Annotated in this window: 49 protein-coding genes and 3 tRNA genes (2 of these 52 cut by a window edge); 38 read left to right on the top strand and 14 right to left on the bottom strand. The window is 68.5% G+C overall.

Annotated features, from left to right (window positions below; translation table 11 throughout):
- A protein-coding gene (locus A5730_RS10200; protein ID WP_067899625.1) for an MFS transporter crosses the window boundary here: on the top strand, window positions 1–1,101 show its 3' portion. 240 nt of this gene lie to the left of the window's left edge; only the last 1,101 of its 1,341 coding nucleotides appear in the window; its start codon lies off the left edge, out of view; its stop codon occupies window positions 1,099–1,101.
- 5 nt (window positions 1,102–1,106) lie between these two features.
- Here A5730_RS10200 and A5730_RS10195 read toward each other — a convergent pair whose 3' ends face one another.
- Both A5730_RS10195 and A5730_RS10190 read right to left on the bottom strand, forming a co-directional pair.
- Window positions 1,107–1,880 carry an MmpS family transport accessory protein gene (locus tag A5730_RS10195; RefSeq protein WP_231994659.1) on the bottom strand — a complete coding sequence of 258 codons (774 nt, stop codon included), beginning with the start codon at window positions 1,878–1,880 and terminating at the stop codon, window positions 1,107–1,109.
- 63 nt (window positions 1,881–1,943) lie between these two features.
- Entirely contained in the window at window positions 1,944–2,588 is a 645-nt protein-coding gene (locus A5730_RS10190; protein WP_067899623.1) for a TetR/AcrR family transcriptional regulator, read from the bottom strand.
- Window positions 2,589–2,768: 180 nt separating this feature from the next.
- On the opposite strand from A5730_RS10190, the gene A5730_RS10185 reads away from it, so the two are divergent.
- From A5730_RS10185 to A5730_RS10140, 10 genes are all read left to right on the top strand, one after another.
- Window positions 2,769–3,512 carry a CoA transferase subunit A gene (locus tag A5730_RS10185; protein ID WP_067899056.1) on the top strand — a complete coding sequence of 248 codons (744 nt, stop codon included), beginning with the start codon at window positions 2,769–2,771 and terminating at the stop codon, window positions 3,510–3,512.
- 49 nt (window positions 3,513–3,561) lie between these two features.
- Window positions 3,562–4,212, top strand: coding sequence for a 3-oxoacid CoA-transferase subunit B (locus tag A5730_RS10180; protein ID WP_067899054.1), 651 nt, complete (start codon window positions 3,562–3,564; stop codon window positions 4,210–4,212).
- 11 nt (window positions 4,213–4,223) lie between these two features.
- Window positions 4,224–5,795, top strand: coding sequence for a carboxyl transferase domain-containing protein (locus tag A5730_RS10175; protein WP_067899052.1), 1,572 nt, complete (start codon window positions 4,224–4,226; stop codon window positions 5,793–5,795).
- Window positions 5,796–5,800: 5 nt separating this feature from the next.
- Entirely contained in the window at window positions 5,801–7,807 is a 2,007-nt protein-coding gene (locus tag A5730_RS10170) for an acetyl/propionyl/methylcrotonyl-CoA carboxylase subunit alpha (RefSeq protein WP_067899621.1), read from the top strand.
- Entirely contained in the window at window positions 7,804–8,970 is a 1,167-nt protein-coding gene (locus tag A5730_RS10165) for an acyl-CoA dehydrogenase family protein (RefSeq protein WP_067899047.1), read from the top strand. Before A5730_RS10170 ends, A5730_RS10165 begins: the two co-directional genes overlap by 4 nt.
- Window positions 8,967–9,461, top strand: a complete 495-nt coding sequence (locus A5730_RS10160; RefSeq protein WP_067899045.1) for a MaoC family dehydratase — start codon at window positions 8,967–8,969, stop codon at window positions 9,459–9,461. Before A5730_RS10165 ends, A5730_RS10160 begins: the two co-directional genes overlap by 4 nt.
- Complete coding sequence (locus A5730_RS10155) at window positions 9,458–10,279, top strand: CoA ester lyase (protein ID WP_067899042.1); 822 nt, start codon at window positions 9,458–9,460, stop codon at window positions 10,277–10,279. The genes A5730_RS10160 and A5730_RS10155 overlap by 4 nt, the downstream gene beginning before the upstream one ends.
- 208 nt (window positions 10,280–10,487) lie before the next feature.
- Window positions 10,488–11,588 carry a pyruvate dehydrogenase (acetyl-transferring) E1 component subunit alpha gene (pdhA, locus tag A5730_RS10150; protein WP_067899039.1) on the top strand — a complete coding sequence of 367 codons (1,101 nt, stop codon included), beginning with the start codon at window positions 10,488–10,490 and terminating at the stop codon, window positions 11,586–11,588.
- Window positions 11,589–12,644, top strand: coding sequence for a 3-methyl-2-oxobutanoate dehydrogenase subunit beta (bkdB, locus tag A5730_RS10145; protein ID WP_067899036.1), 1,056 nt, complete (start codon window positions 11,589–11,591; stop codon window positions 12,642–12,644). It abuts the gene before it with no gap.
- Complete coding sequence (locus A5730_RS10140) at window positions 12,641–13,795, top strand: dihydrolipoamide acetyltransferase family protein (protein WP_067899033.1); 1,155 nt, start codon at window positions 12,641–12,643, stop codon at window positions 13,793–13,795. Before bkdB ends, A5730_RS10140 begins: the two co-directional genes overlap by 4 nt.
- Before the next feature lie 4 nt (window positions 13,796–13,799).
- On the opposite strand, the gene A5730_RS10135 is transcribed toward A5730_RS10140, so the two are convergent.
- From A5730_RS10135 to A5730_RS10125, 3 genes are all read right to left on the bottom strand, one after another.
- Window positions 13,800–14,090: a hypothetical protein gene (locus A5730_RS10135; protein ID WP_156745751.1), complete on the bottom strand. Its 291-nt coding sequence runs from the start codon at window positions 14,088–14,090 to the stop codon at window positions 13,800–13,802.
- Window positions 14,091–14,192: 102 nt separating this feature from the next.
- Window positions 14,193–14,963 carry an enoyl-CoA hydratase gene (locus A5730_RS10130; RefSeq protein ID WP_067899028.1) on the bottom strand — a complete coding sequence of 257 codons (771 nt, stop codon included), beginning with the start codon at window positions 14,961–14,963 and terminating at the stop codon, window positions 14,193–14,195.
- Between the two features lie 368 nt (window positions 14,964–15,331).
- Window positions 15,332–15,766 carry a hypothetical protein gene (locus A5730_RS10125; RefSeq protein WP_055404876.1) on the bottom strand — a complete coding sequence of 145 codons (435 nt, stop codon included), beginning with the start codon at window positions 15,764–15,766 and terminating at the stop codon, window positions 15,332–15,334.
- Between the two features lie 298 nt (window positions 15,767–16,064).
- Between A5730_RS10125 and A5730_RS10120 the strand changes: the two genes are divergently transcribed.
- The 4 genes from A5730_RS10120 to A5730_RS10105 all read left to right on the top strand — a co-directional run bounded on the left by A5730_RS10120 (window position 16,065) and on the right by A5730_RS10105 (window position 20,580).
- Window positions 16,065–16,757 carry a type 1 glutamine amidotransferase domain-containing protein gene (locus tag A5730_RS10120; RefSeq protein ID WP_067899024.1) on the top strand — a complete coding sequence of 231 codons (693 nt, stop codon included), beginning with the start codon at window positions 16,065–16,067 and terminating at the stop codon, window positions 16,755–16,757.
- Window positions 16,758–16,870: 113 nt separating this feature from the next.
- Entirely contained in the window at window positions 16,871–18,349 is a 1,479-nt protein-coding gene (locus tag A5730_RS10115) for a biotin carboxylase (RefSeq protein ID WP_156745750.1), read from the top strand.
- Window positions 18,346–19,524, top strand: coding sequence for a serine hydrolase domain-containing protein (locus tag A5730_RS10110; RefSeq protein WP_067899022.1), 1,179 nt, complete (start codon window positions 18,346–18,348; stop codon window positions 19,522–19,524). The genes A5730_RS10115 and A5730_RS10110 overlap by 4 nt, the downstream gene beginning before the upstream one ends.
- A 129-nt stretch (window positions 19,525–19,653) precedes the next feature.
- Entirely contained in the window at window positions 19,654–20,580 is a 927-nt protein-coding gene (locus A5730_RS10105) for a cyclopropane mycolic acid synthase family methyltransferase (RefSeq protein ID WP_067899020.1), read from the top strand.
- Window positions 20,581–20,625: 45 nt separating this feature from the next.
- Here the strand turns inward: A5730_RS10105 and A5730_RS10100 are convergent.
- Window positions 20,626–20,699: transfer RNA gene (locus A5730_RS10100), tRNA-Arg, on the bottom strand.
- 187 nt (window positions 20,700–20,886) lie between these two features.
- Between A5730_RS10100 and A5730_RS10095 the strand changes: the two genes are divergently transcribed.
- From A5730_RS10095 to A5730_RS10075, 5 genes are all read left to right on the top strand, one after another.
- Window positions 20,887–22,134, top strand: a complete 1,248-nt coding sequence (locus A5730_RS10095; protein ID WP_067899017.1) for an alpha/beta hydrolase — start codon at window positions 20,887–20,889, stop codon at window positions 22,132–22,134.
- 125 nt (window positions 22,135–22,259) lie between these two features.
- Window positions 22,260–23,729, top strand: coding sequence for a wax ester/triacylglycerol synthase family O-acyltransferase (locus A5730_RS10090; RefSeq protein WP_067899014.1), 1,470 nt, complete (start codon window positions 22,260–22,262; stop codon window positions 23,727–23,729).
- Window positions 23,726–25,459: an HAD-IB family hydrolase/lysophospholipid acyltransferase family protein gene (locus A5730_RS10085; protein WP_067899011.1), complete on the top strand. Its 1,734-nt coding sequence runs from the start codon at window positions 23,726–23,728 to the stop codon at window positions 25,457–25,459. The genes A5730_RS10090 and A5730_RS10085 overlap by 4 nt, the downstream gene beginning before the upstream one ends.
- Window positions 25,456–27,813, top strand: a complete 2,358-nt coding sequence (locus A5730_RS10080) for a glycerol-3-phosphate 1-O-acyltransferase (RefSeq protein ID WP_067899008.1) — start codon at window positions 25,456–25,458, stop codon at window positions 27,811–27,813. Before A5730_RS10085 ends, A5730_RS10080 begins: the two co-directional genes overlap by 4 nt.
- Before the next feature lie 29 nt (window positions 27,814–27,842).
- Window positions 27,843–29,867: a cytochrome c oxidase assembly protein gene (locus tag A5730_RS10075; protein ID WP_067899005.1), complete on the top strand. Its 2,025-nt coding sequence runs from the start codon at window positions 27,843–27,845 to the stop codon at window positions 29,865–29,867.
- Window positions 29,868–29,946: 79 nt separating this feature from the next.
- Here the strand turns inward: A5730_RS10075 and A5730_RS10070 are convergent, their stop codons facing one another.
- Window positions 29,947–31,194 (bottom strand): HNH endonuclease signature motif containing protein, encoded by a 1,248-nt coding sequence (locus tag A5730_RS10070; RefSeq protein ID WP_067899002.1) that lies wholly within the window; start codon window positions 31,192–31,194, stop codon window positions 29,947–29,949.
- Between the two features lie 208 nt (window positions 31,195–31,402).
- On the opposite strand from A5730_RS10070, the gene A5730_RS10065 reads away from it, so the two are divergent.
- The 5 genes from A5730_RS10065 (at window position 31,403) to A5730_RS10045 (ending at window position 39,661) form a co-directional block, all read left to right on the top strand.
- Window positions 31,403–31,885, top strand: a complete 483-nt coding sequence (locus A5730_RS10065; protein ID WP_067898999.1) for a single-stranded DNA-binding protein — start codon at window positions 31,403–31,405, stop codon at window positions 31,883–31,885.
- Between the two features lie 79 nt (window positions 31,886–31,964).
- Window positions 31,965–33,641: an energy-dependent translational throttle protein EttA gene (gene ettA, locus A5730_RS10060; protein WP_067898995.1), complete on the top strand. Its 1,677-nt coding sequence runs from the start codon at window positions 31,965–31,967 to the stop codon at window positions 33,639–33,641.
- Window positions 33,642–33,741: 100 nt separating this feature from the next.
- Window positions 33,742–38,595 carry an NAD-glutamate dehydrogenase gene (locus tag A5730_RS10055; protein ID WP_067898992.1) on the top strand — a complete coding sequence of 1,618 codons (4,854 nt, stop codon included), beginning with the start codon at window positions 33,742–33,744 and terminating at the stop codon, window positions 38,593–38,595.
- On the top strand, window positions 38,592–39,005 hold the full coding sequence (locus A5730_RS10050) for a thioesterase family protein (RefSeq protein ID WP_055400158.1): 414 nt from the start codon (window positions 38,592–38,594) through the stop codon (window positions 39,003–39,005). Before A5730_RS10055 ends, A5730_RS10050 begins: the two co-directional genes overlap by 4 nt.
- Window positions 38,993–39,661 carry a hypothetical protein gene (locus A5730_RS10045; protein WP_067898988.1) on the top strand — a complete coding sequence of 223 codons (669 nt, stop codon included), beginning with the start codon at window positions 38,993–38,995 and terminating at the stop codon, window positions 39,659–39,661. The genes A5730_RS10050 and A5730_RS10045 overlap by 13 nt, the downstream gene beginning before the upstream one ends.
- 51 nt (window positions 39,662–39,712) lie before the next feature.
- Here A5730_RS10045 and A5730_RS10040 read toward each other — a convergent pair whose 3' ends face one another.
- The 4 genes from A5730_RS10040 to A5730_RS10025 form a co-directional block, all read right to left on the bottom strand.
- The gene (locus A5730_RS10040; RefSeq protein WP_067898985.1) at window positions 39,713–40,747 is read right to left on the bottom strand and encodes an FAD/NAD(P)-binding protein; all 1,035 of its coding nucleotides are present in this window, start codon (window positions 40,745–40,747) and stop codon (window positions 39,713–39,715) included.
- 34 nt (window positions 40,748–40,781) lie between these two features.
- Window positions 40,782–41,393 carry a DUF5134 domain-containing protein gene (locus A5730_RS10035; protein ID WP_156745749.1) on the bottom strand — a complete coding sequence of 204 codons (612 nt, stop codon included), beginning with the start codon at window positions 41,391–41,393 and terminating at the stop codon, window positions 40,782–40,784.
- Window positions 41,394–41,522: 129 nt separating this feature from the next.
- Window positions 41,523–43,118 carry a glycoside hydrolase family 13 protein gene (locus tag A5730_RS10030; protein ID WP_156745748.1) on the bottom strand — a complete coding sequence of 532 codons (1,596 nt, stop codon included), beginning with the start codon at window positions 43,116–43,118 and terminating at the stop codon, window positions 41,523–41,525.
- Window positions 43,118–43,513, bottom strand: coding sequence for a globin (locus A5730_RS10025; protein ID WP_055400194.1), 396 nt, complete (start codon window positions 43,511–43,513; stop codon window positions 43,118–43,120). Before A5730_RS10025 ends, A5730_RS10030 begins: the two co-directional genes overlap by 1 nt.
- Before the next feature lie 142 nt (window positions 43,514–43,655).
- Here A5730_RS10025 and A5730_RS10020 point away from each other — a divergent pair, with 142 nt between their 5' ends.
- The 3 genes from A5730_RS10020 (at window position 43,656) to A5730_RS10010 (ending at window position 45,064) form a co-directional block, all read left to right on the top strand.
- Window positions 43,656–44,303, top strand: coding sequence for an HNH endonuclease (locus A5730_RS10020; RefSeq protein WP_067898975.1), 648 nt, complete (start codon window positions 43,656–43,658; stop codon window positions 44,301–44,303).
- Window positions 44,304–44,382: 79 nt separating this feature from the next.
- The gene (locus A5730_RS10015) at window positions 44,383–44,610 is read left to right on the top strand and encodes a hypothetical protein (RefSeq protein ID WP_067899617.1); all 228 of its coding nucleotides are present in this window, start codon (window positions 44,383–44,385) and stop codon (window positions 44,608–44,610) included.
- Window positions 44,597–45,064 carry a DUF5130 domain-containing protein gene (locus A5730_RS10010; RefSeq protein ID WP_067898972.1) on the top strand — a complete coding sequence of 156 codons (468 nt, stop codon included), beginning with the start codon at window positions 44,597–44,599 and terminating at the stop codon, window positions 45,062–45,064. Before A5730_RS10015 ends, A5730_RS10010 begins: the two co-directional genes overlap by 14 nt.
- A 65-nt stretch (window positions 45,065–45,129) precedes the next feature.
- Here A5730_RS10010 and pepN read toward each other — a convergent pair whose 3' ends face one another.
- Entirely contained in the window at window positions 45,130–47,715 is a 2,586-nt protein-coding gene (gene pepN / locus A5730_RS10005; protein ID WP_067898967.1) for an aminopeptidase N, read from the bottom strand.
- Between the two features lie 105 nt (window positions 47,716–47,820).
- Here pepN and A5730_RS10000 point away from each other — a divergent pair, with 105 nt between their 5' ends.
- The 3 genes from A5730_RS10000 to A5730_RS09990 are packed head-to-tail and all read left to right on the top strand — an operon-like array spanning window position 47,821 to window position 49,755.
- Window positions 47,821–48,444, top strand: a complete 624-nt coding sequence (locus A5730_RS10000) for a DsbA family protein (RefSeq protein WP_067898963.1) — start codon at window positions 47,821–47,823, stop codon at window positions 48,442–48,444.
- Window positions 48,445–48,471: 27 nt separating this feature from the next.
- The gene (locus A5730_RS09995) at window positions 48,472–48,951 is read left to right on the top strand and encodes a ribose-5-phosphate isomerase (protein ID WP_067898960.1); all 480 of its coding nucleotides are present in this window, start codon (window positions 48,472–48,474) and stop codon (window positions 48,949–48,951) included.
- Between the two features lie 3 nt (window positions 48,952–48,954).
- Entirely contained in the window at window positions 48,955–49,755 is an 801-nt protein-coding gene (locus A5730_RS09990; protein WP_067898956.1) for an Fpg/Nei family DNA glycosylase, read from the top strand.
- A gap of 18 nt (window positions 49,756–49,773) precedes the next feature.
- Here A5730_RS09990 and A5730_RS09985 read toward each other — a convergent pair whose 3' ends face one another.
- Together A5730_RS09985 and A5730_RS09980 are read right to left on the bottom strand one after the other, a co-directional pair.
- The gene (locus A5730_RS09985) at window positions 49,774–50,952 is read right to left on the bottom strand and encodes a serine hydrolase domain-containing protein (protein ID WP_067898952.1); all 1,179 of its coding nucleotides are present in this window, start codon (window positions 50,950–50,952) and stop codon (window positions 49,774–49,776) included.
- A gap of 33 nt (window positions 50,953–50,985) precedes the next feature.
- Window positions 50,986–51,056, bottom strand: a tRNA-Gly gene (locus A5730_RS09980).
- 148 nt (window positions 51,057–51,204) lie between these two features.
- Here A5730_RS09980 and A5730_RS09975 point away from each other — a divergent pair.
- The 7 genes from A5730_RS09975 to A5730_RS09945 form a co-directional block, all read left to right on the top strand.
- A tRNA-Pro gene (locus A5730_RS09975) sits at window positions 51,205–51,281 on the top strand.
- Window positions 51,282–51,347: 66 nt separating this feature from the next.
- Window positions 51,348–52,718 carry a trigger factor gene (tig, locus tag A5730_RS09970; protein WP_067898949.1) on the top strand — a complete coding sequence of 457 codons (1,371 nt, stop codon included), beginning with the start codon at window positions 51,348–51,350 and terminating at the stop codon, window positions 52,716–52,718.
- Between the two features lie 127 nt (window positions 52,719–52,845).
- The gene (gene clpP1, locus A5730_RS09965) at window positions 52,846–53,436 is read left to right on the top strand and encodes an ATP-dependent CLP protease proteolytic subunit ClpP1 (RefSeq protein WP_040622585.1); all 591 of its coding nucleotides are present in this window, start codon (window positions 52,846–52,848) and stop codon (window positions 53,434–53,436) included.
- Entirely contained in the window at window positions 53,433–54,068 is a 636-nt protein-coding gene (clpP2, locus tag A5730_RS09960; RefSeq protein WP_067898946.1) for an ATP-dependent CLP protease proteolytic subunit ClpP2, read from the top strand. Before clpP1 ends, clpP2 begins: the two co-directional genes overlap by 4 nt.
- 381 nt (window positions 54,069–54,449) lie before the next feature.
- A complete protein-coding gene (gene clpX / locus A5730_RS09955) occupies window positions 54,450–55,730 on the top strand; it encodes an ATP-dependent Clp protease ATP-binding subunit ClpX (protein WP_055400128.1) in 1,281 nt (426 codons plus the stop codon).
- A gap of 36 nt (window positions 55,731–55,766) precedes the next feature.
- Window positions 55,767–57,017, top strand: coding sequence for an MFS transporter (locus A5730_RS09950; protein WP_156745765.1), 1,251 nt, complete (start codon window positions 55,767–55,769; stop codon window positions 57,015–57,017).
- A 232-nt stretch (window positions 57,018–57,249) separates the two neighbouring features.
- Window positions 57,250–57,671, top strand: the beginning of a protein-coding gene (locus tag A5730_RS09945) for a 2-oxoacid:acceptor oxidoreductase subunit alpha (RefSeq protein WP_369829868.1). It continues 1,558 nt past the right edge of the window; the window shows 422 of its 1,980 coding nt (coding positions 1–422); it begins with the start codon at window positions 57,250–57,252; its stop codon lies off the right edge, out of view.

The following is a 57,671-nucleotide window of genomic DNA, read 5'->3' as shown; positions in this document are numbered from 1 at the left end:
TGGGTGGAGTCGCCACGCCGCAGGCGGGTGGCCCTTGGCGTGCTCACCGCGCTGGCCGTTGCGCTGACATGCGGGATGTTCTTCATCCATAACCGGCCCGGCTACCTGTGGGCGGGGCTGGTGTTGATGGGGGCGACGGCGGCCTGTAGCGACCTGGCCAGCGTCCCGTATAACGCTATGCTGCGCCAACTTTCGACGCCGCAGACTGCGGGCCGGATCTCCGGCCTGGGCTGGGCGGCCGGCTACGTCGGCAGCGTCCTGCTCCTGCTCGTGGTCTACACCGGGTTCATCTCCGGGAAGGGCTCCGGTCCGGATGCCACCCGCGGGCTATTGCACGTGTCCCTGCACGACGGCCTCTACGTCCGCGAGGCGATGCTGGTCGCGGCGGCATGGCTGGCCATCTTCGCGCTGCCCCTGCTGTTCGTCGCGCACCGGCTGCCCGATTCGACGGAGGTGCACGAGCCGACGAGCATGCTCGGCGGCTACCGCAAGCTGGTCACGGAGGTCGCCGCCGAGTGGCGGCGCGACCGCAACCTGGTGTACTTCCTGTTCGCCAGCGCGCTGTTCCGCGACGGGCTGGCTGCGATCTTCGCCTTCGGCGCTGTCCTGGGGGTCAACGTGTACGGCATCTCGCAGGGCGACGTCCTCATCTTCGGGGTGGTGGCCAGCGTGGTGGCGGCGGTGGGCGCGGTCGCGGGCGGGTTCGTCGATCACCGAATCGGGTCGAAGCCCGTCATCGTCGGGTCGCTGGCCGCGATCGTCGCCCTGGGGCTGACCTTGATGCTGCTGTCCGGCTCGGTGGCCTTCTGGATCTGCGGGCTGCTGCTGTGCATGTTCATCGGGCCGTCGCAGTCGTCCTCACGCGCCCTATTGCTGCAGATGGCCAAGCACGGCAGGGAAGGGGTCGCGTTCGGCCTGTACACGATGACCGGACGCGCGGTCGCGTTCCTCGCGCCGTGGCTGTTCTCCGTGTTCGTGGACGTATTCGGCGCCGTGCGCGCCGGGCTGGCCGGCATCTGCCTGGTGCTGACCGCCGGGCTGCTGGCGATGCTGGCGGTCCGGGTTCCGGCGCGCGGCGCGCTGGCGGCCGAACCTTCCTAGGGCGCTCAGCCCCTGCTGTCGCAGATCGTCAGCCCCACGCCCACTCGCTTGCTCATCTGGACGCCGTCGATGGTGACCGAGCAGGTGACGTTGTGGCCGATGTTGACGATCGTCACGTTGGCCGGGTGCACCGCGGACTTGGACAGGCTGACCTCTTTGGTCCACGGCAGCGCGACGTTGAATTCGGTCTGGATGACGTCACCGCTGTCGACGTACATGATGCTGATCGCGCGGCCGTCACCGGCGACGCTGTAGACGATGTCCTGCATGGCGGCCGGCCCGGTGGACTCAGTGGGCGTGCCGGCGCTCGGCGGCACCGGAGCCGGCAGGCGCGGCGACGACGTGCGCGGCGACGGGCTCGGCATCGTGGTGGTCGTCTCCGGCATGGCGGGCAGCGGCGGAACGGCGGTCTGAGTTTTGATCGCGTCGTTGACCAGCACCAGGGCTGTGACCAAGGCGACCACCAACAGCACCGCCGCGGCGGCGACGATCCACAGCCAGCGCGGCGGGTGCTTCGGGCCTCCAGGGGGTGCGGAACCCGTGCCCGGCGACGGCAAGTCACCCGACGGGGGGAGGTCCTGTTGCCAATACGTCGGCAGCTGCCTGGTCGTGTTGGCGTCGTTCGGGTTCGGCGCCCAGGGCGGAGCCTGCCCGCCGTAGGCCTGGGAGTAGGGCGCCTGCTCGGCGTACGCCGGATCGGTGGGCGGCGGGTACCACGGGCCCTGCGCCGGCAACGAGCGACTGAACCGGTCGGTGGGACGTGAATCGTTCATGTCCACCTCATGGATTGCAGAGTACCTGCGCCGGGCGTCCGAACGGCGAATCACCTCACCGGCGCCGGCTCAGGGGCACCGGTTGCCGGCGGCCAGGGCGGCGACCGTCATCGCCCGCATGACCGCGCGGGACCGCGCCGTGCGGGCCGGCTTTCCGCGCCCGTTGTCCGGGGATTTCATGCTGTACGGCGTCGAATTGAGCAGCCCGAACACCGCGTGGGCGGTAAGCCGGGCGTCGGCCTCGGCCAGGTCGGGGTTGAGCTCGCGCAGCACCCCGACCCACACCTCCACGTACTGGCGTTGCGCTTTGCGTACCTGCTTCTCGGCCGCCTCGGGGAGGTGCGCGAGGTCGCGGTCCTGGATGCGGATCAGGTCCGGTTCGCCCAGCGCGAAGTCGAGGTGGAAGTCGATCAGGCCGTCCAGCGCCGCCGCCGCGTCACCGTTGCGGGCCCGCACCTCCCGGGCCCCGGCGAGCAACCGCGCGCTGATGCCCACCAGCAACTCGACCAGCAGCGACTCCTTATTGGGGAAGTGCCGGTAGATCGCCGGACCGCTGACGCCGGCGGCCGCGCCGATGTCTTCGAGCCGCACGGCGAGGAAACCGCGCTCGGCGAACAGTCGCTCGGCCGCCGACAACAGCTGCAGGCGCCGGTCGGATTTCAACTGGCTGCGGCGATTTGGGGCATCGGCGCCGTAAGAGGTGGACGTTGTCATCACCACCCCCGTCCAGTTGGTTAATCGTCACTAACTTAGCAGATTATTGGCCGGTTAACCTGCTGTGATGAGCGAAGTCGTCGTCCCTGGACCGGCGGCACCGACGATGGTATTGTCTGCCGTGAGTTAATGAGCATTAACTCAAAAGCCCGCCCCGACGGCAAGGAGGCTGCTGCGGCGATGGATAAGGTGGTGGGGACAGCCGCCGAGGCGGTCGCCGACATAACCGACGGGTCGTCCCTGGCGGTCGGGGGATTCGGGTTCTGCGGCATCCCCGAGGCGCTGATCACGGCGTTGGTCGACACCGGCGCCCGTGATCTCGAGACGGTGTCCAACAATTGCGGCGGCTACGGCGTCGGACTGGAAGCGCTGTTGCACCACAAGCGAATTCGCCGGGCCGTCGCCTCGTATTTCGGTGACAACAAGGAATTCGCCCGCCAGTTCCTCGCCGGTGAACTCGAAGTGGAGCTCACCCCGCAGGGCACGCTGGCCGAGCGGTTGCGCGCCGGTGGCGCGGGCATCCCGGCGTTCTACACGCCCGCGGGCGTCGGCACCCCGGTAGCCGACGGCGGCCTGCCGTGGCGCTACGACGCCTCCGGCGGGGTGGCGCTGATGTCACCGCCCAAGGAGACGCGCGAGTTCGACGGCGTGACCTACGTTTTGGAGCGCGCGATCCGCACCGACTTCGCGCTGGTGCACGCCTGGAAGGGCGACCGGCACGGCAACCTGGTCTACCGCGCGGCCGCCGCCAACTTCAATCCCGATTGCGCCACGGCCGGCAGGATCACCATCGCGGAGGTCGAACACCTCGTCGAGCCGGGTGAGATCGACCCCGCCGCGGTGCACACGCCCGGCGTCTTCGTGCACCGGGTGGTGCACGTGCCCGATCCGGAAAAGCCGATCGAGAAGGTGACGGTGCGGTGAGTGCGCCGACGACGATGCAGAACGAAGTGATGAGGAGGAGTGGCGCCGAGTGAGCTGGAGCAAGGAGGGCCTCGCCGCGCGGGTGGCAGCCGAATTCGAGGACGGCCAATACGTCAACCTCGGCATCGGCATGCCCACCCTCGTCCCGAACCACATCCCGGCCGGTGTAACCGTCGTCGTGCATTCGGAGAACGGAATCCTCGGCGTGGGGCCGTATCCCCGGCCCGAGGACGTCGACGCCGATCTGATCAACGCGGGCAAGGAGACGGTCACCACGCTGCCGGGTGCGGCCTTCTTCGGTTCCTCCACCTCGTTCGGCATCATCCGCGGGGGACACCTCGACATCGCGGTGCTCGGGGCGATGCAGGTTTCGGCCGCGGGCGACCTCGCCAACTGGGTGATCCCGGGAAAGATGGTGAAGGGCATGGGCGGCGCCATGGACCTGGTCCACGGCGCCCGCAAGGTGATCGCGATGATGGAGCACACCGCGCGCGACGGCAGCCCGAAAATCGTTGCGCGATGCACCCTTCCGCTGACCGGCGTGGGATGCGTCGACCGCATCATCACCGACTTGGCCGTCATCGACGTCCGCGACGACGGTCTGCACCTGGTCGAGACCGCCCCCGGCGTCTCGGCCGACGAGGTGCTCGACAAGACCGAACCGCCGCTTGTGCTGGCGAGGACCGGGAGGCATTCGTGAGTTCATCCGTGATGACCGCGCCATCGTTCGCCGACGAGCATCGCCGGCTGGTCGCCGAGTTGAACGACAAGCTGGCGGCCGCGGCATTGGGCGGCAACGAGCGCGCCCGCGAACGCCACGTCAGCCGCGGCAAGCTGCTGCCGCGGGAGCGGGTGGATCGACTGCTCGACCCGGGCACCCCGTTCCTGGAGCTCGCCGCCCTGGCCGCCAACGGCATGTACGACGACGAGTCCCCCGGGGCCGGAATCATCACCGGGATCGGCCGGGTGTCCGGACGCGAGTGCGTGATCGTCGCCAACGACGCCACCGTCAAGGGCGGCACCTACTACCCGATGACCGTCAAAAAGCACTTGCGCGCACAGGAAGTCGCGCTGCAGAACCGGTTGCCCTGCATCTATCTGGTGGACTCCGGCGGCGCCTTCCTACCGCGCCAGGACGAGGTGTTCCCCGACCGCGAGCACTTCGGCCGCATCTTCTACAACCAGGCGACCATGAGCGCCCAGGAGATACCCCAGGTCGCCGCCGTCCTCGGCTCGTGCACGGCGGGCGGCGCCTACGTGCCGGCCATGAGCGACGAGGCCGTCATCGTGCGCGAGCAGGGCACGATCTTTCTCGGCGGGCCGCCGCTGGTGAAGGCCGCCACCGGCGAGATCGTCTCGGCCGAAGACCTCGGCGGCGGCGACCTGCACTCGCGGGTCTCCGGCGTCACCGATCACCTCGCCGACGACGACGAGCACGCGCTGCGGATCGTGCGCGCCATCGCGGGCACCTTCGGGCCGCGCGAATCCAGCCAATGGGACATCCAGCCCACCGTCGAGCCCAAATTCGCCCAGAGCGAGCTCTACGACGTGGTGCCGCCGGATCCGCGAGTGCCCTACGACGTGCACGAGGTCGTCGTGCGGTTGGTGGACGGCGGTGAGTTCAGCGAGTTCAAGGCCAATTACGGCAAGACGCTGATGACGGCCTTCGCCCGCATTCACGGCCATCCGGTCGGGATCGTCGCCAACAACGGCGTCCTGTTCAGCGAATCCGCCTTGAAGGGCGCACATTTCATCGAGCTGTGCGACAAACGCAAGATCCCGCTGCTGTTCCTGCAGAACATCGCGGGGTTCATGGTCGGCCGCGACTACGAGGCCGGCGGCATCGCCAAGCACGGCGCCAAGATGGTGACCGCCGTGGCCTGCGCCCGGGTGCCCAAGCTCACCGTCGTGATCGGCGGCTCCTACGGCGCGGGCAACTATTCGATGTGCGGACGCGCGTATTCACCGCGCTTCCTGTGGATGTGGCCCAACGCGCGCATCTCGGTGATGGGCGGCGAGCAGGCCGCGTCGGTGCTGGCGACGGTGCGCGGTGAGCAGCTCGCCGCGGCCGGGACGCCCTGGCCGCCCGACGAGGAAGAGGCGTTCAAGGCGCCGATTCGCGCGCAATACGAGGACCAGGGCAACCCTTACTACTCGACCGCGCGCCTATGGGACGACGGCATCATCGATCCGGCCGACACCAGAACGGTTGTGGGGCTGGCACTTTCGGTATGTGCCCACGCCCCGTTGGAACCGGTGTCCTACGGCGTCTTCCGGATGTGATGACCATGTTCCAGACCGTATTGGTGGCCAACCGCGGCGAGATCGCGGTCCGGGTGATGCGCACGCTGCGCCGGCTGGGGATCCGGTCGGTCGCGGTGTACAGCGACCCCGACGCCAACGCCCGTCACGTCCTGGAGGCCGACACGGCCGTGCGCCTCGGCCCCGCCGCGGCCCGCGAGAGCTACCTCGACATCGCCAAGGTGCTCGATGCGGCGGCCCGCACCGGCGCCCAGGCGGTCCACCCGGGCTACGGATTCCTCTCCGAGAACGCCGAATTCGCCGCCGCCTGCGAGCGCGCCGGGGTGGTGTTCCTCGGCCCGCCCACCCGGGCGATCCAGGTGATGGGCGACAAGATCACCGCCAAGAACGCGGTCGCCGCCTTCGACGTGCCGGTGGTGCCCGGTGTGGCCAAGCCCGGGCTGAGCGACGACGAGTTGGTCGCGGCGGCCGACGAGATCGGATACCCGGTGCTCATCAAGCCGTCGGCGGGCGGCGGCGGCAAGGGCATGCGCCTGGTGGATGACCCGGGCCGGCTGCGCGACGCCCTGTCGGGCGCGCGCCGCGAGGCGGCCTCGTCGTTCGGCGACGACACCTTGTTCCTGGAGCGATTCGTGTTGCGCCCCCGGCACATCGAAGTACAGGTGCTGGCCGACACCCACGGCAACGTGGTGCACCTCGGTGAGCGCGAATGCAGCCTACAGCGGCGCCACCAAAAAGTGATCGAGGAGGCGCCCTCGCCGTTGCTCGACCCGCAGACGCGCACCCGCATCGGGGCGGCGGCCTGCAACACCGCGCGCAGCGTCGACTACGTCGGTGCGGGCACGGTGGAGTTCATCGTCTCGGCCGACCGGCCGGACGAGTTCTTCTTCATGGAGATGAACACCCGTCTGCAGGTGGAACACCCGGTCACCGAGGCGATCACCGGGCTGGACCTGGTGGAGTGGCAGCTGCGGGTGGCCGCCGGGGAGAAGCTGGGCTTCGCGCAGGACGACATCGAGTTGCGCGGCCACGCGATCGAGGCCCGGGTGTACGCCGAGGATCCCGCGCGGGGATTTCTGCCCACCGGCGGTCGGGTGCTGCAGGTGGCCGAACCGTGCGGCGCCGGCGTCCGGGTCGACTCGTCGCTGCTGGCGGGCACGGTGGTCGGCAGCGACTACGACCCGATGCTGAGCAAGGTGATCGCCTACGGCGAGGACCGCGACGAGGCGCTGGCGAAACTCGATGGGGCGCTGGCACAGACGGCGGTCCTGGGCGTGCAGACCAACATCGAGTTCCTCCGGTTCCTGCTGGCCGACGAACGCGTGCGCGCCGGTGACCTGGACACGGCGCTGCTGGACGCGCGGGTGGCGGACTTCGCGCCGCTGCCGGCGCCCGACGACGTGCTCGCCGCAGGCGGCCTGTACCGGCAGTGGGCGCTGAACCGTCGCGCCGCGGGCAACCCCTGGGCCGTTCCGACCGGCTGGCGGGTCGGGGGTGCGCCGGCCCCCGTGCGGACCGAGATGCAGACCCCGCTGCGCAGCGACACGGTGTCGGTGTGGGGGCCACCGGATGGCGCGCGGGTGCAGGTGGGCGGGGGTGAGATCCGTTCCGCCAGTGTGCAAGTCGACGGTGCCCGGATGGACGTCACGCTGGACGGGATGCGCCGGGAATACCGGTTCGCCGAGGCCGACCGCCACCTGTGGATCGCCGACGAGCGGGGAGCGTGGCACCTGCGCGAGGCCGAAGAACACAAGATTCACCGCGCCGCCGGTGCGCAGCAGGCCGAGATCCTGAGCCCCATGCCCGGCAGTGTCATCGCCGTCCAAGCCGACTCCGGCGCCGAGGTCACCGAGGGTGATGTGGTGGTGGTCGTCGAGGCGATGAAGATGGAACACTCGCTGCCCGCGCCGGTTTCGGGACGAGTGGAGCTCCTGGTGTCCGTCGGCGATCAGGTCACGGTCGACCAGGTGCTGGCCCGGCTGGTGCCCGAAGAGCCCGACGCAGCAGCCGATTCGAGTAAGGACGAAACATGACCACATCCATAACCGCGGGAACCCTGCCCAAGGAATACGAGGACCTTCGTGACACGGTCGCCGAATTCGCGCGCACCGTCGTCGCGCCGGTATCGGCCAAACACGATGAAGAGCACAGCTTCCCGTACGAGGTCGTCGCCAAGATGGGGGAGATGGGGCTGTTCGGCCTGCCGTTCCCCGAGGAGTACGGCGGGATGGGTGGGGACTACTTCGCCCTGTCGCTGGCGCTCGAGGAACTGGGCAAGGTCGACCAGTCGGTGGCGATCACCCTCGAAGCGGGCGTCGGCCTCGGGGCGATGCCGATCTACCGCTTCGGCTCCGAAGAACAGAAGGCCAAGTGGCTGCCGGACCTCGCCGCCGGGCGCGCCCTGGCCGCGTTCGGGCTGACCGAGCCGGGCGCCGGTTCCGACGCGGGCGCCACCCGAACCACGGCCCGGCTCGACGATGGCGAGTGGGTGATCAACGGCAGCAAGCAGTTCATCACCAACTCCGGCACCGACATCACCAAGCTGGTCACGGTCACCGCGGTCACGGGCAGCATCGCCGATGGGAAAAAGGAGATCTCGACGATCATCGTGCCCAACGGCACACCGGGATTCACCGTCGAACCGTTCTACAGCAAGGTCGGATGGAACGCCTCGGACACGCACCCGCTGAGCTTCGCGGACGCCCGCGTCCCGGAGGAGAACCTGCTGGGCGCCCGCGGCACGGGCTATGCGAACTTCTTGTCCATCCTGGACGAGGGGCGCATCGCGATCGCCGCGCTGGCGACCGGGGCGGCCCAGGGCTGCGTCGACGAGAGCGTCAAGTATGCGACGCAACGCCAGTCGTTCGGGCAGCCGATAGGTTCCTACCAGGCGATCAGTTTCAAGATCGCGCGGATGGAAGCGCGCGCGCATGTCGCGCGCACGGCCTACTACGACGCGGCCGCAAAGATGTTGGCCGGCAAGCCCTTCAAGAAGGAGGCAGCCATCGCGAAGATGATCGCGTCGGAAGCCGCCATGGACAACGCGCGGGACGCCACCCAGATTCACGGCGGATACGGGTTCATGAACGAGTACCCGGTGGCGCGGCACTACCGCGACAGCAAGATCCTCGAGATCGGTGAGGGGACCACCGAGGTGCAGCTGATGCTCATCGCGCGGTCGCTGGGGCTCTCGTGACCGACAAGTCAATCATCCAGCGGGGCCTGTGGTTCGAGGAATTCGAGACCGGCACGACGTACCTGCACCGGCCCGGCCGCACCATCACCGAGGCCGACAACGTCTTATTCACCACTCTGACGATGAACACCCAGTCGCTGCACCTCGACGCGGCGTGGGCCGCCGAGCAGCCGGGCTTTCGGGGCGAGCGGTTGGTGAATTCGATGTTCACGCTGTCCACCCTGGTCGGGTTGTCGGTATCGCAGCTGACGCTGGGCACCATCGTGGCCAACCTCGGCTTCTCCGAGGTGTCGTTCCCCAAGCCCGTCTTCCACGGCGACACCCTGTACGCGGAGACCGTGTGCACCGCCAAGCGCGAGTCGAAGAGCCGGCCCGGCGAAGGGATCGTCACCCTCGAGCACACCGGACGCAATCAGCACGGCGACGTCGTCGCGCGGGCGGTGCGGACCACGCTGGTCCAGAAGCGCCCCGCCTCCGAGGAGTCCCGATGAAACTGCAAGCCGCCGGTCCGGGCTGGCTGTTCTGCCCGGCCGACCGCCCCGAGCGCTTCGCCAAGGCCGCGGCCGCGGCCGACGTGGTGATCCTCGACCTCGAGGACGGCGTGGCCCAGGCGGACAAGCCCGCCGCGCGCAAGGCGCTGGCGGAGACCCCGCTGGATCCCGAGCGCACCGTGGTGCGCGTCAACGCGGCCGGCACCGAGGAGCACGCCCGCGACCTGGACGCCCTGGCCCAGACGCCCTACACCACGGTGATGCTGTCGAAGACCGAATCGGCCGCCCAGGTGTCCGCGCTGGCCCCCCGCGACGTCATCGCGCTGATCGAGACGCCCCGCGGGGCGGTGTTCGCCACCGAGATCGCGGCCGCGGAGGGCACCGTCGCAATGATGTGGGGTGCCGAGGACCTCGTCGCGGCCCTCGGCGGCAGCTCCAGCCGCCTGGCCGACGGCACCTACCGCGACTTCGCCCGCCATGTCCGGTCTACGGTCCTGCTGGCGGCGTCCACCTTCGGCCGGGCCGCGCTCGATGCGGTGCATCTGGACATCCGCGACGTCGAAGGCTTGCGGGCCGAAGCCGCCGACGCCGTCGCGGTGGGTTTCCACGGGACCGTGTGCATCCACCCGACCCAGATCGCCGTCGTGCGCGAGGCCTACCGGCCCAGCGACGAGAAAGTCGACTGGGCGCGAAGGGTATTGGAGGCGGCGCGCGCCGAGCGCGGCGTTTTCGCCTTCGAGGGACAAATGGTCGACTCGCCGGTGCTCAAGCACGCGGAAATGCTGGTGCGCAGGGCGGGCCAGTCCCGTGCCGGGTGACGGTCGAACCCTCGCACGCAACCGCGTTGTCGGTGGCCGCGACACGGTCGCGATCACCGCGGTCTCTTCTCATTTGAGCGCATAATGGTGGGTACGCCAGTGTCGCGGCGAGCGAGGCCTTTCGGGTAGCTGGCGATCGACTTCGGCTCGCGGTGGGTCCCGGCTGAGCTTTGGCTGTGGCCCTGCGGCACCGAAGTAGGGAGACGGTATGGCGACGGTGCCCCAACTGCCGATGACCGTCGACCTCGAGCCGGTGCAACTCGTCGCCGCGGACGGCACACCGACGCCCGAACTCCGCTACGGCCGTGACCTTCCCGCGGAGACGCTGTGCTGGCTCTACGAGATGATGGTGGTCACCCGCGAGCTGGACACCGAGTTCATCAACCTCAAGCGCCAGGGGGAGTTGGCGCTCTTCGCGTCGTGCCGCGGCCAGGAGGCCGCGCAGGTGGGGGCGGCGGCCTGTTTGCGCAAGACGGACTGGCTGTTTCCCCAATACCGGGAGCTGGGTGCGTATCTGGTGCGCGGCATACCGCCCGGGCACGTCGGCGCGGTGTGGCGCGGAACCTGGCATGGCGGACTGGAATTCACCAAGAAGTGCTGCGCCCCGACGTCGATCCCGATCGGCACCCAGACTCTGCACGCGGTCGGCGCGGCGATGGCGGCGCAACGCCTCGGCGAGGATTCGGTGACGGTGGCCTTCCTCGGCGACGGCGCCACCAGCGTCGGCGACGTGCACGAGGCGCTGAACTTCGCGGCCGTCTTCACCGCGCCGTGCGTGTTCTTCGTGCAGAACAATCAGTGGGCGATTTCCGTTCCGCTGCACAAGCAGACCGCGGCACCTTCCATCGCGCACAAGGCCATCGGCTACGGGATGCCGGGGATCCGCGTGGACGGCAACGACGTGCTGGCCTGCTACGCGGTGATGGCGGAGGCCGCCGCGCGCGCCCGGGCCGGCGGCGGCCCGATGCTGATCGAGGCGGTCACCTACCGGCTCGGTCCGCACACCACGTCCGATGATCCCAGCCGCTACCGGACCCAGGAGGAAGTGGACCGCTGGACGGCGCTCGACCCGATCCCGCGCTACCGCACTTACCTTCAGGGACAGGGCGTTTGGTCGACCCGGTTTCAGGACCGGGTGGCCGCCCGCGCGAAGCGCATGCGCGCCGAATTGCGCGACGCGGTGTTCGGCGCGCCCGATTTCGACATCGACGAGGTGTTCACCACGGTGTACGCCGAGATGACGCCGGGATTGCAGGCGCAGCGAGAGCAGCTGCGGGCCGAGCTCGACCGCAACGACGGGGAGGCGTGAATGACTCAGCTCGCCGATCGTCCGGCCACCCCCGACGAAACCCGCACGGCCGCAACGCGGCACGCCGCTCTCGCCGCGCAAGTGATGACCATGGTGCAGGCGCTCAACCGTGCCCTGCACGACGCGATGGCCGCCGACGAGCGGGTGCTGGTGTTCGGCGAGGACGTATCGGTCGAGGGCGGCGTGTTCCGGGTAACCGAGGGGCTGGCCGGAACATTTGGCGAGCAGCGCTGCTTCGACACGCCGCTGGCCGAATCCGCCATCATCGGTATCGCGGTGGGACTGGCGCTGCGCGGATTCGTGCCGGTGCCCGAGATTCAGTTCGACGGGTTTTCCTACCCGGCGTTCGATCAGGTGGTCAGCCATCTGGCGAAGTACCGCACCCGCACCCGCGGCGAGATCAACATGCCGGTGACGGTGCGCATCCCGTCATTCGGCGGAATCGGTGCGGCCGAACATCATTCGGACTCGACCGAATCGTATTGGGCCCATACCGCCGGCCTGAAGGTGGTGGTTCCGTCCTGCCCGTCCGACGCGTACTGGCTGCTTCGCCATGCGATCGCCTGCCCGGACCCGGTGATGTTCCTCGAGCCGAAGCGGCGCTATCAGGTCCGCGGGTCGGTGGATACCGAGCGGCCCGAACCGCCGATCGGGCGGGCGATGGTGCGCCACGCCGGCTCCGATGTCACCGTGGTGACCTACGGCAGCCTGGTCAGCACCGCGGTCGGCGCCGCGGAAGAGGCGCAGCGGCAACGCGGTTGGAGCCTGGAGGTCGTCGACCTGCGGTCACTGGTGCCGTTGGATTTCGAGACCGTGGCCGCGTCGATTCATCGGACCGGGCGTTGCGTGGTGATGCACGAGGGTCCGCGCAGCCTGGGATATGGCGCGGGGTTGGCCGCCCGGATCCAGGAGGAGATGTTCTACGAGCTGGAGGCGCCGGTCCTGCGCGCCTGCGGATTCGACACCCCGTACCCGCCCGCCCGGTTGGAGCGACTCTGGCTACCCGGCCCCGACCGGCTGCTGGACTGCGTCGAGCGTTCGCTGGGGCAGCCATGAGCGCCGACGAGCGGGTCAAGTCGTTCCGCGTCCCGGATCTCGGTGAGGGATTGCAGGAAGTGACGGTGACGCGCTGGAACGTCGCCGCCGGCGACGACGTCGAGCTCAACCAGGTGTTGTGTTCGGTGGAGACGGCGAAGGCGGAGGTGGAACTGCCCAGCCCGTACGCGGGCCGAATCGTCGAAACCCACGGCGGGGAAGGCGATGTGCTCGCGGTGGGGGCGGTGCTGGTCAGCATCGACACCGCACCCGTGAACGGCGACGCGACCGGCGGAGCGGTACCCACGCTGGTGGGCTACGGCGCCGACGCCGGCATCGACGCCAGCCGACGCAGCCGCCCGCTGGCCGCCCCTCCGGTACGCAAACTGGCCAAGGAGCTGAAGGTCGACCTGAGTTCGGTGCAGCGCGACGCCGACAGCATCATCACCCGGGCCGACGTTTTGGCGGCGGCCGGCCAGAACGGCGCCGACGTTCGCCCGGTCCGCGGCGTGCAGGCCCGGATGGCCGAGAAGATGACGTTGTCGCACAGGGAGATCCCGGCGGCCAAGGTCAGCGTCGCGGTTGACTGCTCCGAACTGTTGCGGCTGTCGGATCGAGCGTCGGCGGATCAGCGGATCACCCCGTTCGTGCTGACCTCGCGGCTGCTGGTGATCGCGCTGCGCCACAACGAGATTCTCAACTCGACATGGGTGGACTCACCCGATGGCCCGCACGTGCGCGTCGAGCATCGGGTCCATCTGGGGTTCGGGGTGGCCACCGATCGCGGGTTGTTGGTCCCGGTGATCGCCGACGCGCATACCAAGACCACCCGCGAATTGGCCCGTCGGTCGGCCGAATTGGTCGCCGGGGCGCGCGAAGGCACCCTGACGCCGGGGGAGATGCGCGGTTCCACGTTCACCGTGTCCAACTTCGGGGCTTTGGGCGCCGACGACGGCGTGCCGGTGATCAACCACCCGGAGGCGGCCATCCTGGGGATGGGCGCGATCAAGCCGCGCCCGGTGGCCGTCGGCGATCAGGTGGTGGTGCGCCCGACGACGACGCTGACTTGCGTGTTCGACCATCGCGTCGCGGACGGCGCCCAGGCGGCCCGATTCGTCACCGAGCTGAGGGACTTGGTCGAGTCGCCGATGACCGCGTTGCTCGACCTCTGACGGCTCAGGGGTGCGGCGGTACGGGGCACCAGAACAGGCCGCAGTTGAAGCTGGGCGCGCGCGAGGGCGGCGGGGGCGGGTACGGCGGCGGGTTGTCCGTGTCCCAGCACTGATTCCAGTATCTGTTTTCGCCCCATGCCGGATTCCACGGTTGGTTGGGGCACCAGTAGACGCGCGGCGCGGGGGCCGGCTGGGCCTGGGCGACGCCTTCGACCAGAGCCGTTCCGGCCGTCGCGAGGCCGCCGGCCAACAGGGCCCCGGCGGCAATTCGGGTGAGGGTTTGGGTGATCTCCACGGGCATGTCCTTCGCTAGGGCGCCACGCCTGTCGGCGTCTTCGTAGCAAAGCACACTTTCGCGGAATCGCTACCGATCCCAACTTCCGAACCTGCGTCGGCGCTACCGGCGTTGCGCCGCGGCCAGTCGCTGAGCGAATTCCGGCGAGTGGATGGAGTAGGCCTGCGGCCCGAGCTCGGTGCGCATGGCGGAGACGTGCTGTTCGTCATCCACCGATCCCGGGCTGATGGTCGCGCGCATGGTGGCCTTGGTGGCCAGCACGACCTCGCGCGGGGCGTTCGCGGGCCCGGCGGCGAGCTCCAGCGCCGCCGCCACCGGATCGTCGGCCACGGACAGCGCCAACCCGTGCCGCACGGCGGCTTCGGCGTCGAAGCGCATGCCGAACAACAGGGCCGCGCGCGCCACCTGCGGCCCCACGGCTCGCTGGAGCATCCAGGTCGCGCCGCCGCCGGGATGCAGCCCCAGCTTTTGGAAACGGGCGTCGAACAACGCCGCCGGCCCGGCGATCCGCACGTCGGCCGCCAGCGCGAGATTCAGTCCGGCGCCGACGGCCGCGCCGTTCACCGCGGCGATGGTTGGCAGCCGGCAACCGCCGACGGCCATGAAGCCGTCGTAAAGCTGTTGCAGACCCGCCTCGGCTTTGTCACCGCCCGCGGCGGCGAGCGCGCTCAGGTCCGCGCCCGCGCAAAACGCCTTGCCGGCGCCGGTGACCACCACGGCATGAACTTCGGGGTCTGCCTCGGCCCGCTCGACGGCCGCGCGCAGGCGGGCCGACATCTCGGCGGTGACGGCGTTGCGCCGGTCGGGGTCGTTGACGGTGATGACCGCGACGCGGTTGTCGACGCTGAACAAGACGGGGTCGGATTCGGCCATCGGGCACCTCCGCGGCTTGGGCTGGCGGCCCCGGGCGACGCACGATTGCCGTGCCGTCGGCTGCGATTCCGGGCCACGGTAAGGGTACTGCGCGGCGTGCATACGGGCGGTCGGGGTCGCGCCGACCGGATTTCGCCCGTTTCGCAGCAGCAAGCTGCGGTGGATGGCCGAGGGCCGGGCTTTAACGGCACTCGTATTGTGCGAGCCGCCGCGAGGATTTGCGTAGCGCACACGATGCGAGCGAGCCCCCACCGCGGAAAACAATTGGCCGTGCAAACGCAAATGCGTTTGCGGCACCTTCCCGGAGACGGGCGGGGACCTACCGAATTGCATGGAAATAATTCAGCGACGTAATGAATTTGTCGCGCTTAAGTCGCGGTCAGTTCGCTCTCGACCGGGTCGGGCCGTGCCAACCGCTTCGCCAGCTGGTCCAGCGCCGCCTGGCGCCGTCTGACCCCGAACGTCCGATGATCCCGCACGGGCCCCTGAAGCGCTGTGGCCGGCATAGCGTCGTGGCGCAACCGATTGTTCGCGTAGTGGATTGCCGCATCGATCATTTCGATGTACTGCTCCGCCTCGTCGAGCGCACAGGTGCCCTCTATGCACTGGATCTCATCCCAACAGGGATACGACGAGTACCTGGCATCGAGCCGTTGCTGCGATACCTGCGAACCGAAGTAGCCGCGCCAGTCCCGGCTTAGCCACCCCCGTGTCTTGACCTCAACTTTGATCCTATTTCCCAGGCCGGCTACGAATTTGGGTTCACCAACTCGTACCACCGGTTGCCAGTCGTCCGACGTCATCATCGACCACCCCTCGAATAGAGACGCCTTTAAGTCATGATCCCCCTGCTGGCGTCATCCGCTCGTACGACACGCCAATTGTTATTCCCCAACCCTCAAATGGGCAAACGCTAGAACGAACGGTTGGCTCGGCACTTGTTAAATGCCGGTTTACGGCTGTTGTCATTGGACGCGCCGCGGTGCGCGCGCCCACATCAACGGCGTATTGAGAATCCGCCGCCCCGCCGTATTGCACCGCCAGACGAGTTCGGCGACGCTGGGGTGGGTCAATCCGGTGCGGACAACGAGGGGAAGCGCGATGGCGAAGGTTCTGTTCGTGGTGAGCGGCGCGAGTTACTGGACGCTGAAGGACGGCACCAGGCACCCGACCGGCTATTGGGCCGAGGAGTTCGCGGCCCCCTACCGCGAGCTCACCGATGCCGGTCACCAGGTCGTGGTCGCCACGCCGAAAGGCGTTGTGCCGCATGTGGATGTGATGAGCCTGCGCCCGTCGATGGCCGGCAGCGAAGAGATCGCCCTGGAACTCGAGGAGATCCTGCGCTCCGCCGAGGAGTTGCGCCGACCGATCGAGCTGGCCGACGCCCGCCTCGAGGACTACGACGCCGTCTACTACCCGGGCGGGCACGGCCCGATGGAGGACCTTTGGCAGGACGCCGACTCGGGCCGGCTGCTGACCGCGGCGCTCGCGTCCGGCAAGCCGCTGGCCATCGTCTGCCACGCGCCGGTCGCGATGATGGCCACCCGGCGCAACGGGGCGTCGCCGTTCGCGGGGTACAAAGTCACCGCCTTCACCAATGACGAAGAGGACGGGGTGGGGCTGCGGACGAAGGCCCGCTGGACCGCCGAGGACGAACTGGTGAAGATGGGCGTCGATTTCTCCCGCGGTGAGGTGTGGAAGCCCTACACGCTCAAGGACCGCAACCTCTTCACGGGCCAAAACCCCGCGTCCGCTGGGCCTTTGGCCAAAGAGTTCATGAAGGAACTTGGTTAAGGCCACGGCCGGGTCCACACTTGTCGAATGAAGGTACGTGATCTGATGACCGCCGACCCGATCGCAGCGCGCACGCCGCCACGGCGCCGGCGCCGGGCCCAGGCGCGGGTCGCGTGACCGTGCCCGCCGACGGCCCCCAGCCGGGTACGCGCCGCCTGAGCGGACTGTCCGACATCCGCGCGTTCTTCCACACGAACAAGGTGCCGCTGTACTTCATCTCGCCGACCCCGTTCAACCTGCTGGGCGTCGACCGCTGGATACGAAACTTCTTCTACCTCACGTACTTTGACTCCTTCGAGGGCACCCATTCGCGGGTGTTCGTGCCCCGGCGACGTGACCGCCGCGACTTTGACTCCATGGACGAGGTGTGCAGTCACCTGCTGTCCGATCCCGAGACGCTCGAGTTCATCGCGGGTCGCGGCCCCGGCGGCAAGTGCTGCTTCGTGATGATGAACGCGGAGATTCAGGCCCTCGCGCGGCAGGCGGGTCTCGAGGTCATGCACCCTCCGATCGAGCTGCGCGAGCGCCTGGGCTCCAAGATCGTCATGACCCGCCTGGCCAACGAGGCGGGAGTGCCGAGCGTGCCCAACACGATCGGGCGGGCGGGATCCTACGACGAACTCCTGGAACTCGCACAAAGCGCCGGATTGGGCGACGACCTCGTCATCTCGATCGCCTACGGCAACGCCGGCAGCGGGACATTCTTCGTCCACGGGCAGGGCGACTGGGACAAAAACGCGGACAACCTGGTGGGGCAGGACCTCAAGGTAATGAAGCGGATCCGCAACGTGGAGGTGTGCCTCGAGGGCGCCGTGACGCGCCACGGCACCGTGGTCGGCCCCGCGATGACCAGCCTGGTCGGTTATTCGGAGCTGACGCCGAGCCGGGGCAGCTGGTGTGGCAATGACATCTGGCGCGAGGTGCTGCCGCCCGCCCAGACCCACGCCGCGCGCGAAATGGTGGCAAAGCTGGGCGACGTGATGCGCCGCGAGGGTTACCTCGGCTACTTCGAGGTGGACCTGCTGCACGATCTCGACTCCGACCAGCTCTATCTCGGCGAGGTGAATCCGCGGCTGTCCGGCGCCAGCCCGATGACGAACCTGACCACCGAGGCCTACGCCGACATTCCGCTGTTCCTGTTTCATCTGCTCGAGTACATGGACGTGGACTACGAGCTCGACATCGACGCGATCAACACGCGCTGGGAGCGGGGCTACGGCGAAGACGAGGTCTGGGGCCAGGTGATCCTGACGGAGACGTCGCCGGACATCGAGATCTTCACCGCCACGCCGCGCACCGGGGTGTGGCGCATCGACGACGACGGTCGAGTCTCCTTCTCGCGCACCGCCAATGACTGGGCCACACTGCTCGACGGCTCCGAGGCCTTTTACATGCGCGTCGCCGCGCCCGGCGACTTGCGCTCGGAGGGGGCCCAACTCGGTGTGCTGGTCACCCGTGGGCACCTGCAGACGGACGACTATCAGCTGAGCGAGCGCTGCCAGCGCTGGGTCAAGGGCATGAAGGCGAAGTTCGTTTCCACACCCCTGACGCCCGCCGCGCCGATCGTCTCTCGGCTAGTCGCGCGCGCGTGAGCGCCCCGGCGGGCATCTCACTGGACAACTGGCTGGCTCCGCCCTACTCGCACTGGTCATTTCAGCACGTCGAAGACTTCGTGCCGACCGCGGTGATCGCGCGCGGGGAGGGCCCAGTCGCGGCGATAGCCGCCGCCCCTGCCGCCCTGGCCGAGATCCCGGTGACCAACACCAACGGGTCGGCCACCACCGTCGGCGCCGTGATGGCCGCGACCGTCACCGACGGGTGGGCCGTCGCCCATCGCGGCGCGATGGTGCTCGAGGAGTACCTGGACGGGATGACGGCCGACACCCGGCACCTGTTGTTCTCGGTGAGCAAATCGCTGGTGGCGGCCGTCGTCGGTGTGTTGCACGGGGCCGGTGCCATCGAGCTTGCCGCGCCGGTCACGAAATACGTTCCTGCGCTTGCCGATTGCGGCTACGCCGGTGCGACGGTGCGTCACCTGCTTGACATGAGGTCGGGCATCGCCTTCTCGGAGGATTACGGCGACCCGGCCGCCGAGATTCATCTCCTCGACCAGGCGATGGGCTGGGCGCCCAAGAGCCGCCCGGACAACCCCGGCACGCTGCGGGACTTCCTGCTGACCTTGCGGCGAAAGGCGGCTCACGGCGGCCCCTTCGAATATCGCTCGTGTGAAACCGACGTGCTCGGCCTGGTCTGCGAGGCCGTCGCCGGTCAGCGGATGCCCGGGCTCATGTCGGAGGTGCTGTGGAGCCGCATCGGGGCCCAACGCGACGCCTCCATAGCGGTAGACCCCTGCGGCACAGGGTTTTTCGACGGCGGCGTCAGCGCCTGCCTCACCGACATGATCCGGTTCGGTTCGCTGCTGCTGCGCGACGGTGTCTCGCTGACCGGCCGGCAGGTGGTGCCGGCCTCGTGGATCGCCGACACCCTCGACGGCGGCCCGGACTCGCGTGAGGCGTTCGCCGCCAGCCCCGACGACACGGAATTGCCGGGCGGGATGTACCGCAACCAGATGTGGTTTCCCTACCCGGGCAACAACGTTGTGCTGTGCCTGGGCATGTGCGGTCAAATGATCTACGTCAACCGCGCCGCCGAGGTCGTCGCCGCCAAGGTGTCCACCCAGCCGCACTCGCACGAGCCGCACATGTTGGACACGCTGCGCGCATTCGACGCCGTGGCATACGAATTGGCCGGGATCCCCGGACCTTGATGAAAATCCCGGTGGGGCCGTAAAAGACCTCGGAAGTGCGGGCGCGTTTACCTAGACTTTTTTGGGGGGAGGATCAGTTCAACCACCGGAAACCCATCGGTATCTGCTCGAAAGTTAGGGGCGTTGGCAATGTCCGCTCAGGGGAACGCGGGAAGTGCGCAACTCAAGCCACCGGTCGAGAAGGTCCGGTCGCACTACGACAAGTCGAACGAGTTCTTCAAGCTCTGGCTCGACCCGTCGATGACCTATAGCTGCGCTTACTTCGACGAACATCCCGACCCGCAGAATCTGACCAAGACGCTGGAAGAGGCGCAGTACGCCAAGCGCAAGCTGTCCCTGGACAAGCTCAACCTGGAGCCCGGCATGACGCTGCTCGACATCGGCTGCGGCTGGGGTTCGACGATGCGGCACGCGGTGGCCGAGTACGACGTCAACGTCATCGGCCTGACGCTCAGCGAGAACCAGTACGCACACGACGTGGAGAAGTTCAAAGAGATCGACAGTCACCGCCGCATGGAGGTGCGGATCCAGGGCTGGGAGGAATTTCCCGACGAACCGATCGACCGGATCGTGTCGTTGGGCGCGTTCGAGCACTTCGCCGACGGGGCGGGCGACGCCGGATACGAGCGGTACGCCGTCTTCTTCAAGAAGTTCTACGACCTGCTGCCCGACGGCGGCCGGATGCTGCTGCACTCGATCGTGGTGCCCACCACCGAGGAGGTCAACGCGCTCGGCCTGAAGACGACGATGACCCTGCTGCGGTTCATCAGCTTCATCCTCAAGGAGATCTTCCCGGGCGGCAGGTTGCCCCAGGTGCACCAGATCGACCGGTATGCGACCGAGGCGGGTTTCCAGATCGAGCGCCACCATTTCATCGGCAAGAACTACGTTCCGACCCTGAACGCCTGGGCGGACGCCCTCGAGGCCCACAAGGACGAGGCGATCGCGCTGAAGGGGCAGGAGACCTACGACATCTACATGCACTACCTGCGGGGCTGCTCGGACCTGTTCCGCGACGGCTACACCAACGTCTGCCAGTTCACGATGGTCAAGTAAATCGCCTGCGCATCAAGCATCAGCCGAAGTCACACAGCTAACGGGTGCCCCCGGCACGACTCGAACGTGCGACCTAGGGATTAGAAGGCCCTTGCTCTATCCACCTGAGCTACGGAGGCAATGTGCAGGTCAGTCTATTCCAACGGCGTGTCGCGACACGACTCGCCGCGGCGGCGCGCACGAAAAGCGTTCGCGCCGAGCAGTTATCGGCTATGGTTGGGACCCTCGACACACGTACAACACCGGCCGGTAATCGGCCGTTAACCGCAACGAGGCGTGTGCAAACCGTCGAGGGGTGGCGTTGCTATGAGCGTGACCATGCACTTGACTTCACGGTGCTCGTGGGCCGGTACCCAGGCATTACGCCTGGCCGCCGATGCAATGGACGCCTACCGCGCCGGCACGCTGTTGCTGCGCGGCTCGCCGTTCGCGCTGGGCTGCCTCGTCGGCTGGATCTCCACGGAGTTTCCACCGCACGTCCTGACCGGCCACGCCCTCTCGCGGGTCTCGCACCCGTCCATCGGTCGCGTCGGCGCCACCTGGGCGGCGCAGCGGGCGGACCGGGCCCTCACCGCCGCGCTCGAGGAGTCCTTCGGCCCGGACTTCCGTGAGCAGGTGCGCCATCCGGCCGGCATCAATCCCGTCTGCGCCCCGCGCGGAGGCGTGTTGGGCAGGCCCGGGCCGCACCGCCGGTATGCGGCGCAGACGTCGAACATCTCCTACGGCCCGAACGGGCGCGACAACCTGCTCGACATCTGGCGACGCCATGACATGGCGCCGGGGCGGCGGGCGCCGGTCCTGATCCAGGTTCCCGGCGGGGCGTGGACCGTCGGCGACAAGCGCGTCCAGGCCTACACGCTGATGAGCCGCATGGCCGAACTCGGCTGGATCTGCGTCTCGATCAACTACTGCAAGAGCCCCCGTTCCACGTTCCCCGCACACCTGATCGACGTGAAGCGGGCGATCGCCTGGGTTCGCCAGAACATCGCCGACTACGGCGGCGATCCCGACTTCATCGCGATCACCGGCGGGTCGGCGGGCGGACACCTGGCCTCCCTGGCCGCGCTCACCCCGAACGACCCCGCCTACCAGCCCGGATTCGAAAACGCCGACACGACGGTTCAGGCCGTCGCGCCCTACTACGGGGTGTACGACTTCACCGACTTCGACAACATGCACGACCTGATGCTCCCGTTCCTCGAGCAATTCGTGGTCAAGGCCCGCTACGCCGACGAGCCCGAGCGGTTCGAGGCGGCGTCGCCGGTGTCCTACGTGCACAGCGAGGCGCCGCCGTTCTTCGTGCTGCACGGCGAGAAGGACGAGCTGGTTCCCAGCGGCCAGGCCCGGGCCTTCTGCGCGGCGCTGCGTGCGGCCGGCGCCGCCACGGTGGCCCACGCCGAGCTGGACAACGCGCACCACGCGTTCGACATCCTGTCGACGGTGCGATCGCGGCTGGCCGCCGACGCCGTCGCCGATTTCCTGGGCGTCGTCTACGGCCGGCGCGTCAGCGAGCTGCTGGACTCGGTCCCGCTGCCCGCCACCTCGGCCAGCTGACCCGCCCGGCCCGACCGCTTCTTTCACCAGCGCGGCAACCCGACTAGCGTTGTGTTGGCTATGGGGTGGTCCGAGGCAGGAGGCTTGATCGTCGGTGACAGGGTTGACGCGTCGGGCGGGAGATCATGGCTGAATCCGTCGAGGTCGTGAAGCTGTCCGACCAGCTCGGACCGGTCGACTATCTGATGCATCGGGGCGAAGCGAATCCTCGGACCCGGTCGGGGATCATGGCGCTGGAGCTGCTCGACACCACCCCGGACTGGGATAGATTCCTGACCCGATTCGAGAACGCCTCTCGACGGGTGCTGCGCCTGCGGCAGAAGGTGGTCGTGCCGACGCTGCCGACGGCGTCGCCGCGTTGGGTGGTGGACCCCGATTTCAACCTCGAATTCCATGTGCGCCGCATGCGGGTGGCCGAACCCGGCACACTGCGCGACGTTTTCAACCTCGCCGAGGTGATCCTGCAGTCGCCGATGGACATCTCCCGGCCGCTGTGGACGGCCACCCTGGTCGAGGGTCTGGCCGGCGGGAAGGCCGCGACGCTGCTGCACGTCAGCCACGCGGTCACCGACGGCGTCGGCGGGGTGCAGATGTTCGCCGAAATCTACGACCTCGAGCGCGACCCGCCGGCCAAGCCGACGCCCCCGCTGCCCATTCCGCAGGACCTGACCTCCAATGACCTGATGCGGCAAGGCATTAACCACTTGCCCTCCGCCGTGGTCGGCGGCGTCCTGACCGCGCTGTCCGGGGCGGTGTCGGCGGCGGGCCGGGTGGTCCTGGAACCGGGGCCAACCGTGTCCGGGATCGTCGGTTACGCGATGTCCGGGATGCGGGTGCTCAACCGGGCGGCCGAGCCGTCGCCGCTGCTGCGGCGGCGCAGCCTGGCCACCCGCACCGAGGCGATCGACATCCCGCTCTCCGATCTGCACAAGGCCGCCAAGGCCGGTGGGGGATCGATCAACGACGCCTACCTCGCCGGCCTGTGCGGCGCCCTGCGGCGCTACCACGAGGCGCTCGGCGTGCCGATCAGCACGCTGCCGATGGCGGTGCCGGTCAACCTGCGGGCCGACGCCGACACCGCCGGCGGCAACCGGTTCACCGGCGTCAACCTGGCCGCCCCGGTGGGCACGAAAGACCCGGTGTCGCGGATGAAGAAGATCCGCGCGCAGATGACGCAGCGCCGCGACGAGCCCGCGATGAACATCGTCGGTTCGGTCGCGCCGCTGCTCAGCGTCCTGCCCACCGCGGTGCTCGAGGGGATCACCGGCTCGGTGATCGGTTCCGACGTGCAGGCCAGCAATGTCCCGGTCTACCCCGGGGACACCTACATCGCCGGGGCAAAGGTGTTGCGGCAGTACGGGATCGGGCCGCTGCCCGGGGTGGCGATGATGGTGGTGCTGATCTCTCGGGGCGGGTGGTGCACCATCACCGTGCGCTACGACCGGGCGTCGGTGCGCAACGAGCCATTGTTCGCCCAATGCCTGCTGGAGGGTTTCGACGAAATCCTCGCGCTGGCCGGCGAGGGGGCGCCGCAGGCGGTGCCCGCCTCGTTCAACGAACCGGCGACCTCGGCGCGGACGGCGAAGAGCTCATGAGCGCCCCGAAGGATCGGCGAGACGACGGGCCCTCCGGCGACATGCGCCTGCCGGGTTCGGTCGCCGAAATCATGGCCAGCCCGCCGGGCCCCAAGATCGGGGCGTTCTTCGACCTGGACGGGACGCTGGTGGCCGGCTTCACGGCGGTGATCCTCACCCAGGAGCGGTTGTTGCGCCGCGACATGGGCGTGGGCGAGTTGCTCGGCATGGTCCAGGCCGGCCTGAGCCACACGCTCGGGCGCATCGAGTTCGAGGACCTCATCGGCAAGGCCGCCGCCGCCTTGGCCGGCCGCCTGTTGGACGACCTGGAGGAGATCGGCGAGCGGCTGTTCGTCCAGCGGATCGAGTCGCGGATCTACCCGGAGATGCGGGAGCTGGTGCGGGCCCATGTCGCTCGCGGGCACACCGTGGTGCTCAGCTCGTCGGCGCTGACCATCCAGGTCAATCCGGTGGCGCGTTTCCTGGGCATCTCGAACATGCTCACCAACAAGTTCGAGACCACCGAGGACGGGATACTCACCGGCGGCGTGCAGAAGCCGATCCTGTGGGGGCCCGGCAAAGCCGCTGCGGTGCAACGGTTTGCGGCCGAGAACGGCATCGACCTCAAGGACAGCTACTTCTACGCCGACGGGGACGAGGACGTCGCCCTGATGTACCTGGTCGGCAACCCCCGCCCGACCAATCCCGAGGGCAAGATGGCCGCGGTGGCCAAGCGCCGCGGCTGGCCCATCCTGCGCTTCAACAGCCGTGGGCCGGTGGGCCTGCGGCGCCAGCTGCGCACCCTCGCCGGCTTCGGCTCGATGTTCCCCGTCGCCGCGGGCGCCGTGGGCATCGGGGTGCTGACTCGCAACCGCCGCCGTGGGGTCAACTTCTTCACCTCGACCTTCTCCCAGCTGTCGCTGGCGATCGCCGGCGTGCAGCTCAACGTCATGGGCCAGGAAAACCTGACAGCGCAGCGACCGGCGGTGTTCATCTTCAACCACCGCAACCAGGTCGACCCGGTCATCGCCGGTGCGCTGGTGCGCGACAACTGGATTGGCGTGGGCAAGAAGGAACTCCAGAAGGACCCGATCATGGGCACGCTGGGCAAGCTGCTCGACGGCGTGTTCATCGACCGCGACGACCCCGCGGCCGCGATGGAGACGATGCACGAGGTCGAAGACCGCGCCCGCAAGGGGCTGTCCATCGTCATCGCCCCGGAAGGCACCCGGGTGGACACCACGGAAGTCGGGCCGTTCAAGAAGGGCCCGTTCCGCCTCGCCATGGCGGCCGGAATCCCGATCGTGCCCATCGTGATTCGCAACGCCGAGCTCGTCGCCGCCCGCAACTCCACCGTCATCAACCCCGGCACGGTCGACGTCGCGGTGTTCCCGCCGATCTCGGTGCAGGACTGGACGGTCGAGAACCTGCCGGAGCGCATCGCCGAGGTCCGCCAGCTGTATCTGGACACGCTGGCCAACTGGCCGGTCGACGAGCTGCCCCAGGTTGACCTCTCCGCGGAGAGGAAGGCGGCGGCCAAGGCCAAGGCCCCCGCGAAAAAGCCCGCGGCCGCAAAGGCTCCGGCGAAGAAGGCCGCGCCGAAGAAGTCGCCGGCGAAGAAGGCCGCGCCGAAAGCCAAGCCCGCCAAGGCGAATCCGCACGAGTCGCAGGCCGCCCTCAAAGACGGTGAGGCGCAACGGCCCGCCGACGCGGCGCTTAGCGCCGAACCGCCGACCGAAGGGCGGCCGTGACCGAACTGGCCGCGGACACCACCGCGGTCCTCACCGGCCAAGACTCGCTGGTGTTGGCGTCCATGACCTCTCCGGTCGAGAGGGAACTGGTGACAGCCTGGATGGCGCAACAACGCGCCGACAAGCCGGCGGCCAGGTTCGACTTCTTGGAACTGCCACCGCCCAACGCGGCGCCCGGGGCGCTGAGCCCGTTGATCGGGCAGCTCCAGGCCGGTGACGACGCGGCCGGCGACCGCTGGATCGTGCCGGTGCGGGTGTTCTGGCTGCCGCCACCGGACCGCGGCCGGATCGCCAAGCTCGCCGGCCTGCTGCCGGGGCGGGATCCCTACGCCCCCAACGAACGTCAGCAACTGAAGATCATGCGCACCGCTCCGCAGCGGGCGCGGGTGGTGGCCGGGGAACCGGCGAAGGTCTCCGAACTCCGCCAGCAGTGGCGCGACATCACCGTCGGCGAGAACGAGAGCGACTTCGCCCGATTCGTCATCCGTCGCGCGCTGTTGGCGTTGGAGCGTGTCGAGTACCGAATCCTGGGGCCGCAGTACAAGTCGCCGCGCCTGGTGAAGCCGGAGATCTTGGAGTCCAGCCGGTTTCGTGCCGGGCTGAAGAAAATCCCCGGCGCGACCGTCGAACAAGCCGGCGAGATGCTCGACGAACTCTCCACCGGCTGGAGCCGGGTGTCGGTCGACCTGGTCGGCGTCCTGGGGAGGGCGCTCAGCCGCGGATTCGACCCCGAGATCGATTACGACGGCTACCAGGTCGCGGCGATGCGCGCCGCCCTGGAAACCCACCCCGCGGTGCTGCTGTTCTCGCACCGCTCCTACATCGACGGCGCGGTGGTGCCGGTGGCGATGCAGGAGAACCGGCTCCCGCCCGTGCACGTGTTCGCCGGCATCAACTTGGCGTTCGGCGCGATGGGGCCGCTGCTGCGCCGGTCGGGCGTCATCTTCATCCGGCGCAACATCGGCGAAAACCCGCTCTACAAATACGTTTTGCGCGAGTACGTGGGCTACATCGTCGAGAAGCGGTTCAACCTGAGCTGGTCCATCGAGGGCACGCGTTCGCGCACCGGCAAGATGCTGCCCCCCAAACTCGGGTTGCTGGCCTACGTCGCCGACGCCTATCTCGACGGCCGCAGCGAAGACATCCTGCTGCAGCCGGTGTCCATCAGCTTCGACCAGCTGCACGAGATCGCCGAATACGCCGCCTACGCCCGCGGCGGGGAGAAAACGCCCGAAGGGGTCGGCTGGCTGTACAACTTCATCAGGGCGCAGGGCGAACGCAACTACGGCAAGATCTACGTCCGCTTCCCCGAAGCCGTTTCGATGCGCCAGTACCTGGGCCCGACGCATGGCCCGATGGCGCAGGACCAGGACGCCAAACGGCTTGCGCTGCAGAAGATGTCGTTCGAAGTCGCCTGGCGGATATTGCAGGCGACCCCGGTGACGGCGACGGGCCTGGTGTGCGCGCTGCTGCTGACCACCCGCGGCGCGGCGTTGACGCTGGGTCAGCTGCACCACACCCTGCAGGACTCGCTGGATTACCTTGAACGCAAACACAACCCGATGTCGACGAGCGCGTTGCGGCTGCGCTCGCGCGAGGGCGTGCGTGCGGCGGTCGACGCATTGTCCAACGGGCACCCGATCACCCGGGTCGACGGTGGCCGGGAACCGGTGTGGCGCATCGCCCCCGACGAGCAGCACGCGGCCGCGTTCTATCGCAACTCGCTGATCCACGCCTTCCTGGAGACCTCGATCGTCGAGCTCGCCCTGGCCCACGCCCGGCACGTCGAGGGCGACCGCATGCAGGCGTTCTGGGATCAGGCGATGCGCCTGCGCGACCTGCTCAAGTTCGACTTCTACTTCGCGGATTCGGCGGCGTTTCGCGACAACATCGCCGAAGAGATGGCCTGGCACGACGATTGGGAGGCCCACGTCAGCGCCGGCGGCGAGGAGATCGACGAGCTGCTGTTCGCCAAGCGTCCGTTGATGGCGGACGCGATGCTGCGGGTGTTCTTCGAGGCCTACGAGATCGTCGCCGACGTGCTGCGCGACGCGCCGGCCGACGTCGCGCAGAAGGAATTGACCGAGTCGGCGCTCGGCGTCGGCCGGCAATACGTGGCGCAAACCCGGGTCCGCAGCAGCGAATCGGTCTCGACGTTGCTGTTCGCCACCGCGTATCAAGTCGTCGTCGATCAGGACCTGATCGCGCCCGCCGCCGACCTCGCCGAACGGCGCACCGCGTTTCGGGCGGAGCTGCGGGACATCCTGCGGGACTCCGATTACGTCGGGCGGATCTCGCGCGACCAGTTCGTCGCCCGCGAGGCCAGGGCGCGCCAGGAGCGCCTGGCTCGGTAGCCGCGGGTTCGCGCCCATACCCTGGCTGCATGACGGTCGATCGGTCGGTGAGCACCCCGCGCGCGCTGGCGTGGCCGCTGCTGATCGGCGTCGCGGTGTTGGCGGGCTGCACGGCCGCCGGGATCGGCGCGCTGTCGCTGGCCGACTCGCTGAGCGCCACGGGGTTGCCGAACCCGGGCCCGGCAACCACGCTGGGCCTGCCGTTCGTCCGGGCGGCCGGGGAGATCGCCGCGGTGCTGGCCGTCGGGTCGTTCCTGTTCGCGGCGTTTCTGGTGCCTCCGCAGCGCAGCGGTGTTCTGGACGCGGACGGGTACCGGGCGCTTCGCCTGGGGACGGTCGCGTCCGGGGTCTGGGCGGTGTGTGCCGCGCTGCTGGTGCCGCTGACCGTGTCGGACGTGTCGGGCCGACCGTTGGGCGCGTTGTTGAACCCCGTGCGCATCTGGTCGGTGGCGGGCCTGGTCACCACCGCGTCGGCCTGGCGGTGGACCGCGGCGCTGGCCGCGCTGGTGATGCTGGCCAGCCTGCCGGTGCTGCGCTGGTCGTGGACGCCGCTGCTGTTCGCCGGCTCGTTGCTGACGCTCATCCCGCTGGGGCTGACCGGGCACTCGTCGGCCGGCGGGGCGCACGACCTGGCCACCAACAGCCTGCTGATCCACCTGGTGGCGGCCGGCCTGTGGGCCGGGGGCCTGCTGGCCTTGGCGGCCTGCGGCTTGCGGGGCGGCGGGCACCTCGCCCTGGCGGCGCGGCGGTTCTCCGCGGTCGCGCTGTGGTGCTGGGTCGCGATGGCGCTGAGCGGCGTGATGAACGCCGTGGTGCGCGTGCCGCTCGGTGACCTGTTGACCACCGATTACGGGCGGCTGGTGGTCGCGAAGTTCCTCGCGCTGTGCGTGCTGGGCGTGCTGGGCTGGCGTCAGCGGCGCTCCTCGATCGGCCGATTGCAGGCCGAACCGAACGGGGCGCGCCGCGTCCTGCTTCGGCTGGCCCTCACCGAGGCCGCCGTCTTCGGCCTCACCTTCGGCGTCGCCGTCGGGCTGGGCCGCACCCCGCCGCCGCCACCGCCGGCCCGGCTGCCCTCGATACCCGAGGCCGAGATCGGCTACGACTTCAACGGCCCGCCCACGCCGGCGCGCATCCTGTTCGACTGGCGCTTCGATCTGATCTTCGGCACCGCCGCGATCGTGCTCGCCGGCCTCTACGTGGCCGCCGTATTGCGCCTGCGCCGCCGCGGCGACGCGTGGCCGCCCGGCCGGACCACGGCCTGGCTGCTCGGCTGCCTGGCCTTGCTGTTCGTCACCTCCTCGGGCATCGGTCGCTACATGCCGGCGATGTTCAGCGTCCACATGGTCGCCCACATGGGCTTGTCGATGCTGGTCCCGATCCTGCTGGTGCTCGGCGCGCCCGTGAGCCTGGCCCTGCGGGCGCTGCCCGCCGCCGGCCGAGACGACCCGCCCGGCATGCGGGAATGGCTGCTGGCCGCGCTGCACAGCCGGCTGTCGCGGTTCCTCACCAACCCCGTCGTCGCGACCGCGCTGTTCGTCGCCGGGTTCTACGGGCTGTACCTGTCGACCCTGTTCGACACCGCCGTCGGCAGCCACGCGGGGCACCTGGCGATGAACGTGCACTTTTTGCTCAGCGGCTACCTGTTCTATTGGATCGTCATCGGCGTCGACCCCACGCCGCGGCCGATCCCGCCGCTGGCCAAGGTGGGCGTGGTGTTCGCGTCGTTGCCGCTGCACGCGTTCTTCGGGGTGGTGCTGATGGGCACCCGCAGGGTGCTCGGCGCCGACTACTACCGGTCACTCGGGTTGAGCTGGCACACCGACCTGCTGGGCGACCACGGGCTGGGCGGCGGCATCGCCTGGGCGGCCGGGGAGCTGCCCCTGGTGATCGTGATGCTGGCGCTGCTGGTGCAGTGGGCGCGCAGCGACGACCGCACCGCCCGACGGCTGGACCGCGCCGCCGAGCGCGACGACGACGCCGAGCTGGTCGCCTACAACGCGATGCTGGCCGAGCTGGCGCGGCGCGACGCGCCGGGCAGCGCTCGGCCCCAGTGACAAGGTGCTGCGGTGCGGGCCTCGAGCGGCTCTTGGTCGGTGCGCGGTTCTTCGGCCCTGACGGCACCCCGTCATCGGACTAGTTGTTGGACGGTGGTGGTTGGGGCTCGAAGGGGTCATACCACCACCAGTCGGCGCGTTCACCGATCGGTCCCGGGCACGGTGGGACGGCGGGCGGCGGTCCGGTGGGTTGGCGCGCCAGCGATCCCGGACTCAGTGTGCGCCCGGCGGCGTCGGTGACGGTCAGATCGTGTGCGGGTCCGACAATGGTGATGCCCCCGGAGTGGTGCAGCCGGTGGTGATAGGGACAAACCAGCACGAGGTTGGTCAGCTCGGTGGGGCCGCCGTCTTCCCAGTGCCAGACGTGGTGAGCGTGCAGACCCCGAGTCGCGCCGCAGCCGGGCACAGCGCACGTGCGGTCGCGGTGCTCCAGCGCGCGGCGTAGTCGTCGGCTTATCTGGCGCGTGGTTCGGCCCGCGCCGATGAGCTGGCCGTCCCGGTGGAACCAAACCTCACAGGTGGCGTCACAGGTCAGGTAGCGGCGTTCGGAATCGGACAGCAGCGGACCCAGATGCAGTGCCGCGGCGCGCTTCTCTGTGTCGACGTGCACCACCACAGTGGTGTGCTGCCCGTGCGGCCGCCGGGCCGCCTCGGCATCCCAGCCGGCCTCCACCAGCCGCACAAACGCCTCGACGGTGCCCGGCAGCGGCGGCGCGCTTTCTGACGCTCCGTCGGTGCGGTCCTGTTTCCACTCGGCGATGAGCGCGTCCCGGTGTGACGCCAACGCGGCGTCGAACTTCGCGGCGTCCGGAGGCGGGAGGGTGATCCGGTAGCAGCTGCCCTGCTCGGTGGAAGTCTTCGTGAACGAGCGCTCCGGCTCGGGCCGGGGACCGGGGTCAGGGGGGCGGGGTTCGAGGCTGATCGCGGTTCGCAGTTGGTGCACCGTGGCTACCCGCGCCAACTCCGCATAGTGCGCGTCGGAGCCCTCGCCGGCGCGCGCGGCGATGACGCCGACCTGATCCAGCGAGAGCCGACCCTCGCGCAGCCCCCGCGTGCAGCGGGGGAACTCCTCGGCCCGGTGTGCGACGGTGGCGATGGTGTTCGCGGCGGCCGGGGACAACCCCAGCTTCCAGGCCACCAACGCCGCGACGGAGCGCGCGCCGGTCATGCCGCACAGCTGATCACGATCGATCTCGGCGACCAGGTCCACGATGCGCCCATCGATCGCGTTGCGCTGGCCGGCCAACTCCGCCAACTCCTCGAACACCTCGTCCAAACGCTCGGTAGGACTCACTGCCACAGCGCCGGCAGATGCGGTCGAAGACATGGACCCACGATCGCAACGGGGTACGACAAGTTCCGGCTGCTGCGGGTGGTCCGCGGACGTGCGATCGGACTGATCCACACTCCCGCCTATGTCCACAGGGCCGCCCGCCGACCCAGCGGTTTGCAGCCCCGAAATGCGCGGTCCGTCGGTGGGGACGAGGTCAATGGTCACCACACCAGAGAAATAGCAACCGAGAAGGGATCAGCCCATGTTTGAAACACCGCTTACGGTCGTCGGACACATCGTCACCAACCCCGAACGCCGACAGGTGGGCAGCCAGGAGGTGATCAAGTTCCGCGTCGCCAGCAATTCCCGGCGGCGCACGGCCGACGGCGGCTGGGAGCCGGGTAACTCGCTGTTCATCAACGTCAACTGCTGGGGCAAGTTGGTCACCGGCGTCGGCGCCGCGTTGGGCAAGGGGGCACCGGTGATCGTGGTGGGCCACGTGTACACCAGCGAGTACGAGGACCGCGACGGCAACCGCCGCTCGTCCCTGGAAATGCGGGCCACTTCCGTCGGGCCGGATGTGTCCCGCGCGATCGTGCGCATCGAGCGGCCGGGCTACACCGGTCCGGCCCCCGCCGACCCCGCCACACCGGCCGCGGAGCCCGCCGGCAGCGGCGGTGCGGACGCCGACGGCGACGGCGGCGCCGAGTCCGCCGACACCGGACCGCTGCCGATGTCGGCTTAGCTGCGGAATCCGGGCCCGCGGGCGATGCCTAGGATGGTCGCGAGAACTCTCTCAAAAACCAGAAAGGCATGACCGCGGCATGGCTGAGTTCATCTACACGATGAAAAAGGTCCGCAAGGCGCACGGCGACAAGGTGATCCTGGACGACGTCACGTTGAGCTTCTACCCGGGAGCCAAGATCGGTGTCGTCGGGCCCAACGGCGCCGGCAAGTCGAGCGTCTTGCGGATCATGGCCGGGCTGGACAAGCCGAACAACGGCGAAGCCTTCCTGGCCAACGACGCCACGGTCGGCATCCTGCAGCAGGAGCCGCCGCTGAACGAGGAGAAGACCGTTCGCGGCAACGTGGAAGAGGGTCTGGGCGAGATCAAGGTCAAGCTGGACCGCTTCAACGAGGTCGCCGAGTTGATGGCTACCGACTACTCCGACGAGTTGATGGAGGAAATGGGCCGGCTGCAGGAGGAGCTCGACCACGCCGACGCGTGGGACCTCGACTCGCAGCTCGAGCAGGCCATGGACGCCCTGCGCTGCCCGCCGCCGGACGAGCCGGTGACGAACCTGTCCGGCGGCGAGCGGCGCCGGGTGGCGCTGTGCAAGCTGCTGCTGGCCAAGCCCGACCTGTTGCTGCTCGACGAGCCGACCAACCACCTGGACGCCGAAAGCGTGCAGTGGCTCGAACAGCACCTGGCCGCATACCCGGGCGCGGTGTTGGCCGTGACCCACGACCGGTACTTCCTGGACAACGTCGCCCAGTGGATCCTCGAGCTCGACCGCGGCCGCGCCTACCCCTACGAGGGCAACTACTCGACCTACCTGGAAAAGAAGGCCGAGCGGTTGTCGGTGCAGGGCCGCAAGGACGCCAAGCTGCAGAAGCGGCTGACCGAGGAGCTGGCCTGGGTGCGGCAGGGGGCCAAGGCGCGCCAGGCGAAGAACAAGGCCCGCCTGCAGCGCTACGAGGAGATGGCCGCCGAGGCGGAGAAGACGCGCAAGCTCGACTTCGAGGAGATCCAGATCCCGGTCGGGCCGCGGCTGGGCAACGTGGTGGTCGAGGTCTCGCATCTCGACAAGGGCTACGACGGGCGCACCCTGATCAAGGACCTGTCCTTCACCCTGCCCCGCAACGGCATCGTGGGCGTCATCGGCCCCAACGGCGTCGGCAAAACCACGCTGTTCAAGACCATCGTCGGGCTCGAGCAGCCGGACAGCGGGACCGTCAAGGTGGGCGAGACCGTCAAGCTCAGCTACGTGGACCAGTCCCGCGCCGGCATCGATCCCAAGAAGACCGTGTGGGAGGTCGTCTCGGACGGCCTCGACTACATCGAGGTCGGCCAGAATGAGATCCCGTCGCGCGCCTACGTTTCGGCCTTCGGGTTCAAGGGGCCCGACCAGCAGAAGCCGGCCGGCGTGCTGTCCGGCGGCGAGCGCAACCGGCTGAACCTGGCGCTCACGCTGAAAGAGGGCGGAAACCTGATCCTGCTCGACGAGCCGACCAACGACCTGGACGTCGAGACGCTGGGTTCGCTGGAGAATGCCTTGGAGAAATTCCCCGGCTGCGCGGTGGTGATCTCCCACGATCGCTGGTTCCTGGACCGCACCTGCACCCACATCCTGGCCTGGGAGGGCGACGAGGACAACGAGGCCAAGTGGTTCTGGTTCGAGGGCAACTTCGGTGCCTACGAGGAGAACAAGGTCGAACGGCTCGGCGTCGACGCGGCGCGACCGCACAGAGTGACCCACCGGAAGCTCACGCGCGACTAGTGTCAGCTGCGCTGCCCCTCGACGGCGATGCGGCGGCACGGCGGCACAGGAGCGGGCGGTTGAGCACAGTGGCAATGGTCGCGAGTTGGGAGCCATCGGCATGACGATCGATCCCGGAGCCAAGCAGGCCCTGCAGCCGTGGACCACATTCACCCAGCAGCAGGACATCCCGGACTGGATCGCGAAGGCCTACATCGAGAGTTATCGCGGTCCGCACGGCGACCAGCCGGGAGCCGCCGAATCCGGTCCGATCGACCTGACCGTTCCGGCCGCCATCGTGACTCCCGCCATGCTGGGCGCCCACTATCGGCTCGGGCAGCACCGTCCCGCCGGTGAAAGCCGCGTCGCGGTCTACCCCCCGGACGACCCGACCGGAATCGGGCCCGCGATGCAAGTCGTCACCGACCACGGCGGCATGCTGCTGGACTCCGTCACGGTGCTGCTGCACCGGCTCGGTGTGCCCTACACGGCCATCATGACGCCCGTGTTCGAGGTGCACCGCAACCCGAGCGGCGACCTGGTCACCGTCGAACCGAAGCCGCCCGGGGCCCCGCAATACCTGGGGGAGGCGTGGATACACGTGCAGCTGCTGCCGTCCGTCGACGGCAAGGGCCTCGCCGAGGTCCAACGGCTGCTGCCCAAGGTCCTCTCGGACGTGCAGCAGGTCGCCAGCGACGCGGGCGTGTTGATCGCCACCCTGAGCGGGCTGGCCGCCGACGTCGAAACCAACGAGCACGGCCACTTCTCGGCCCCCGACCGTGACGACGTCGCGGCGCTGCTGCGCTGGCTGGGCAACGGGAATTTCTTGCTGCTGGGCTACCAGCGCTGCCGCGTGCACGAGGGTCTGGTCTCCGGTGACGGGTCACCCGGCCTGGGTGTCCTGCGCACCCGCACCGGTTCCCGCCCCCGGCTGACCGACGACGACAAGATGCTGGTGCTGGCGCAATCGGTCGTCGGCAGCTATCTGCGCTACGGCGCCTACCCGTACGCCATCGCCGTTCGCGAGAACGTCGGCGGCGACGACGGCATCGTCGAGCACCGCTTCGTCGGGTTGTTCACTGTCGCCGCCATGAACGCCGACGTCCTGGAGATCCCGACGGTCTCCACCCGGGTGCGCGACGCGCTCACCATGGCCGACAGCGACCCGATCCACCCCGGCCAGCTTCTGCTCGACGTAATCCAAACCGTCCCGCGCTCCGAACTTTTCACGCTGAGCGCCGAGCGGCTGCTGGCGATGGCCAAAGCGGTGGTGGATCTGGGATCCCAACGGCGGGCGCTGTTGTTCCTGCGCGCCGACCGGCTCCAATACTTCGTCTCCTGCCTGGTCTATCTGCCACGCGACCGCTACACCACACAGGTGCGGTTGCAGATCGAGGACATCCTGGTCCGCGAGTTCGGCGGCACGCGACTGGAATTCACCGCCCGCGTCAGCGAATCACCGTGGGCCCTCATGCATTTCATGGTCCGGCTGCCCGAAGAGGCGGCGCCCGTGGACGTCTCGGAGGAGAACAGGGTCCGCATCCAGGGGATGCTGAGCGAGGCGGCGCGAACCTGGACCGACCGGTTGATCGGCGCCGCCGCGGACCGGTCCGTCGAGCACGCCGAGGTCGAGCACTACGCGACCGCGTTCTCCGAGGCCTACAAACAGTCCGTCAGCCCCGTCGACGCCATCGAGCACATCGGCATCATCAAAGAGCTGCAAGATAATTCGGTCAAGCTGTTGTTCTCCGAACGCGGCGAGGACGGGGCGGCCCAGCTGACCTGGTTCCTGGGTGGGCGCACCGCCTCGCTGAGCCAGCTGCTGCCAATGCTGCAGAGCATGGGCGTCGTGGTCCTCGAGGAGCGGCCCTTCACCGTGACCCGCCCGGACGGGCTGCCGGTGTGGATCTACCAGTTCAAGATCTCGCCGCACCCAACAATCAAGCCGGCGACCACGGCCGCCGAGCGCGACGCGACCGCGCAACGGTTTGCCGACGCGGTCACCGCCATCTGGCAGGGCCGCGTGGAGATCGACCGGTTCAACGAGCTGGTCATGCGCGCGCGGCTGAGCTGGCAACAGGTCGTGCTGCTGCGCGCCTACGCAAAATACCTGCGGCAGGCTGGTTTTCCCTACAGCCAGTCCCACATCGAAGCGGTGCTCAACGAGCACCCCTCGACCGTGCGGTCGCTGGTCACGCTGTTCGAAGCGCTCTTCGATCCCAAGGCTTCCATTTCCGCGGGATCGCCGACCAGTCGCGACGCGCAGGCGGCCGCCGCTGCGGTCGCCGCCGACATCGACGCGGTCGTGGGTCTGGACACCGACCGCATCCTGCGCGCGTTCGCTTCCCTGGTCCAGGCCACGTTGCGCACCAATTACTTCGTCACGCGCGAGGGTTCGGCGCGTGCGCGAAACGTGTTGGCCCTCAAGCTGGATGCCCAACTCATCGACGAGCTGCCGCTGCCACGCCCCAAGTACGAGATCTTCGTGTACTCGCCCCGCGTGGAAGGCGTCCACTTGCGCTTCGGCCCGGTGGCGCGCGGCGGCCTGCGCTGGTCCGACCGCCGCGACGACTTCCGCACCGAGATCCTCGGCCTGGTGAAGGCGCAGGCGGTGAAGAACGCGGTCATCGTCCCGGTCGGGGCCAAGGGCGGCTTCGTGGTCAAGCGCCCACCGCTGGCGACCGGCGATCCGGCGGAGGACCGCGATGCCACCCGCGCCGAAGGTGTGGCCTGCTATCAACTCTTCATCTCCGGGCTGCTCGACGTCACCGACAACGTCGACCACGCCACCAAGAAGGTCAGCCCGCCGCCCGAGGTGATCCGCCGGGACGGCGACGACGCCTACCTGGTGGTGGCCGCCGACAAGGGCACCGCCACCTTCTCCGACATCGCCAACGACGTCGCGAAGTCCTACGGGTTCTGGCTGGGCGACGCGTTCGCGTCCGGCGGATCGGTGGGCTACGACCACAAGGCGATGGGGATCACCGCCCGGGGGGCGTGGGAGGCCGTCAAACGCCACTTCCGGGAGATGGACGTCGACACCCAGGCCGAGGACTTCACCGTGGTGGGCGTCGGCGACATGAGCGGCGATGTGTTCGGCAACGGCATGCTGCTGTCCAAGCACATCAGGCTGATCGCCGCCTTCGATCACCGGCACATCTTCATCGACCCCGACCCCGACGCCGCGTCGTCGTGGGAGGAACGCCGGCGCATGTTCGACCTGCCGCGGTCCAGCTGGGACGACTACGACAAATCGTTGATCAGCGAGGGCGGCGGGGTGTACAGCCGCGAGCACAAGTCCATCCCGGTCAGCCCGCAGGTGCGCGACGCGCTGGGCATCGACGGCGAGGTCACCGAAATGACCCCGCCGAACCTGATCAAGGCGATCCTGCAGGCGCCGGTCGACCTGCTGTTCAACGGCGGCATCGGCACCTACATCAAGGCCGAATCCGAGTCCGACGCCGACGTGGGCGATCGCGCCAACGACCCGGTGCGGGTGAACGCAAGTCAGGTGCGCGCCAAGGTGATCGGCGAAGGCGGAAACCTGGGGGTGACCGCGCTGGGCCGCGTCGAGTTCGACCTGTCGGGCGGGCGGATCAACACCGACGCGATGGACAACTCCGCCGGGGTGGACTGTTCTGACCACGAGGTCAACATCAAGATCCTGATCGACTCGCTGGTCACCGCCGGCCGGGTCGATCGCGACGAGCGCAAGCCGCTGCTGGAGTCGATGACCGACGAGGTCGCCCAACTCGTGCTCACCGACAACGAGGATCAGAACGACCTGATCGGCACCAGCCGCGCCAATGCGGCCAGCCTGTTGCCGGTGCACGGCAGGCAGATTCAATACCTGGTCGACGAGCGGGGGCTCAACCGCGAACTGGAAGCGCTGCCGTCGGAAAAGGAGATCGACCGGCGGTGCGAGGCCGGCATCGGTCTCACGTCGCCCGAGCTGTGCACGCTGATGGCGCACGTCAAACTCGGGCTCAAAGAGCAGATGCTGAACACCGAACTGACCGAGCAGGATGTGTTCGCTTCCCGGCTGCCCCAATACTTTCCGACACCGCTGCGCGAACGGTTCACCCCCGAGATCCGCGGTCACCAGTTGCGCCGTGAGATCGTCACCACGATGCTCATCAACGATCTGGTCGACACCGCCGGCATCAGCTACGCGTTCCGGATCACCGAAGATGTCGGCGTCGGCCCGGTCGACGCGGTGCGGACCTACGTCGCCACCGACGCCATCTTCAGCGTCGGGGAGATCTGGCGGCGCATCCGGGCGGCGAATCTGCCTGTCGCGCTGTCGGATCGGCTCACGCTGGACACCCGGCGGCTGATCGACCGCGCCGGCCGCTGGCTGCTCAACTACCGTCCACAGCCGCTGGCCGTCGGCGCCGAGATCAACCGGTTCGCCGCCAAGGTCAAGGACCTGACCCCCCGGATGTCGGAGTGGCTGCGCGGCGACGACAAGGCGATCGTCGAGAAGGAGGCCGCCGAGTTCTCCTCGCAGGGTGCACCGAAAGACCTGGCGTACATGATCGCCGCCGGCCTGTACCGCTTCAGCCTGCTGGACATCATCGACATCGCCGACATCAACGACATCGACGCCGCCGAGGTGGCCGACACCTATTTCGCCCTGATGGACCGGCTGGGCACCGACGGCCTGCTGACGGCGGTGTCCGAACTGCCCCGCAACGACCGCTGGCATTCCCTGGCGCGCTTGGCGATTCGCGACGACATCTACGCCTCGCTGCGGTCGCTGTGCTTCGACGTGCTCGCCGTGGGGGAGCCCGACGAAAGCGGCGAGGAGAAGATCGCGGAATGGGAACACCTGTCCGCATCAAGGGTGGAGCGGGCGCGCCGCACGCTGGTGGAGATCCAGGAAAGCGGGGAAAAGGACCTCGCGACGTTGTCGGTGGCCGCGCGTCAGATCCGGCGCATGACCCGCACGAGCGGAAGAGGATCGTCGAGTTGAGCGTCGGCTTCGTAGCCCCCGTACCGGTCCGCTGGTCGGACATCGACATGTATCAGCACGTCAACCACGCCACGATGGTCACGATCCTCGAGGAGGCGCGCGTCCAATTCCTGCGCGAGGCGTTCGAGGTCGACATCTTGACCATCGGGTTGCTGATCGCCGAAGTCAAAGTGACCTACAAAGGTCAGCTGCGGCTGGTTGATTCGCCGCTGCAGGTGACGATGTGGACCAAGCGGTTGCGGGCGGTCGACTTCACGCTGGGCTACGAGGTGCGCTCGGTGTCCGCGGACCCGGAATCCAAGCCCGCCGTCATCGCCGAGTCGCAACTGGCCGCCGTCCATATCGAGGAGGAGCGGCTGGTTCGGCTCTCCCCACACCATCGGGAGTATTTGCAGCGGTGGATCCGGTAGTTGACCGCGGACTCTGGTTGGGGCCACGCGACCCGGCCGCCCAGCGCAGGGACCTGACCGCGTTCGTCGATTACGCGATGCGTCTCGACGACGCCGCGGTGATTCGGCTCCGCGCGCGCCCGCCCGGGTTGCTGACGGCCTGGGTGGCAACGGGTTTCGACGTTCTGGCCAGCCGGGTGGTGGCCGGCGAGGTGCGGCCCGAGGATCTGTCGGTGGGCGCGGACGCCCTGGCGCGCGGCCTGTCGGCGATGGACGACGCGGGCTTCGTCGATCCCGGCTTCGCGATGGACTCCGCGTGGCGGGGTGCCCTGCCGCCGGACTCCGGCTTCACCCACCTCGAGGACATCCCCGCCCGGGTGGTACTCGACCTGGCGCAGCGCGGCGCGCGCCTCGCCAAGGAGCACGGCAGTTCGCACGGTCCGCCCGTCTCGCTACTCGACCAGGAAGTCATCCAGGTGAGCTCCGCCGATGCCAGCGTGGGCCTGCCCATGCGGTGCGTGTTCGCGTTGACCGCAATGGGCTTCCTGCCGCAGTCACCGGATGCCGTCGGGGCGGACGAAATGATCCGGGTGCGGATCCTGCCGACCTGGTTGCGGATCGACGCCCGGTTCGGCTCGGTGTATCGCCGCCGCGGCGACCCGCTGTTGCTGAGCTGACGGACTTCTAAATCTCGGTGAGCCAAATGGCGGGCATCCCGGGCTTCTTCGTCAGGTGCCGTAGACCATCCACAGCGGCAGGACCGCGTCCAGGTGGTCCATGAACTTCTTCAGGCCGACGCGGAATTGCCCATAGCCGTAGGGGTCCTCGGCGTACTCGGGGAAGGCGATGCCCAGCCCGAACAGACCGGGCGCCAGGATACCGTTCATCCGGTTGTACTCCAGCGGGCCCCACTGCGGCGTCTCGGGCAGCTGCCGCCGTTCGAAACCGACGGTGTAGACAACGTGGTCGCACTCGGCGAGTTTCTCGTCGAATTCCGGGGCGGAAACCCAGCACCTCTCCAGCTTGTCCGGATGGACCCCGTCGATGTTCTCGCGGGCCCACGCGGCGGCCCGCCCCTTGAGGCCGGTGTCGTCGAACAAGATCCAATCATCCAGGTAGACGGCGTATTTCAGTGGGCTGCGGTAGAAGTTGATCACGCGGTCGACCGGAAGCCGCAGCAGGTGCGGCAGCGCGATCATCGACGAGTGCGACGAACCGAAGACCGCGACCGTCGCCCCTTCGAGCGGCACCTCGGCGAGCTTGTCGGCGTCGAGTGCTACCTCGACCGGAATCTCGTCGAGGGGGTAGTCGAGGCCCTTGGGTACCGCGCCGACGGCGAGGATAACGTTGTCGGAGGTCAATTCCGTGTCCCGCGTTTCGATCCACCACCGCCGTCGCCGCAGGGCCAAGTTGGTGGCCGTCGTCTGGAAAACATGCACGCGTTCGCGCAGGTGCTCGGTGACCCACACCAACGGGTCGGCGACCAGGGCGAGCGCACACGTCTCCTCCGGATCGACCTCGGCCAGGGGGAATGGGGGTGCCTGCGAGAACCGAAACGCCGCAGCGCCATTCAGGAAACTCATGAAGGTCCCGGCAATGGTGTTGCTGGACACCGACCGCCATTTGCCGCCCAAGTCTCCCGCGGCGAAGGCGGGATCGATCCAGGCGATCTTGTCCGGCGGTACGCCTCGATCGAGCAGCCGGCCCACCGCGGCCATTCCCGCGGGTCCGGCTCCGATGACTGTCCACGCGTAGGTCGCCATGTACTAGGTATAGAGGAGCGACCGCGAAATCCGCTCAGGCGATGGCGGCGAACATCAGCGCGGTGCCCGCGGCGGTGACCGTCTGGGTCACGATCTGCGCGTGGGTCAGCCGAACGGCGCGCGGCATCAGGTTCGTCCACCGTCCGGCCGCCCAGCGGTAGGCCCAGTAGATCGCCACCGCGGCGAACCCCAGGGCCGCGGCCCAGTTCACGACGGTGACCCAGCCCGGTATGGCCGTCGGCATGTGCTGGTGCGGCGCGGGCGCGGCCATGTCCATCGCGGGGCCGCCCGAGTGAGCGGACCCGCCCGACAGGCTGCCGTTCATCGCGCCGTACATCCACGCCATCGCCGCCATCATCACGGCGTAGTAGTAGTTCGTCAGCCGGCCGTCGACCGCCCAGCGCGGGTGGCCGGCCATGCCGAAGAACCAGGCGCCACCGAGCAGGAAACCCGACGTTGCGGCGGCGGTCGGAAAGGTCATTCCCACACCCCAGGCCATGAAGATCATCGCGGCGGACATGGCCAGGTGGAGCAACTGGCTGACGACGCCGGTCCAGCAGCGGCGTTGGGCGACAAGGAAATACGCGTACGCCGCGAGGCTGACGGCGAAGAGCGCGGTCACCACCCACCGCAACGTGTTATCCACCACCCCACCTTTCGCCGGTGCGCTCGATCTCGGTCATGGCACACGACAGTACCCCCACGGGGTATCCGACTCGCGAGCGACACCCCGGAAGGCGCGCGAAACCGACTGCTCCGCCGGATCTTTGAGCGCTCAGGCCAGCCAGGCCGCGGCGTCCGGCGCGAGTTTGCCGTCGACCAGCGGTGCGCTGGCCACGATGAGCTCCCCCGGTGGCAGTGGGATCGGTCGGCGGCCGGCGTTCAGTGCGCAGACACCGCCGCCGCCGCGGCGCCGGAAGGTCAGCGCATCGCGGGGCGCGGTCAGCCATTCGATTTGCTCACCGTCGAATTCGGTGCGCTCCTTGCGCACCTTGATGAGGTGGGCGAAGAACGCGAAGGTCGATTCGGGGTCCGCGATCTGCCTCTCGACAGTCAGCGCGGCCCATTCCTTCGGCATCGGCAGCCACGTGTCGGGTGAGGACGAAAAGCCGAACGGGGGAGCGTCGCCCGACCACGGCATCGGGACGCGGCACCGGTCGCGGCCGCGTTCGGTGTGCCCGGAGCGTTCCCACGTCGGGTCCTGCAGCACGTCGTCGGGCAACTCCACGTCGGGCAGCCCCAGCTCCTCGCCGTTGTAGATGAACACCGCGCCCGGCAGCGCCAGCATCACCATCGCCATCGCCCGTGCCCGCCGCAGCCCGACCTCGCCGCCGCCGTAGCGGGTGACCTCCCGTCCCACGTCGTGATTGGACAATGTCCAAGTGGGCGTGGCGTTTTCGAGTGCCGTGGCCGCCAGCGAGTTGTCGATCGCGTCGTGGACTTGGGTGGCGTCGAAGTCGATCTTCGTCAGCCGGAAGTTGAAGCCGAGATGCAGTTCGTCGGGGCGCAGGTACTCGGCCCACCGGGCGTTGTCCATCACCCACACCTCGCCGATGGTCACCGCCCCCGGGTAGTCGTCGACGATCGTGCGGATGCCGCGATGGATCTCATGCACGCTCGGATGGTTGAAGCGGGGGTCGTCGTCGCTGTGGCTGAGAACTTTGATGTCGTCCGTCGCGTCGGGCAGGTCGGACGGCTTGGCCATCCCGTGCGCCACGTCGATCCGGAAACCGTCGACGCCGCGTTCCAGCCAGAAGCGCAGTGTCTTCTCGAAGTCGTCGAAGATGTCCGGGTGCTCCCAGTTGAGATCGGGTTGCTCGGCATCGAACAGATGCAGGTACCACTGGCCCGGGTTGCCGTCGGGTTCGACGATCCGCGTCCACGCCGGCCCGCCGAACACCGACGTCCAGTTGTTCGGCGGCAGCTCGCCCTGCGCGCCGCGGCCGTCGCGGAAGAAGTAGCGCTCGCGGGCGTCGGTGCCCGGACCGGCCGCCAGTGCGGCCTGAAACCACGGGTGCGCCGAGCTGCTGTGGTTGGGCACCACGTCCATCGTGATCTTGATGCCACGGGCGTGGGCGGCCGCCACCAGTCGCTCGAACGCCGCCATCCCACCGAACAGCGGGTCGATGTCGCGCGGATCGGCGACGTCGTAGCCGTGGTCGGCCATCGGCGACACGGTGACCGGGTTGAGCCAGATCGCGTCGACGCCCAGCCGTTCCAGATGCTCCAGCCGGGCCGTCAGACCGTCCAGGTCGCCGACGCCGTCGCCGGTGCTGTCGGCGAACGACCGTGGGTACACCTGATAAAACACCGCGCTTGACCACCACGGCTTGGAGTCCATTCCACCCCGCTCAGTTTCGTGGGCCGACATCACAAGGCTGCGTTGACCAGCGAGTGGGCAGCCATTTCCAGGTAATCGAGCAACTGGCGTCGGTGCTCGTCGTCCAGGGTTGCGGAGTCGATCGAGCCGACCGCGATGTGCATGCAGCGCAGCCAGGCGTCGCGCTCGATGGGGGTGATCCGGAAGGGCATGTGACGCATCCGCAACCGGGGATGACCCCGCCGGTCGGAGTAGGTGCGCGGGCCGCCCCAGTACTGCTCGAGGAACATCCGCAACCGTTCCTCGGCGCCCGCCAGGTCGTCCTCGGGGTACAGCTGGCGCAGGATCTCGTCCTCGGCGACCAGCGCGTAGAAGCGGGACACGATCGCGTGAAAGGTGTCGGCACCGCCGACGGCGTCATAGAAGGACTGTGGCTCGGAATCCATTGCCTCCATTGTGGTCCATCGCGGCCGCGTCCGGCTGAGCCGGGCCGACGGCACTCCCGCTGTTCACCCGGGCGACATGCCGTTCACCTGCAATAGGGGTGCGATTGGCGGCGAATCATGGTGGACTATCCGCGGAGGATCTATGGCGCAGGGCAAAAGACGCCGCACCCACCGCAGTTCTGGTGCCGCGGCAGGGTTAACCGGGCCCCCAACCGCGTCATGCCTGCATAGCGTCGATACGCATCCCCCGAGCCGCCAAGACGGCGCATCGCTGTGGAGTCGCCGGCGGGTGCTGCTGCTGAATTCCACGTACGAGCCGTTGACCGCCCTGCCGATGCGGCGGGCCATCGTGATGGTGATCTGCGGGAAGGCCGACGTGGTCCACCACGACCCGGCCGGGCCGGTGATCCACTCGGCCACCAGCTCGATCGTGGTGCCGTCGGTGATTCAGTTGCGAACCTATGTGCGCGTCCCCTACCGGGCCCGGGTTCCGATGACCCGGGCCGCGCTGATGCACCGGGACCGGTTCTCGTGCGCCTACTGCGGGGCGAAGGCCGACACCGTCGACCACGTGGTGCCACGCAGCCGCGGCGGTGACCACTCGTGGGAGAACTGCGTCGCGTGCTGCTCGACGTGCAATCACCGCAAGGGCGACAAGCTGCTCACCGAACTCGGCTGGGCGCTGCGCCGGACGCCGCTGCCCCCCACGGGGCAGCACTGGCGGCTGCTGTCGACGGTCAAGGAGCTCGATCCCGCCTGGGCGCGCTACCTCGGCGAAGGCGCGGCCTAGCGTCGGTGATCGGGCGACATGTCGCGTCCGAGTGTGCCGACGGATCACCGGGTGGGATACGGTTTCCGTCGTGAGCCTTTTGCAGATTCACCTGTACTTCATCGGGATACCGTTGCTGCTGGTGGCCGTGCTGGCGGTGCTGATCTGGTCCCACAAGGGACCCCATCCGGCCGCCTACAAGCTGCCGGACAAGTGGACGCACGCGCCGATCCTGTGGGCGGCGACGGACGAGGACGTCGGTCACGCGCACGGCGGGCACGGCGGAGCAGAATTCGCAGTCGGAGGTGGCGCAAGTGGCACGTGGTGACGTAGCGACGATCGAGCCCGACGAGCTGCCCAACGGGTTCGTCATCACGACCAGCGGGCGGATTTCCGGGGTCACCGAACCCGGCGAGCTGTCGGTCCATTACCCGTTCTCGATCAGGGACCTGGTCGCCATCGACGACGCGCTGAAGTTCGGCTCGCGCGCCTCCAAGGCGCGGTTCGCCATCTACCTCGGCGACCTGGGCAGTGACACCGCCGCCCGGGCCCGCGAGATCCTGGCCCAGGTGCCGACGCCCGACGATGCCGTGCTGCTGGCGGTCTCGCCGGATCAGGAGGTCATCGAGGTGGTCTACGGCTCGCAGGTTCGCGGCCGGGGCGCCGAGTCGTCCGCGCCGCTCGGCGTCGCCGCCGCGTCGTCGGCGTTCGCGCGGGGCGACCTGGTGGACGGTCTGGTCAGCGCGATCCGGGTGCTGAGCGCGGGGATCTCCCCGGCCTAGTGGCGATCGCAAGCGCGGCGTAGCCGGGCGCTGCGGGTCGCCACCATGGGTCTAGTGGCGATCGCCTAGTCGGCGTCGAACTTGCGGGCCCGCAGGGCCCGCTTCACGCCGGCCTGGCCCTCCAGCACCAGCCGCCGCAACGCCGGCGGCACCTCCGGGTCGGACAGGAACTTGTCCGCGGCCGCGATACCGGCCTCGCTGATGTTCCAGTGCGGGTAGAGGCCGATCACCACCGTTTGCGCGACTTCGCTGGACCGCCGCGCCCAAACGCCGGGTATCGCCTCGAAGTAGCGGTCGGTGAACGGGTCGAGCAAGTCGCGCTGCCCGGGCGGGGCGAAGCCCGCGATGATGGCGCGGGCCGTGATGTTGGCCAGCGTGTCGTCCTCGATCACCGTCGTCCAGGCCTCTTCCTTGACCTGCGCTTGCGGCCGTGCCGTCGCCGCCTGGGCGCCGTGCCGCTTACCGGCGGCGGTCGGGTCGCGCTGCACCTCGGCGTCGATAAACGGTGTCGCGGGCCCGTCGGCGTCGATCTCGCCCGCGCTGGCGAGCGCGGTCACGATGCGCCATCGCAGGTCGGTGTCGATCTCGAGCCCGGGCAACCCCAGGTCGGCCGGGTCGTGGTCGAGCAGGTCCGCCAGCGTCACCACGTGCCGGGTGGACAGCACCGACGAGCACAGGGTGTTGACGAAGGCCAGCTGGTGGTCCGATCCGGCCTGCGCGCCGCGCGCCAGCTCGAGTAGTCGGTCGGCGAACTCCGGCCACCCCTGCTCGCGCGCCCAGCCCGGCTCGGCGTAGGAGGCCAGCGCGGTCTGCGCCTGCAGCAGCAGCCGCTGCGCCACACCGACCTCGCTCTCGGCGTGCACCCCGCCCGAGACCAGGGCCACGAAGTCGCGGGCCCGCAGTTCGGCCTCGCGCGTCATCTCCCACGCCGCCGACCACACCAGCGAGCGCGGCAGCGGCTCGGCGATGTCGGCGATTCGCGTCAGCGCGGTCTGCAGCGACTCGCCGTCGAGGCGCAGCGAGCAATACGTCAGGTCGTCGTCGTTGACCAGCACCAGCTTCCCGCGCGAAACACCAACCAGCGCAGGCACTTCCGTGACCGGACCTTCGACGTCGAGTTCCTCGCGCCGCACCCGAACCAGCTTGCCGGCGCCGTCGTCGTCATAGATGCCGATCGCCAGCCGGTGCACCCGCGTTTCGCCGGCCCCCGGGGCGGCGCCACTCTGCGTCACCGCGAATCGGGTGAACCGGCCGTCGGTGTCGACGTCGAAATCCGGTCGCAGCGTGTTCAATCCGGTCGTCTTCAGCCACTGCTGGCCCCAGTCGGACAGATCTCGCCCCGACGCCTTCTCCAGCGCGGCGACCAGGTCGCTGAACGTGGCGTTGCCGAAGGCGTGCGTGCGAAAGTAGTCCCGCAGCCCGGCCAGGAAGTGTTCGAGGCCGACGTAGGCGACGAGCTGCTTGAGCACCGAGGCGCCCTTGGCGTAGGTGATGCCGTCGAAGTTCACCTCGACCGCGGCCAGGTCGGGGATGTCCGCGGCGATCGGATGCGTCGAGGGCAGTTGGTCCTGGCGGTACGCCCACGACTTCTCGACCGTCGCGAAAGTCGTCCAGGCCTCGGTGAATTCGGTGGCCTCGGCCTGGCACAGCACCGACGCGAATGTCGCGAACGACTCGTTGAGCCACAGGTCGTCCCACCAGGTCATGGTGACCAGGTCGCCGAACCACATGTGTGCCATCTCGTGCAGCACGGTCTCGGCGCGCCGCTCGTAGGAGGCCCGGGTGACCTTGCTGCGGAAGACGTAGTCCTCCAGGAACGTCACCGCGCCCGCGTTTTCCATTGCACCGGCATTGAATTCGGGGACGAACAGCTGATCGTACTTGCCGAACGCGTACGGCAGGCCAAAGTTCTTGTGGTAGAAGCCAAATCCCTGCTTCGTCTGGGTGAACATCCGCTCGGCGTCCATGTGGCGCGCCAGCGATTCCCGGCAGAAGATGCCCAGGGGGATCTCCCCGTGTTCGTCGGTGTAGCTGTCCTTCCACTCGGCGTACGGGCCGGCGATCAGCGCCACCAGGTAGGTGCTCATCCGCGGGGTGGTGGCGAAGGTGTGCACCCTGGCCCCGTCCGAGTCCTCGACGGACTGGGGGGCGCCGTTGGAGATCACCTTCCAGTGCCTGGGCGCGGTCACCCGCACGTCGAACGTGGCCTTGAGGTCGGGTTGGTCGAAGCAGGCGAACATGCGCTTGGCGTCCGCGGTCTCGAACTGCGAGTACAAGTACGTTTCGTCGTCGACCGGGTCGACGAAGCGGTGCAAGCCCTCGCCGGTGTTGGAGTAGCGGCAGTCCGCGTCGACGACGAGGACGTTGCGTTTCGTCAGGCCGGGCAGCGGGATGCCCGCCGATTCGTCGTAACCGGAGACGTCGAGCTCGTGACCGTTGAGGGTGGCCGCGCGCACGGTCTCGGCGGCGAGGTCGATGTAGGTGTCGGCGCCGGGAAGCGCGTCGAACACCACCGTGGTCGTGGACCGGAACGTGCGTTCGCCGGGCGCGCCGTTCCCGTCGGTGACGTCGAGGTCGATCTGGTAGCTGTCGACGGTGATCAGGGCGGCGCGTTCGACGGCCTGGTCCCGGGTCAGATTAGGAAGGGCCACCCGTCCAACTTACGTGCCCGGCCGGAATCTCGAGCGGTGCGGGAACAGGGGCACGACGCCTACGGTTGTGCTGGACGGTGTGTTGACCGACGAGAGGACTTCGCTATGCCTGACAAGGCTGCCGGGAAAGACCAAGCCGACTTCTGGTTCGATCCGCTCTGCCCGTGGTGTTGGATCACCTCGCGCTGGATCCTCGAGGTGGAGAAGGTCCGCGACATCGACGTGCACTTCCACGTCATGAGCCTCGCCATCCTCAACGAGAACCGCGAAGGCCTGTCGGACAAGTACCGCGAAATGATGAAGCACGCCTGGGGACCCGTGCGGGTGGCGATCGCCGCGGAGCAGTCCCACGGCGCCGAAGCGCTGGCCCCGCTGTACACCGCCATGGGCACCCGGATTCACAACGAGGACAACAAGAACCTCGACGAGGTCATCAAGCTGTCGCTGGCCGATGCCGGCCTGCCCGCCGAGCTCGCCGAGGCCGCGCACAGCGAGGCCTACGACGACGCCCTGCGCAAGAGCCACCACGCCGGCATGGACGCCGTCGGCGACGATGTGGGCACGCCGACCATCCACGTCAACGGTGTGGCGTTCTTCGGGCCGGTGCTCTCGAAGATCCCGCGCGGCGAGGAGGCCGGCAAGCTGTGGGACGCGTCGGTGACGTTCGCGTCGTACCCGCACTTCTTCGAACTGAAGCGAACCCGCACCGAGAAGCCCGAATTCGACTGACCAACCGCCCGTGTAAGGATTGCGGGCATGCGCGTCTACCTCGGCTCTGACCACGCCGGATTCGAGCTCAAGCAGCACATCATCGCCCACCTCGAAGCGGCCGGGCACGAGCCGATCGATTGTGGCGCGTTCGCCTACGACGCCGAGGACGACTACCCGGCGTTCTGCATCGCCGCCGCCGCGCGCACGGTGGCCGATCCGGACAGCCTGGGCATCGTGCTGGGCGGGTCGGGCAACGGCGAGCAGATCGCGGCCAACAAGGTGCCGGGCGCGCGCTGTGCGCTGGCCTGGAGCGTGGAGACGGCCACGTTGGCGCGCGAACACAACAACGCCCAGTTGATCGGGATCGGGGGCCGCATGCACACCGTCGAGGAGGCGCTGGCCATCGTGGACGCCTTCCTGAGCGCGCAGTGGTCGAAAGCCGAACGCCATCAACGGCGTATCGACATTCTCGCCGAGTACGAACGCACCCACCAGGCGCCACCGGTGCCCGGCGCGCCGGCGTAAGCCATGCCCGAAGGGCACACCCTGCACCGCCTGGCCCGGCTGCACCAGCGCCGGTTCGGTGGTGCGCCCGTTGCGGTATCGAGCCCGCAGGGTCGCTTCGCCGACTCGGCCGTGGTGGACGGCCGCGTGTTGCGCCGCACCAGCGTGTGGGGGAAGCACCTGTTCCACCACTACGCCGGCGGCCCGATCGTGCACGTGCACCTGGGCCTCTACGGCGCCTTCACCGAATGGCCCCGCGAGGGTGCGCTCGTGCCGGAGCCGGTGGGGCAGGTGCGGATGCGGATGGTCGGCGCCGACTACGGGACGGACCTGCGCGGGCCGACCGTGTGCGAGGTGATCGACGAGGGCCAGGTTTCCGACGTGCTGGCCAAACTCGGTCCCGACCCGCTGCGCAACGACGCCGATCCGTCCCGGGCGTGGAATCGAATCACCAAGTCGCGCAGGCCGATTGGGGCGCTACTAATGGATCAAACCATCGTCGCCGGCGTGGGCAACGTCTACCGCAACGAGCTGCTGTACCGCCACAACATCGACCCGTTCCGGCCGGGCCGCGACATCGGCCAAGCCGAATTCGACGCCGCGTGGACCGACCTGGTCGCGCTGATGAAGGTCGGCTTCCGCCGGGGCAAGATCATCGTGGTGCGGCCCGAGCATGACCACGGGCCGCCGTCGTACCGGGCCGGGCGGCCCCGGACGTACGTCTACCGGCGCGCCGGAGAGGCCTGCCGGGTCTGCGGAGACACGATCCGCACCACCGTGCTCGAAGGCCGAAACGTGTTCTGGTGCCCGACCTGCCAGAAATGACGCGGCCCCAAGCCGGAACTAGATGACGCCCAGCGCCGCGTAGACCTCGTTGCTGAGGGCCAGGCTGCGCGGGTCCGCGTTGGCCTTGGTCGCGTCGAAGCGGTTCATCACGTACGCGTAGCCGATCCGGTGTTCGAGATCGACGAACCCGAAGGAGCCGCCCAGGCCGCCGTGGCCGAAGATCCGCGGGTTGGGCCCGTTTACGCATCGCCGGTTGAGCATGTAGCCCAGGCCCCAGCCGTGGTCGGCGACCCGCGGCCCAAGCACCAGGTCGCTTTCCGAGCCGCCCTGGCACTCCCGCACCAGGTCCATGTGCTCGCGGCTGAGGATCTTCTCCTGGGCGAGCGCGTTGTAGAACGTCGCCAACCCCAGGGCCGACACCTGCCCGTTCGTCCCGGGGAACTCGAGTTCGCGCCACAGCCACAGGTCGTGCGAGCCGAGCTCGTCGTCGGGGGCGAACCCCATCGAGATCGACAGCCCCGCCTTCGGGTGCTCGGCCAGCCCGGTGGGGTAGCCGGGGGCCTGCGCGTCGGCCAGCAGGTCGCGGGCGTGCGGCTTGTTGACCCGGTCGGCGCAGCGGCGTTGGTCGGCCAGCGACAGCCCGATGTGGACGTCGGCGCCGAGCGGCTCGGCGATCTCGGTGCGCAGGTACTGGCCGATGGTCCGGCCGGTGACCCGGCGGAACACCTCGCCGAGGATGAAGCCGAAGGTGGTCATGTGATAGCCCTGGGCCGTGCCCGGTTCCCAGTAGGGTTCGGCGGCGGCCAGCTGCGCGCAGACGAAGTCCCAGTCGGCGACGTCTTCCCAGCGCAGCCGGGTGCGGGGGCCGATCACGCCGGAGCGGTGGCTCATCACCATCGCCAGCGTGATGTCCTGTTTGCCGGCCTGCCCGAACTCGGGCCAGTAGCGGGCCACCGGGGCGTGCAGGTCGAGCTCGCCGCGGTCGGCCAGTTGGTGGACGCAGGTGGCCGACAGGCCCTTGGTGCCGGACAACACCGTGGTCAGGGTGTTCTCCCGCCAGGGCCGGGTGCGGGCGGCGTCGGCCCAGCCGCCCCAGAGGTTGACGACGAGGTTCCCGTCCACCCACACCGCGACGGCCGCCCCGACTTCATCGCCCAGCGTGAAATTGCGCTCGAACGCGTCGCGCACTCCAACGAAGGCCGACGCGCATGAGCCATCGATTTTGACGTCGCTCATGGCGCCTTTCTCTGGGAGTTGATCCTCACCCCGAGCGGGCGACGGGAATCGAACCCGCGTAGCTAGTTTGGAAGACTAGGGCTCTACCATTGAGCTACGCCCGCATGTGTTAGTCGAGCGTGACTGTAGCTGTCGACGAAGATCAAATCTAATCGACGCGGTCTTGTGATCGCTCCGTGAGGGCGGGCGAGGCCGCCGCGAAGCCTGTGGCCGGCCCGGCCCCCCGGGGCCTTAGGATCATCGAGGTCAGCGCGGGGTGTAGCGCAGCTTGGTAGCGCATCCGCTTTGGGAGCGGAAGGCCGCAGGTTCAAATCCTGTCACCCCGACCAGCGCGACCCCGCGCCGCACGCATACGGCCCACCGAACGCCAGGAACGACCACCGAGGAGCACGTCCGTGAAGAGCACTGTCGAGCAGCTGAGCCCCACCCGGGTACGCATCAACGTGGAGGTGCCGTTCGCCGAACTCGAGCCCGATTTCCAGCGCGCCTACCGGGAGCTGGCCAAGCAGGTGCGCCTGCCCGGCTTCCGCCCCGGCAAGGCGCCGGCGAAGTTGCTGGAGGCGCGGTTCGGCCGGGAGGCGCTGCTCGACCAGGTCGTCAACGAGGCGCTGCCCGCGCGGTACGGGCAGGCGGTCGTGGAGTCGGAAGTGCAGCCCCTCGGCCAGCCCGAGATCGAGGTGACCAAGAAGGAGTACGGCGAGGAGCTGGCGTTCACCGCCGAGGTCGACGTGCGCCCCAAGATCGAGCTCCCGGATTTGAGTTCGCTGAAGATCTCGGTGGACCCGATCGAGGTCAGCGACGAGGACGTCGACGCCGAGCTGGAGTCGCTGCGCGCCCGGTTCGGCACACTGACCGGCGTCGACCGGCCCGTCGCCACCGGGGACTTCGTCTCGATCGACCTGGCCGCCACCATCGACGGGGAAGAGGTACCGGGGGCCTCCGCGGAGGGGCTGTCCCACGAGGTCGGCTCGGGCCGGCTCATCGCCGGACTCGACGACGCCCTGGTCGGCCTGTCCGTCGATGAGTCCCGGGAGTTCACCGCGCAGCTGGCGGCCGGCGAACACGCCGGGCAAGACGCTCAGGTGACCGTCACGGTGAAGTCGATCAAGCAACGCGAGCTGCCCGAGCCCGACGACGAGTTCGCCCAACTGGCCAGCGAGTTCGACACCATCGACGAGCTGCGGTCCAACCTGCGCGACCAGGTCGGGCGGCTCAAGCGGGCCCAGCAGGCCGACCAGATCCGCAACGCCGCGCTGGACACCCTCCTCGAGCAGGTCGACGTGCCGCTGCCGGAGGCGATCGTCCAGGCCCAGTACGACAGCACCATTCACGGCGCGCTGCACGGGCTCGACCACGACGACGCCAAGCTCGACGAGGCGCTCGCCGGACAGGGCAAGACCCGCGAAGAGTTCGAGACCGAGACGCGCAGCGCCGCGGAGTCCGACGTCAAGCGGCAGCTGCTGCTGGACGCGCTGGCCGACGAGCTGCAGGTGCAGGTCGGCCAGGACGACCTGACCGAACGCCTGGTGATGACGTCCCGCCAGTACGGCATCGAGCCGCAGCAGCTGCTGGGTTACCTGGAGGAGAACAACCAGCTGCCGGCGATGTTCGCCGACGTGCGACGCGGGCTGGCCATCGCCGAGGTGGTGCGGGCGGCGACGGTGACCGACAGCGACGGGAACACCATCGACACCAGCGAATTCTTCGGCAAGCGTGCCGACGAGGCCGACGAGGCCGATGAGGCCGAGGCTTCCGACGACGAGTGACCGTCTTGACGCTGTGAGCGAAAGCGCCCAATTGAGGGGGAGCGTGGCCGCGAAACAGTGGGCCCGGTTGGTTAGGGTCGGTGCATAGAAGAACTGAAAGAAAGCAGGTAACCCAGTCGTGTCTGACATGCGTTCGCCCTCGCAGGGGCTCAACCTCACGGACTCGGTCTATGAGCGCTTGCTCTCCGAGCGCATCATCTTCCTGGGCTCGGAGGTGAACGACGAGGTCGCCAACCGGCTGTGCGCGCAGATCCTGCTGCTCGCCGCGGAGGATGCCGACAAGGACATCTCGCTGTACATCAACTCCCCGGGCGGATCGATCAGCGCCGGCATGGCGATTTACGACACCATGGTGCTGGCGCCTTGCGACATTGCCACGTACGCGATGGGGATGGCCGCCTCGATGGGCGAGTTCCTCCTCGCGGCCGGCACCAAGGGCAAGCGTTACGCGCTGCCGCACGCGCGCATCCTGATGCACCAGCCGCTGGGCGGGGTGACCGGTAGCGCGGCCGACATCGCCATCCAGGCCGAGCAGTTCCACGTAATCAAGAAGGAGATGTTCCGCCTCAACGCCGAGTTCACCGGCCAGTCGATCGAACGCATCGAGGCGGACTCCGACCGCGACCGCTGGTTCACCGCGCAGGAGGCCCTGGAATACGGCTTCGTGGACCACATCATCACCCGCGCCGCCCACATCACCAACGGAGAAGCCCAGTGAATCCTGAAACCCAGCCCCAGGCGCGGTACATCCTGCCGTCGTTCATCGAGCACTCCAGCTTCGGCGTCAAGGAGTCCAACCCGTACAACAAGCTGTTCGAGGAGCGCATCATCTTCCTCGGCGTCCAGGTCGACGACGCCTCGGCGAACGACATCATGGCGCAGCTGCTGGTGTTGGAGTCCCTGGACCCCGACCGCGACATCACCATGTACATCAACTCGCCCGGCGGCGGATTCACCTCGCTGATGGCGATTTACGACACCATGCAGTACGTGCGCGCCGACATCCAGACGGTGTGCCTCGGCCAGGCCGCCTCCGCCGCGGCGGTGTTGCTGGCCGCCGGAACGCCCGGCAAGCGGATGGCGCTGCCCAACGCCCGGGTGCTGATCCACCAGCCGTCCCTGCAGGGCGTGATCCAGGGCCAGTTCTCCGACCTGGAGATCCAGGCCGCCGAGATCGAGCGGATGCGCACGCTGATGGAGACGACCCTGGCCCGCCACACGGGCAAGGACGCCGCGACGATCCGCAAGGACACCGACCGGGACAAGATCCTGACCGCCGAAGAGGCCAAGGACTACGGGATCATCGACACCGTCCTGGAGTACCGGAAGCTGTCCGCGCAGACCGCCTAGCGTTCGCGGTCCCGCGCCGAACGTGCACTCACGGCGGATTTTCGGCCGATTTGCCGCCCCCAGTGCACGCTCGGCGAACCGAGCCCGTCGGCCGGCGCTGATCAGAGCCAATACCCGGCCGGCGACGGTAGGGTGATTTGGTGGGGTTTGGGCGGCGCATCGGCTCGGTCGGGTAACGACCGCGACACGCCAAAGACACGCAAAGCGCGTCTTTCGCGAGTCAGGGGCGCCGTCTGGCTATATGTTTCATCGACGGCATGAATACCACCAACGCGATTCGGCCTTAACGGTCGCGGCGGGCCCGATCTAACGGGTAGCGTCGTGGGATACATGGCGGGACAGCACGACGAACGGCGAACAGGAAGTAGGCCCTGAGGCACCATGGCGCGCATCGGAGACGGCGGTGACCTGCTGAAGTGCTCCTTCTGCGGGAAGAGCCAGAAGCAAGTCAAGAAGCTCATTGCTGGTCCCGGTGTGTATATCTGCGATGAGTGCATCGACCTCTGCAACGAGATCATCGAAGAGGAGCTCGCCGACGCCGACGACGTCAAGCTCGACGAACTGCCCAAGCCCGTTGAGATCCGGGAGTTCTTGGAGGGCTACGTCATTGGCCAGGACACCGCCAAGCGGACCCTGGCCGTCGCGGTGTACAACCACTACAAGCGCATCCAGGCCGGGGAGAAGGGCCGCGACTCCCGGCACGAGCCGGTCGAGCTGACCAAGTCCAACATCCTGATGCTGGGTCCGACCGGCTGCGGCAAGACCTACCTGGCCCAGACGCTCGCCAAGATGCTCAACGTGCCGTTCGCCATCGCCGACGCCACCGCGCTGACCGAGGCCGGGTACGTCGGTGAGGACGTCGAAAACATTCTGCTCAAGCTCATTCAGGCCGCCGACTACGACGTCAAGCGCGCCGAGACCGGCATCATCTACATCGACGAGGTCGACAAGATCGCCCGCAAGAGCGAGAACCCGTCGATCACCCGTGACGTCTCCGGCGAGGGCGTGCAGCAGGCGCTGCTGAAGATCCTGGAGGGCACGCAGGCGTCGGTTCCCCCGCAGGGCGGCCGCAAGCACCCGCACCAGGAGTTCATCCAGATCGACACCACCAACGTGCTGTTCATCGTCGCGGGGGCGTTCGCCGGCCTGGAGAAGATCATCTACGAGCGCGTCGGGAAGCGCGGCCTGGGCTTCGGCGCCGAGGTGCGCTCGAAGGCCGAGATCGACACCACCGACCACTTCGCCGAGGTCATGCCCGAGGACCTGATCAAGTTCGGCCTGATCCCGGAGTTCATCGGCCGGTTGCCGGTGGTGGCCTCGGTGACCAACCTGGACCGGGAGTCGCTCGTCAAGATCCTCTCGGAGCCCAAGAATGCTCTGGTCAAGCAGTACACCCGGCTGTTCGAGATGGACGGCGTCGAGCTCGAGTTCACCGACGACGCGCTCGAGGCGATCGCCGATCAAGCCATCCACCGCGGCACGGGCGCCCGGGGTCTGCGGGCCATCATGGAAGAGGTCCTGCTGCCGGTGATGTACGACATCCCGAGCCGCGACGACGTCGCCAAGGTCGTGGTGACCAAGGAGACCGTGCAGGACAACGTGCTGCCGACGATCGTGCCGCGCAAGCCGTCGCGCACCGAGCGCCGCGACAAGAGCGCCTGACACTTCGGTCGAGCGCGCATCGGGTACTAGATGCGCATGCCGACCGGCGCCGACGCCCCCACCCCGATCCCGCGGCGGCTGACGCGCGCGCTGGACCTGCTGAACTTCCTGTTGGCGGACGTCCGCGACGGGCTGGGTCCCTACCTGTCGGTCTACCTGTTGCTGGCCCATCACTGGGACCAGGCGTCGATCGGCTTCGTCATGGCGGTCGGCGGGATCGGGGCGATCGTCGCGCAGGCGCCGGCCGGCGCGCTGGTGGACCGTAGCACGGCCAAGCGGGCGCTGATCATCGGCGGCGCGTTGACCGTCACCGCCGGCTCGTTGGCGATGCCGTTGTTCCCGGGCCTGTACTCGATCTCGGTGTTGCAAGCGATCACCGGGATCGCCGGCTCAGTCTTCGCCCCGGCGCTCGCCGCGATCACCCTGGGCGTCGTCGGTCCCCGCTTCTTCTCGCGGCGAATCGGGCGCAACGAATCGTTCAACCACGCGGGTAACGCGTCGGCCGCCGCCATCACCGGCGGGCTGGCCTACTTCTTCGGGCCGGTGGTGGTGTTCTGGGTGCTCGCCACCATGGCCGCCGCCAGTGTGCTTGCGACACTGCGGATTCCGCGCGACGCGATCGACCATGACGTCGCCCGGGGCATGGATCACGTGCCCGGTGGTCCGCACGAGACGCCGTCGCGGATGGCGGCGCTGCTGCGCAATCCCAGGCTGATGATCTTCGCCGCGACCGTGGTCGCCTTCCACTTCGCCAACGCCGCGATGCTGCCCCTGGTCGGCCAGTTGCTGGCGCTGCACAACAAGGACGTCGGGACAGCGCTGATGTCCGGCTGCATCGTGGCCGCGCAGGTGGTCATGGTGCCGGTGGCGTACCTGGCCGGGGCCAAGGCCGATTCGTGGGGCAGGAAGCCGATCTTCCTGCTCGGCTTCGCCGTCCTGGCCGCGCGAGGGTTTCTCTACACCCTGTCCGGCAATCCGTACTGGCTGGTCGGCGTGCAGCTGCTGGACGGTGTCGGGGCCGGCGTGTTCGGCGCGCTGTTCCCCCTCGTGGTCCAGGACGTGACGCACGGCAGCGGCCGGTTCAACGTCAGCCTCGGCGCCGTGACGGCGGCGACGGGGATAGGCGCCTCGGTGTCCAATCTCGTCGCGGGCCGAATCGTGGTGGCCGCCGGTTACAACGCCGCCTTTGCCTTCCTCGGAGCGCTCGCCGGCGCAGGGTTTTTGCTCTACCTGATTGCGATGCCGGAAACGGCGCCAAGGGAATTGGATGCCGCCGCGCCAGAGTGACCAATACCACAGTTTTGAACCGTCCGCACCACCCTCCCCGCGCTGACTTCGGCTTTAGGGGTAAAACCGCTGCATGCGATGGTTTAGAGACGCTCATTCTTCCCTCAGAGAAGTGCCATAATTGGCAGTACTAGTGACACTCAAGCTCGAGCGCGCGGGAGTCGCTGCAACGGCGCGTAACCTCAATCTCCAGCGAAAGTGCCTATCCGGTTAACCAATGGAAGGCGGATACGTGGATCCGAACGGCAGCGGAGCCGGCTCTGATTCTCACGGCGGGTCGTCCCAAAACGGAGCGCGTGCGCGTAACGGGTCCGAACGTCAGCGCCTCGAACAGGTGGTCATCCGCTTCGCCGGGGACTCCGGCGACGGCATGCAGCTCACCGGCGACCGGTTCACGTCGGAGGCAGCGCTTTTCGGTAACGACCTGGCGACCCAGCCGAACTACCCGGCCGAGATCCGGGCCCCCGCAGGCACGTTGCCCGGGGTGTCGTCCTTCCAGATCCAGATCGCCGACTACGACATCCTGACCGCCGGTGACCGCCCCGACGTGCTCGTCGCGATGAACCCCGCGGCGCTCAAGGCCAACATCGGCGACCTGCCGCGCGGCGGCATGGTGATCGCGAACTCCGACGAGTTCACCAAGCGCAACCTGAC

This window comes from Mycobacterium sp. ACS4054 (assembly GCF_001667275.1).
Lineage (GTDB): Bacteria > Actinomycetota > Actinomycetes > Mycobacteriales > Mycobacteriaceae > Mycobacterium.
Note: the sequence above shows the minus strand (reverse complement) of the source record. Positions and strands in the feature narration are given on the sequence as shown.

What these genes read in the sequence shown, in the direction of transcription:
- A5730_RS10190 (WP_067899623.1), bottom strand. Translation starts at nt 2,588, where the DNA reads ATGACAACGTCCACCTCTTACGGCGCCGATGCCCCAAATCGCCGCAGC.
- A5730_RS10185 (WP_067899056.1), top strand. Translation starts at nt 2,769, where the DNA reads ATGGATAAGGTGGTGGGGACAGCCGCCGAGGCGGTCGCCGACATAACC.
- A5730_RS10175 (WP_067899052.1), top strand. Translation starts at nt 4,224, where the DNA reads ATGACCGCGCCATCGTTCGCCGACGAGCATCGCCGGCTGGTCGCCGAG.
- A5730_RS10170 (WP_067899621.1), top strand. Translation starts at nt 5,801, where the DNA reads ATGTTCCAGACCGTATTGGTGGCCAACCGCGGCGAGATCGCGGTCCGG.
- A5730_RS10165 (WP_067899047.1), top strand. Translation starts at nt 7,804, where the DNA reads ATGACCACATCCATAACCGCGGGAACCCTGCCCAAGGAATACGAGGAC.
- A5730_RS10155 (WP_067899042.1), top strand. Translation starts at nt 9,458, where the DNA reads ATGAAACTGCAAGCCGCCGGTCCGGGCTGGCTGTTCTGCCCGGCCGAC.
- pdhA (WP_067899039.1), top strand. Translation starts at nt 10,488, where the DNA reads ATGGCGACGGTGCCCCAACTGCCGATGACCGTCGACCTCGAGCCGGTG.
- bkdB (WP_067899036.1), top strand. Translation starts at nt 11,589, where the DNA reads ATGACTCAGCTCGCCGATCGTCCGGCCACCCCCGACGAAACCCGCACG.
- A5730_RS10140 (WP_067899033.1), top strand. Translation starts at nt 12,641, where the DNA reads ATGAGCGCCGACGAGCGGGTCAAGTCGTTCCGCGTCCCGGATCTCGGT.
- A5730_RS10130 (WP_067899028.1), bottom strand. Translation starts at nt 14,963, where the DNA reads ATGGCCGAATCCGACCCCGTCTTGTTCAGCGTCGACAACCGCGTCGCG.
- A5730_RS10125 (WP_055404876.1), bottom strand. Translation starts at nt 15,766, where the DNA reads ATGACGTCGGACGACTGGCAACCGGTGGTACGAGTTGGTGAACCCAAA.
- A5730_RS10120 (WP_067899024.1), top strand. Translation starts at nt 16,065, where the DNA reads ATGGCGAAGGTTCTGTTCGTGGTGAGCGGCGCGAGTTACTGGACGCTG.
- A5730_RS10105 (WP_067899020.1), top strand. Translation starts at nt 19,654, where the DNA reads ATGTCCGCTCAGGGGAACGCGGGAAGTGCGCAACTCAAGCCACCGGTC.
- A5730_RS10095 (WP_067899017.1), top strand. Translation starts at nt 20,887, where the DNA reads ATGAGCGTGACCATGCACTTGACTTCACGGTGCTCGTGGGCCGGTACC.
- A5730_RS10090 (WP_067899014.1), top strand. Translation starts at nt 22,260, where the DNA reads ATGGCTGAATCCGTCGAGGTCGTGAAGCTGTCCGACCAGCTCGGACCG.
- A5730_RS10085 (WP_067899011.1), top strand. Translation starts at nt 23,726, where the DNA reads ATGAGCGCCCCGAAGGATCGGCGAGACGACGGGCCCTCCGGCGACATG.
- A5730_RS10075 (WP_067899005.1), top strand. Translation starts at nt 27,843, where the DNA reads ATGACGGTCGATCGGTCGGTGAGCACCCCGCGCGCGCTGGCGTGGCCG.
- A5730_RS10070 (WP_067899002.1), bottom strand. Translation starts at nt 31,194, where the DNA reads ATGTCTTCGACCGCATCTGCCGGCGCTGTGGCAGTGAGTCCTACCGAG.
- A5730_RS10065 (WP_067898999.1), top strand. Translation starts at nt 31,403, where the DNA reads ATGTTTGAAACACCGCTTACGGTCGTCGGACACATCGTCACCAACCCC.
- ettA (WP_067898995.1), top strand. Translation starts at nt 31,965, where the DNA reads ATGGCTGAGTTCATCTACACGATGAAAAAGGTCCGCAAGGCGCACGGC.
- A5730_RS10055 (WP_067898992.1), top strand. Translation starts at nt 33,742, where the DNA reads ATGACGATCGATCCCGGAGCCAAGCAGGCCCTGCAGCCGTGGACCACA.
- A5730_RS10040 (WP_067898985.1), bottom strand. Translation starts at nt 40,747, where the DNA reads ATGGCGACCTACGCGTGGACAGTCATCGGAGCCGGACCCGCGGGAATG.
- A5730_RS10030 (WP_156745748.1), bottom strand. Translation starts at nt 43,118, where the DNA reads ATGTCGGCCCACGAAACTGAGCGGGGTGGAATGGACTCCAAGCCGTGG.
- A5730_RS10025 (WP_055400194.1), bottom strand. Translation starts at nt 43,513, where the DNA reads ATGGATTCCGAGCCACAGTCCTTCTATGACGCCGTCGGCGGTGCCGAC.
- A5730_RS10020 (WP_067898975.1), top strand. Translation starts at nt 43,656, where the DNA reads ATGGCGCAGGGCAAAAGACGCCGCACCCACCGCAGTTCTGGTGCCGCG.
- A5730_RS10000 (WP_067898963.1), top strand. Translation starts at nt 47,821, where the DNA reads ATGCCTGACAAGGCTGCCGGGAAAGACCAAGCCGACTTCTGGTTCGAT.
- A5730_RS09995 (WP_067898960.1), top strand. Translation starts at nt 48,472, where the DNA reads ATGCGCGTCTACCTCGGCTCTGACCACGCCGGATTCGAGCTCAAGCAG.
- A5730_RS09990 (WP_067898956.1), top strand. Translation starts at nt 48,955, where the DNA reads ATGCCCGAAGGGCACACCCTGCACCGCCTGGCCCGGCTGCACCAGCGC.
- A5730_RS09985 (WP_067898952.1), bottom strand. Translation starts at nt 50,952, where the DNA reads ATGAGCGACGTCAAAATCGATGGCTCATGCGCGTCGGCCTTCGTTGGA.
- clpP1 (WP_040622585.1), top strand. Translation starts at nt 52,846, where the DNA reads ATGCGTTCGCCCTCGCAGGGGCTCAACCTCACGGACTCGGTCTATGAG.
- clpX (WP_055400128.1), top strand. Translation starts at nt 54,450, where the DNA reads ATGGCGCGCATCGGAGACGGCGGTGACCTGCTGAAGTGCTCCTTCTGC.
- A5730_RS09950 (WP_156745765.1), top strand. Translation starts at nt 55,767, where the DNA reads ATGCCGACCGGCGCCGACGCCCCCACCCCGATCCCGCGGCGGCTGACG.